This window comes from Nonomuraea sp. NPDC050790 (genome assembly GCF_044456745.1).
Taxonomy (GTDB): domain Bacteria; phylum Actinomycetota; class Actinomycetes; order Streptosporangiales; family Streptosporangiaceae; genus Nonomuraea.
Genome location: NZ_JBITGF010000012.1, coordinates 57,672 through 114,583 on the forward strand (window position 1 = coordinate 57,672; position 56,912 = coordinate 114,583).

The 56,912-nt window shown below is 71.3% G+C and carries 49 protein-coding genes (1 of these 49 only partly in view); 26 read left to right on the forward strand and 23 right to left on the reverse strand.

Translation table 11 applies throughout. From position 1 onward, the window contains the following. Together ACIBEJ_RS44170 and ACIBEJ_RS44175 are read left to right on the forward strand one after the other, a co-directional pair. On the forward strand, positions 1-155 hold the end of the coding sequence (locus tag ACIBEJ_RS44170; RefSeq protein ID WP_397188959.1) for a hypothetical protein. Its footprint begins 766 nt before the window's first position; only the last 155 of its 921 coding nucleotides appear in the window; the start codon falls outside the window, past its left edge; it ends in the stop codon at positions 153-155. Positions 156-242: 87 nt separating this feature from the next. Beyond that, a complete protein-coding gene (locus tag ACIBEJ_RS44175; protein ID WP_397188960.1) occupies positions 243-1,016 on the forward strand; it encodes an SAM-dependent methyltransferase in 774 nt (257 codons plus the stop codon). 613 nt (positions 1,017-1,629) lie between these two features. Here the strand turns inward: ACIBEJ_RS44175 and ACIBEJ_RS44180 are convergent. Next, positions 1,630-3,222: an FAD-dependent monooxygenase gene (locus ACIBEJ_RS44180; RefSeq protein WP_397188961.1), complete on the reverse strand. Its 1,593-nt coding sequence runs from the start codon at positions 3,220-3,222 to the stop codon at positions 1,630-1,632. Between the two features lie 524 nt (positions 3,223-3,746). On the opposite strand from ACIBEJ_RS44180, the gene ACIBEJ_RS44185 reads away from it, so the two are divergent. Next, a complete protein-coding gene (locus ACIBEJ_RS44185) occupies positions 3,747-3,950 on the forward strand; it encodes a hypothetical protein (RefSeq protein ID WP_397188962.1) in 204 nt (67 codons plus the stop codon). Positions 3,951-3,999: 49 nt separating this feature from the next. Here the strand turns inward: ACIBEJ_RS44185 and ACIBEJ_RS44190 are convergent, their stop codons facing one another. The 4 genes from ACIBEJ_RS44190 to ACIBEJ_RS44205 form a co-directional block, all read right to left on the reverse strand. Beyond that, positions 4,000-4,290: an MTH1187 family thiamine-binding protein gene (locus tag ACIBEJ_RS44190; RefSeq protein ID WP_397188963.1), complete on the reverse strand. Its 291-nt coding sequence runs from the start codon at positions 4,288-4,290 to the stop codon at positions 4,000-4,002. Between the two features lie 127 nt (positions 4,291-4,417). Beyond that, entirely contained in the window at positions 4,418-4,738 is a 321-nt protein-coding gene (locus ACIBEJ_RS44195) for a hypothetical protein (protein WP_397188964.1), read from the reverse strand. A 17-nt stretch (positions 4,739-4,755) separates the two neighbouring features. Further along, the gene (locus ACIBEJ_RS44200) at positions 4,756-5,376 is read right to left on the reverse strand and encodes a response regulator (protein ID WP_397188965.1); all 621 of its coding nucleotides are present in this window, start codon (positions 5,374-5,376) and stop codon (positions 4,756-4,758) included. After that, positions 5,373-6,524 (reverse strand): sensor histidine kinase, encoded by a 1,152-nt coding sequence (locus ACIBEJ_RS44205; protein WP_397188966.1) that lies wholly within the window; start codon positions 6,522-6,524, stop codon positions 5,373-5,375. The genes ACIBEJ_RS44200 and ACIBEJ_RS44205 overlap by 4 nt, the downstream gene beginning before the upstream one ends. A gap of 128 nt (positions 6,525-6,652) precedes the next feature. On the opposite strand from ACIBEJ_RS44205, the gene ACIBEJ_RS44210 reads away from it, so the two are divergent. Continuing rightward, a complete protein-coding gene (locus tag ACIBEJ_RS44210) occupies positions 6,653-7,078 on the forward strand; it encodes a DoxX family protein (protein ID WP_397188967.1) in 426 nt (141 codons plus the stop codon). Here ACIBEJ_RS44210 and ACIBEJ_RS44215 read toward each other — a convergent pair. From ACIBEJ_RS44215 to ACIBEJ_RS44235, 5 genes are all read right to left on the reverse strand, one after another. Continuing rightward, a complete protein-coding gene (locus ACIBEJ_RS44215; RefSeq protein WP_397188968.1) occupies positions 7,075-7,752 on the reverse strand; it encodes a uracil-DNA glycosylase in 678 nt (225 codons plus the stop codon). The two genes, ACIBEJ_RS44210 and ACIBEJ_RS44215, sit on opposite strands and share 4 nt — an antisense overlap. 111 nt (positions 7,753-7,863) lie before the next feature. Beyond that, a complete protein-coding gene (locus tag ACIBEJ_RS44220; RefSeq protein ID WP_397188969.1) occupies positions 7,864-8,763 on the reverse strand; it encodes a carbohydrate ABC transporter permease in 900 nt (299 codons plus the stop codon). Then, complete coding sequence (locus ACIBEJ_RS44225) at positions 8,763-10,127, reverse strand: ABC transporter permease subunit (protein ID WP_397188970.1); 1,365 nt, start codon at positions 10,125-10,127, stop codon at positions 8,763-8,765. Before ACIBEJ_RS44225 ends, ACIBEJ_RS44220 begins: the two co-directional genes overlap by 1 nt. A gap of 12 nt (positions 10,128-10,139) precedes the next feature. Further along, complete coding sequence (locus tag ACIBEJ_RS44230; RefSeq protein ID WP_397188971.1) at positions 10,140-11,459, reverse strand: ABC transporter substrate-binding protein; 1,320 nt, start codon at positions 11,457-11,459, stop codon at positions 10,140-10,142. An 8-nt stretch (positions 11,460-11,467) separates the two neighbouring features. Continuing rightward, a complete protein-coding gene (locus ACIBEJ_RS44235) occupies positions 11,468-12,694 on the reverse strand; it encodes an ABC transporter substrate-binding protein (RefSeq protein ID WP_397189194.1) in 1,227 nt (408 codons plus the stop codon). 138 nt (positions 12,695-12,832) lie between these two features. Between ACIBEJ_RS44235 and ACIBEJ_RS44240 the strand changes: the two genes are divergently transcribed. The 3 genes from ACIBEJ_RS44240 to ACIBEJ_RS44250 are packed head-to-tail and all read left to right on the forward strand — an operon-like array spanning position 12,833 to position 16,328. After that, on the forward strand, positions 12,833-13,339 hold the full coding sequence (locus tag ACIBEJ_RS44240) for a PadR family transcriptional regulator (protein ID WP_397188972.1): 507 nt from the start codon (positions 12,833-12,835) through the stop codon (positions 13,337-13,339). Then, positions 13,336-14,061 carry an ABC transporter ATP-binding protein gene (locus tag ACIBEJ_RS44245; protein ID WP_397188973.1) on the forward strand — a complete coding sequence of 242 codons (726 nt, stop codon included), beginning with the start codon at positions 13,336-13,338 and terminating at the stop codon, positions 14,059-14,061. The genes ACIBEJ_RS44240 and ACIBEJ_RS44245 overlap by 4 nt, the downstream gene beginning before the upstream one ends. Beyond that, positions 14,058-16,328, forward strand: coding sequence for an ABC transporter permease (locus ACIBEJ_RS44250; protein ID WP_397188974.1), 2,271 nt, complete (start codon positions 14,058-14,060; stop codon positions 16,326-16,328). The genes ACIBEJ_RS44245 and ACIBEJ_RS44250 overlap by 4 nt, the downstream gene beginning before the upstream one ends. Before the next feature lie 3 nt (positions 16,329-16,331). Here ACIBEJ_RS44250 and ACIBEJ_RS44255 read toward each other — a convergent pair whose 3' ends face one another. The 3 genes from ACIBEJ_RS44255 to ACIBEJ_RS44265 all read right to left on the reverse strand — a co-directional run bounded on the left by ACIBEJ_RS44255 (position 16,332) and on the right by ACIBEJ_RS44265 (position 20,143). Then, positions 16,332-16,517: a hypothetical protein gene (locus ACIBEJ_RS44255; RefSeq protein ID WP_397188975.1), complete on the reverse strand. Its 186-nt coding sequence runs from the start codon at positions 16,515-16,517 to the stop codon at positions 16,332-16,334. Positions 16,518-16,547: 30 nt separating this feature from the next. Then, entirely contained in the window at positions 16,548-18,239 is a 1,692-nt protein-coding gene (gene treS / locus ACIBEJ_RS44260; protein ID WP_397188976.1) for a maltose alpha-D-glucosyltransferase, read from the reverse strand. A 260-nt stretch (positions 18,240-18,499) separates the two neighbouring features. After that, positions 18,500-20,143: an asparagine synthetase B family protein gene (locus tag ACIBEJ_RS44265; RefSeq protein WP_397188977.1), complete on the reverse strand. Its 1,644-nt coding sequence runs from the start codon at positions 20,141-20,143 to the stop codon at positions 18,500-18,502. A gap of 110 nt (positions 20,144-20,253) precedes the next feature. Between ACIBEJ_RS44265 and ACIBEJ_RS44270 the strand changes: the two genes are divergently transcribed. From ACIBEJ_RS44270 to ACIBEJ_RS44285, 4 genes are all read left to right on the forward strand, one after another. Then, a complete protein-coding gene (locus tag ACIBEJ_RS44270) occupies positions 20,254-22,092 on the forward strand; it encodes a hypothetical protein (RefSeq protein WP_397188978.1) in 1,839 nt (612 codons plus the stop codon). Positions 22,093-22,129: 37 nt separating this feature from the next. Next, a complete protein-coding gene (locus ACIBEJ_RS44275) occupies positions 22,130-22,768 on the forward strand; it encodes an anticodon-binding protein (RefSeq protein ID WP_397189195.1) in 639 nt (212 codons plus the stop codon). Between the two features lie 116 nt (positions 22,769-22,884). Next, entirely contained in the window at positions 22,885-24,267 is a 1,383-nt protein-coding gene (lysA, locus tag ACIBEJ_RS44280; protein WP_397188979.1) for a diaminopimelate decarboxylase, read from the forward strand. Further along, a complete protein-coding gene (locus ACIBEJ_RS44285; protein WP_397188980.1) occupies positions 24,264-25,544 on the forward strand; it encodes a homoserine dehydrogenase in 1,281 nt (426 codons plus the stop codon). The genes lysA and ACIBEJ_RS44285 overlap by 4 nt, the downstream gene beginning before the upstream one ends. A gap of 18 nt (positions 25,545-25,562) precedes the next feature. Here the strand turns inward: ACIBEJ_RS44285 and ACIBEJ_RS44290 are convergent, their stop codons facing one another. From ACIBEJ_RS44290 to ACIBEJ_RS44305, 4 genes are all read right to left on the reverse strand, one after another. Then, the gene (locus ACIBEJ_RS44290; RefSeq protein WP_397188981.1) at positions 25,563-26,720 is read right to left on the reverse strand and encodes a cation:proton antiporter; all 1,158 of its coding nucleotides are present in this window, start codon (positions 26,718-26,720) and stop codon (positions 25,563-25,565) included. A gap of 8 nt (positions 26,721-26,728) precedes the next feature. After that, entirely contained in the window at positions 26,729-27,211 is a 483-nt protein-coding gene (locus tag ACIBEJ_RS44295) for a cation:proton antiporter regulatory subunit (protein ID WP_397188982.1), read from the reverse strand. Positions 27,212-27,272: 61 nt separating this feature from the next. After that, complete coding sequence (locus ACIBEJ_RS44300; protein ID WP_397188983.1) at positions 27,273-29,627, reverse strand: FHA domain-containing protein; 2,355 nt, start codon at positions 29,625-29,627, stop codon at positions 27,273-27,275. A gap of 36 nt (positions 29,628-29,663) precedes the next feature. Continuing rightward, a complete protein-coding gene (locus ACIBEJ_RS44305; protein ID WP_397188984.1) occupies positions 29,664-30,635 on the reverse strand; it encodes a hypothetical protein in 972 nt (323 codons plus the stop codon). 86 nt (positions 30,636-30,721) lie between these two features. Here ACIBEJ_RS44305 and ACIBEJ_RS44310 point away from each other — a divergent pair, with 86 nt between their 5' ends. Then, the gene (locus tag ACIBEJ_RS44310) at positions 30,722-31,876 is read left to right on the forward strand and encodes a sensor histidine kinase (RefSeq protein ID WP_397188985.1); all 1,155 of its coding nucleotides are present in this window, start codon (positions 30,722-30,724) and stop codon (positions 31,874-31,876) included. Beyond that, a complete protein-coding gene (locus tag ACIBEJ_RS44315; protein ID WP_397188986.1) occupies positions 31,873-32,502 on the forward strand; it encodes a response regulator in 630 nt (209 codons plus the stop codon). Before ACIBEJ_RS44310 ends, ACIBEJ_RS44315 begins: the two co-directional genes overlap by 4 nt. 4 nt (positions 32,503-32,506) lie before the next feature. On the opposite strand, the gene ACIBEJ_RS44320 is transcribed toward ACIBEJ_RS44315, so the two are convergent. Genes ACIBEJ_RS44320 through ACIBEJ_RS44335 form a run of 4 tightly spaced genes read right to left on the reverse strand, consistent with a single transcriptional unit; the run spans position 32,507 to position 38,145 of the window. After that, entirely contained in the window at positions 32,507-34,288 is a 1,782-nt protein-coding gene (locus ACIBEJ_RS44320; protein ID WP_397188987.1) for a glycosyltransferase, read from the reverse strand. Beyond that, entirely contained in the window at positions 34,285-36,195 is a 1,911-nt protein-coding gene (locus ACIBEJ_RS44325) for a glycosyltransferase (RefSeq protein ID WP_397188988.1), read from the reverse strand. Before ACIBEJ_RS44325 ends, ACIBEJ_RS44320 begins: the two co-directional genes overlap by 4 nt. Positions 36,196-36,214: 19 nt before the next feature. Then, positions 36,215-37,726 (reverse strand): glycosyltransferase, encoded by a 1,512-nt coding sequence (locus ACIBEJ_RS44330; RefSeq protein ID WP_397188989.1) that lies wholly within the window; start codon positions 37,724-37,726, stop codon positions 36,215-36,217. After that, positions 37,723-38,145 carry a hypothetical protein gene (locus ACIBEJ_RS44335; protein WP_397188990.1) on the reverse strand — a complete coding sequence of 141 codons (423 nt, stop codon included), beginning with the start codon at positions 38,143-38,145 and terminating at the stop codon, positions 37,723-37,725. Before ACIBEJ_RS44335 ends, ACIBEJ_RS44330 begins: the two co-directional genes overlap by 4 nt. A gap of 228 nt (positions 38,146-38,373) precedes the next feature. Between ACIBEJ_RS44335 and ACIBEJ_RS44340 the strand changes: the two genes are divergently transcribed. Together ACIBEJ_RS44340 and ACIBEJ_RS44345 are read left to right on the forward strand one after the other, a co-directional pair. After that, entirely contained in the window at positions 38,374-39,606 is a 1,233-nt protein-coding gene (locus ACIBEJ_RS44340) for a glycosyltransferase family 2 protein (protein ID WP_397188991.1), read from the forward strand. Continuing rightward, entirely contained in the window at positions 39,603-41,252 is a 1,650-nt protein-coding gene (locus ACIBEJ_RS44345) for a glycosyltransferase (protein ID WP_397188992.1), read from the forward strand. The genes ACIBEJ_RS44340 and ACIBEJ_RS44345 overlap by 4 nt, the downstream gene beginning before the upstream one ends. A gap of 398 nt (positions 41,253-41,650) precedes the next feature. Here ACIBEJ_RS44345 and ACIBEJ_RS44350 read toward each other — a convergent pair whose 3' ends face one another. Next, a complete protein-coding gene (locus ACIBEJ_RS44350; protein WP_397188993.1) occupies positions 41,651-43,126 on the reverse strand; it encodes a glycosyltransferase in 1,476 nt (491 codons plus the stop codon). Between the two features lie 239 nt (positions 43,127-43,365). On the opposite strand from ACIBEJ_RS44350, the gene thrC reads away from it, so the two are divergent. The 5 genes from thrC to ACIBEJ_RS44375 all read left to right on the forward strand — a co-directional run bounded on the left by thrC (position 43,366) and on the right by ACIBEJ_RS44375 (position 50,155). Continuing rightward, positions 43,366-44,424 (forward strand): threonine synthase, encoded by a 1,059-nt coding sequence (gene thrC, locus ACIBEJ_RS44355; protein ID WP_397188994.1) that lies wholly within the window; start codon positions 43,366-43,368, stop codon positions 44,422-44,424. A gap of 26 nt (positions 44,425-44,450) precedes the next feature. Next, the gene (thrB, locus tag ACIBEJ_RS44360; protein WP_397188995.1) at positions 44,451-45,371 is read left to right on the forward strand and encodes a homoserine kinase; all 921 of its coding nucleotides are present in this window, start codon (positions 44,451-44,453) and stop codon (positions 45,369-45,371) included. A gap of 457 nt (positions 45,372-45,828) precedes the next feature. Continuing rightward, positions 45,829-47,937 (forward strand): transcription termination factor Rho, encoded by a 2,109-nt coding sequence (gene rho, locus ACIBEJ_RS44365; RefSeq protein ID WP_397188996.1) that lies wholly within the window; start codon positions 45,829-45,831, stop codon positions 47,935-47,937. 267 nt (positions 47,938-48,204) lie between these two features. Continuing rightward, positions 48,205-49,509, forward strand: a complete 1,305-nt coding sequence (locus tag ACIBEJ_RS44370) for a sensor histidine kinase (RefSeq protein ID WP_397188997.1) — start codon at positions 48,205-48,207, stop codon at positions 49,507-49,509. Positions 49,510-49,519: 10 nt separating this feature from the next. Beyond that, the gene (locus ACIBEJ_RS44375) at positions 49,520-50,155 is read left to right on the forward strand and encodes a response regulator (protein WP_397188998.1); all 636 of its coding nucleotides are present in this window, start codon (positions 49,520-49,522) and stop codon (positions 50,153-50,155) included. Positions 50,156-50,190: 35 nt separating this feature from the next. On the opposite strand, the gene ACIBEJ_RS44380 is transcribed toward ACIBEJ_RS44375, so the two are convergent. Then, the gene (locus tag ACIBEJ_RS44380; RefSeq protein ID WP_397188999.1) at positions 50,191-51,273 is read right to left on the reverse strand and encodes a hypothetical protein; all 1,083 of its coding nucleotides are present in this window, start codon (positions 51,271-51,273) and stop codon (positions 50,191-50,193) included. Positions 51,274-51,514: 241 nt separating this feature from the next. On the opposite strand from ACIBEJ_RS44380, the gene rpmE reads away from it, so the two are divergent. From rpmE to ACIBEJ_RS44410, 6 genes are all read left to right on the forward strand, one after another. Continuing rightward, positions 51,515-51,727 carry a 50S ribosomal protein L31 gene (rpmE, locus tag ACIBEJ_RS44385; protein ID WP_157249899.1) on the forward strand — a complete coding sequence of 71 codons (213 nt, stop codon included), beginning with the start codon at positions 51,515-51,517 and terminating at the stop codon, positions 51,725-51,727. Positions 51,728-51,818: 91 nt separating this feature from the next. Then, positions 51,819-52,871, forward strand: a complete 1,053-nt coding sequence (prfA, locus tag ACIBEJ_RS44390) for a peptide chain release factor 1 (RefSeq protein ID WP_397189000.1) — start codon at positions 51,819-51,821, stop codon at positions 52,869-52,871. Then, the gene (gene prmC, locus ACIBEJ_RS44395) at positions 52,868-53,722 is read left to right on the forward strand and encodes a peptide chain release factor N(5)-glutamine methyltransferase (protein WP_397189001.1); all 855 of its coding nucleotides are present in this window, start codon (positions 52,868-52,870) and stop codon (positions 53,720-53,722) included. The genes prfA and prmC overlap by 4 nt, the downstream gene beginning before the upstream one ends. 48 nt (positions 53,723-53,770) lie before the next feature. Then, a complete protein-coding gene (locus tag ACIBEJ_RS44400) occupies positions 53,771-54,418 on the forward strand; it encodes an L-threonylcarbamoyladenylate synthase (RefSeq protein WP_397189002.1) in 648 nt (215 codons plus the stop codon). A gap of 80 nt (positions 54,419-54,498) precedes the next feature. Next, the gene (locus tag ACIBEJ_RS44405) at positions 54,499-56,472 is read left to right on the forward strand and encodes a hypothetical protein (RefSeq protein ID WP_397189003.1); all 1,974 of its coding nucleotides are present in this window, start codon (positions 54,499-54,501) and stop codon (positions 56,470-56,472) included. Beyond that, positions 56,472-56,846, forward strand: coding sequence for a hypothetical protein (locus tag ACIBEJ_RS44410; protein WP_397189004.1), 375 nt, complete (start codon positions 56,472-56,474; stop codon positions 56,844-56,846). Before ACIBEJ_RS44405 ends, ACIBEJ_RS44410 begins: the two co-directional genes overlap by 1 nt. Positions 56,847-56,912 lie beyond the last annotated feature (66 nt).

Here is a 56,912-nt window from a genome sequence, read left to right on the forward strand (position 1 = left end):
GCTCGATCCGCCGCCTGAAGGTCGGCCCCGCGCCCGGCTCGGGACCGATCACCTGCCTGAAGGTAGGCCCGCCCTCCGACTTCACCGGCACCGTGAACGACTGGCTCTGCTCCACCCAGGGCGCCACCCGCCTGAGGCCGGTCATGGCCGCATAAGGGCGGGGAGTACGGATCCGGCGGCGTGCGATAGTCTCTGCGCCAATGTGGGTTGCCGGTGCACTTGGCCGGTACGGGAGGAGAACGATGAGCGAGCGGGCTCCCGCGGGCATAGACGTCCACACGCCGAACGTCGCCCGGATCTATGACTACATGCTCGGTGGCAAGGACAACTTCGCCGCCGACCGTGAGGCCGCCGAGCAGATCCTCAAGTCGTTCCCCGAGTCCCGGGAAGGCGTGCAGTTCAACCGCCAGTTCCTGGGCAACGCCGTCCGCTACCTGGCCGACGAAGCAGGCATCCGCCAGTTCGTGGACATCGGCGCCGGCCTCCCCACCCAGAAGAACGTCCACGAGGTGGCCCACTCGGTGGACAAGACGGCCCGCACGGTCTACGTGGACAACGACCCGATCGTCTGCGTCCACGGCCGCGCCCTGCTCGCCAACACCCCCACCGTGGCCATGATCGAAGCCGACCTCCGCGAACCCGAGACCATCCGCGACAGGGTGGCCGCCACCAAGCTGATCGACTTCGACGAGCCGGTGGCACTCCTGATGGTCGCCGTCCTCCACTTCCTGGAAGACCCCTACGACGACGTAGCCCGCCTGCGCGCCATGCTCCCGCCGGGCAGCCACATGGTGATCTCCCACATGTCCATGCAGGAGGACCGCAGCACCGACACGGACTCCGTACGCGAGGTCTACTCCCGCGCCAGCTCAGGCGTGTACCCGCGCACGGTGGCGGACATCCGCCGCTTCTTCGGCGCCTACGAGATCATCACCCCCGACCACTTCATCGCCCCCCACCTCCTCCGCCGCTTCGCCCCCCTAGGCTGGGCCGCCGTAGCCAAACACCCCTCCTAACCACCCCCTGCCCACCCCTCTCCGGCCTGCCCTCCGGAATCCCACCCCGGCCTCTACCCCTCGGGTTAGGCCCGCCCCCGCTCCGGCCTAACCCCCCGCGGCGGCCCCACCCCTCGGCCGTCCCACGCCCGGCCCTCCGCCTTCGGGCTCGACCACCCACGCCCGGCCCTTGCTCCTCGGGTTAGGCCTGCCACCGCTTCGGCCCGGCCGTTCGCCCCTCGGGGGTGGGCCTGCCCCTGTACGGCCCTTCGCCCCCTCGGGGTGGCCTCACGCCTCCCGGCTCAGCCTCACGCGCCTCTTGTCCTGCCTCCGCGTGGGCAACCCCTCGCCGCGTGCCCGGCACCCGTTCGGCCGCCTATGCGGCTGCCACCTGCTGCCCCACTCGGCCTCGCTCGTATCGCCACAGCCCACGCGCCCGGCGCCCCTTCGCCCCCTCGGCGCGTCCCTCGCCCTCGCGCGTGTCGCCACAGCCCCGTGTCGTCCACAGCTCGCGTTGCACCGCAGCCCGTGTCGTCCACGGCTCATGTCGTCCATGGGCTCGTGTCGTCCGTGGGATGAGGCGCCCAAGGCCTGGGTGGGTGCTTGGTCTCGCCGCGGGTGGGGTGGCAGTCGGTTAGCGGCTGAGGATTTTGGTGAGGGCTTCGTGGAGGGTGGTTTGGGGGGAGGGGGGGAGGGATGGGGCGCGCCAGGCTACGTAGCCGTCGGGGCGGACCAGGACGGCGCCGGTGTCGGTGACGCCGTAGCGCTCCTGCCAGCGTCCCTCCATGTCCTTGAGTTCGCCGCCGATCATCAGCGGGGTCAGGTGCAGGGACAGGCGGTCGCTCAGCTTGCGGGCCGCCTCCTCCCAGGCGCGGCCGTCCGGCCCCACCAGCAGGACGAAGCCCGTGCCGAACAGGTCGACGGTGGAGATCGGGTGGCCGTCCCAGTCGAGCAGGATGTGGGGTGCGCGGCTGCCGGGTCGGGCGGTGGCGGTGCGGGGGTCTTCAAGGATGGCGCGGTCGTCGCCGGGTTCGGTCAGGATCGCGGTCGAGTGATAGCGGTAGCCGATCATGACGGCGAGGGGGTCCGCTGATGGCGGGGGCACGTCTTGTGTCCGTTCGGACGGCATGCGGATGGCCATGTTGGCCAACTGGCCGTCGGCCGTGAGGGCGCCGATGGGGCGGCGTTCGGCGTCGTAGGTGTCCAGGAAGTCCGGTCCGGCCTGGCCGGTGATGACGAGCCAGAGGCGCCAGGCCAGGTCGAGGCCGTCCTGGAGCGCGGTGCTGCCGCCCTGGCCGCCGGTGGGCGGCATGGTGTGGGCGGCGTCGCCGGCGAAGAAGACGCGGCCCGCCCGGTAGGTGTCGGCCAGGATGTGGGCGAAGGCGAAGCTGGTGGTGTCCTGGATGGTGACGTCGAGGTCGGGGACGCCGACGGCCTGCCGTACCAGATGCTTGCAGCGCTCTTCCGGGAAGCCGGGGTCGGTCGCCGGGTCGTAGTAGACGCCGAACACGTGGCTGCCGACGCCGGTGCCGGTGACGATCACGCCGGTGAAGCCGGCGGGCTGCAGGTACCAGAGGGTGACCTCGCGGTCGCGGACGATGCCGCTGAGGTCGGCGTCGAACATGATCGAGTAGAGCTCGTTGAGCTGGCCCTTGCCGCTGGTCGGCACGCCCAGGGCGGTGCGCAACGGGCTGCGGTAGCCGTCGGCGGCCACGACGTAGTCGGCGCGGATGGTGCTCACCTCGTCGCCGGAGGCGATCACTGCGGTGACGCCGTCGGCGTCCTGTTCGAGAGAGATGAGTTCGGTGGAGAAGCGCAGGTCGGCGCCGAACTCCTCCGCCTTGGCCCGCAGCACCCGCTCCACCTCGGACTGCGGCGCCCCCACCTCCGGCACCGGCGTGATGTCGAGCACGGAGTCGAGGTCGCCTTCCGAGGTGTCCACGATGATCTTCGGGTGGGGGTCGGTCAGGCTTCCGGCGATGGCGATGCGCATCTCGTCGCCGATACCCGCCCAAATGCTGGTGAGCTGCGACTCGATCCCCGGCACCGACCGCACCAGCTCCATGACCCTCGGCCCCACGCCGAACGCTTTGGGCTGGATCGACGTGCTCGCATGCCGTTCGACCAGAATGACCGGCACCTCGTGCCACGCCAGCATCATCGCGGCGCTGAGCCCCGCATACCCGGCACCCACCACCAGAACGGGCACCCGCTCTTCCGTCTCCACCCTTTTCCACCTCCGAGATGCCTGCAGTCGCGTAATATCGCGATAGCCGTCCGGAGGACACGATATGTCGCGTGTTTCGGTGGGTCAAGACATATCGCGTTTGTGGGTGGGATCATCTCTTACGGCAAAGCCGCCCCCACCACCACCCGCCGCACAGGGCTGGGGCCTGTCCAGGGAGACGCTGACGACTCGGGTGCGGGGCCGGCCGCCGTCACGAGATCCGCCTGACCGGCCAAGTGGTTCAGAACCCGGGCACCGACTCAGGCCCGCCCAACCCGGACTCCGGAAACCCGCCCTGCGGCACTCCGGATGGCGGCACCCCGTTCTGCGGAACCCCGTTCTGCGGAACCCCGTTCTGTGGGACGCCGTTCTGCGGCACCCCGTTCTGTGGGACACCCGGCTGGTTGAGGCCCGGTTGGGTCGTCCCGGTCTGGGGTGATCCCGGTGGGGTGGTGCCCTGCGGCAGCCCTGTGTCGTTCGGCACTGGCGCGCCCGTGAAGGTGTCGTTCGGTAGCGGCGCACCTGTGAAGGTGTCGCCTGGCGGCGCCGACGTGGGGGAGAGCTCCAGGGGCGTGGTGGGGAGCGTGTCCGCCGGAATGGTCGGGCTGATGCTGGTCGTGGCCGTGAACACCTGGACGAGCGCCAGTACCGCGCTCGCCGTGAACGCCAACGCCAAGGCTCCGATGACGATCGGAACCGCCAGGGGAGTCCGCATTCGCGATTTCTAGCACGCTCAGCGCAGGGAGAAAACCCCGGACACCCCGATTTGTGCGTGGTTCAGGTCAGGTGGCGTTCGAGGGAGTCCAGCTTGCTGGTCATCCCGTCGGTGACGCCCTCGCGGATGTCGGCCTTCAGCACCACGCTGACCCGGGGCGCGACTTCCTTCACCGCGTCGACGGCCTGCTTGACGACCGCCATCACCTCGTCCCACTCACCCTCGATCGTGGTGAACATGGCGTCGGTGCGGTTGGGGAGCCCGCTGTCCCGTACCACCTTGACCGCACGGGCCACCGGCTCCGCGACGCCCTCGCCCACTCCCAGCGGCGTGATGGAAAATGCCACGATCACCGACAGACCTCCCATGGACTCGGCCCTTCCCGATCCTACGAACGCCCCATCCGCCCGAAAGCACCGGGTCGACGTTCAGGGTGGAACGGCGGGGAGCCGCCGGTCTGGGGCGGCTCCCCGATGGTGCTCAGTGCTCGTGGTCGTGCTCTTCCTCGTCCTCACTGGGCCCGTCCGACGGCTCCACACCAAGAACGGCCTCCCGCGGCTCGACCTCGTCGATGTGGTTGACCAGCGACAGCACATGGTCAGGCTCGATCAGCCACTGCAGCGCGGTGGCCCCGGTCTCGTCGGCGTTGACCAGTTCGGCCTGCTCCTTGCGCTCCTCGTCCGTGAGGTCGGCGTCCTCATGGCGGATCTCGCTCAGCGCCGCGGCCTGCAGCGCGTCAACGTCGAGCACCTCCACGGTCAGCTCGACCGTGAGACGCAGGAACTTACCTTCATCACTCATGGAGCAGACTCTACGGGTTACAGCCGGATCAGGCGCCGCTCCACGGCGCAGCGCACGGCCGCGGTTCTGCTGTCGACCCCCAGCTTGTCGTAGACGTGGGCGAGATGGGTCTTCACGGTGGCCTCGCTGATGAACATGGCCTTGCTGATCTCCCGGTTGGACCGCCCGGCCGCGAGGAGTTCGAGGATCTCGATCTCCCGCTGGCTGAGCGCGAGCTGGGGGCTGCGGAAGCGCTGGGCCAGCCGGGAGGCCACGGGCGGCGACAGGGCGGTCTCGCCGCCGGCCGCGGTGCGCAGGGCGGCGAACAGTTCCTCCGGCGGCGACTCCTTCAGCAGGTAGCCGACGGCCCCGGCTTCGAGGGCGCGCAGGATGTCGGCGTCGGAGTCGTACGTGGTGAGCACCACGACCTTGGGCGCCCCGGACAGGGCGGCGATCTGCTTGGTCGCCTCCAGGCCGTCGATGCCCTCGCCCATCTGGAGGTCCATCAGGACGAGGTCGGGGGCGAGGTAAGCGCACTGCCGTACCGCCTCCTCTCCGTCGGCGGCCTCGCCGACGACGTTGAAATCCTCCTGTGCGGCGAGCATGGCGGCCAGGCCCGCCCGGACCACGGGGTGGTCGTCGACCAGCAGGATCCTCATGCGAACACCTTCACCGCGACGACGGTGCCCTCTCCCGGCACGCTGTCCACCGTGGCCGTGCCGCCCAGCGACTCGGCGCGCTGGCGGATGGTCTTGAGGCCGTAGCCGCGGCCGCGTCCGGCGTTGGGACGGGCGGGGTCGAAGCCGATGCCGTCGTCCATGACGTCGAGGGTGACGGTGTCGGGCAGGTAGGTGAGCGTGACCACGATGGTGCCGGCGCGGGCGTGCTGGGCGGCGTTGGCAAGGGCGCCCTGGGCGATGCGCAGGAGTTCGCCCTCCACTCCGGGGTCGAGCTTGCGCGGCGTGCCCTCCACGCGCACCTTGACGCCGTCGGCGATCTTGCGGATCGCCTCGGGCAGGGAGCGCTCGTCGAGGGCCGGCGGGGCGAGGTCGTGGACGAAGCGCCTGGCTTCGGCGAGGTTCTCGCGGGCGGCCACCGCGGCCTGGCGCACGTGGGCGCGGGCCTTGCCGTTGTCGGCGTCCCACTCCTGGTCGGCGGCGTTGAGCAGCATGTGCATGCTGGACAGGCCCTGGGCGAGCGTGTCGTGGATCTCGCGCGAGAGCCGTACCCGCTCCTGGAGGACGCCGGCGGCGCGCTCGGACTCCGCGAGCGCGTCCCTGGCCCGCATGAGGTCGTCGATGAGCTCCTGGCGGCGGACGTTCTCGTTGTGGAGGCGCCGGTAGTTGAACATGCTCATCATGGCGATCGCGATCGGCGCGATGAGCGGGGCGGGGTCCCAGTTGGTGCGCGCGTGGAACTCGCCGACGACCGCGGCGACCGCCGCGAGATACCCCACCACGGGTACGGCCAGCCGCATCGGCAACACGATCAGCACCAGGAAGAACAGCGGGATGGCCGACCAGCTGAAACACGGCGTGGTGAGCGTGAGTGGCGTCCAGGCGGCGATCATGGTGCCGAGCCAGGCGAACTGCTGGCGTCCCGGCTTGGCCCACGCCACGCCCCCGGCATAAAGGGAACAGAAAGCCGCCACCGCGACGAGCCGGATCACGTCGAGCTGCGACAGGCCGCCGCCGTAGGACAACATCCGGACGGTGCAGGCCGCCATCGTGAGGTAAAAGCCCAGGTGGACGACTCGGGGGAAGCCGTCCTCGAAGGTCATCGGCTGCCGCAGGGAAAGCACGCTCATCCCTTCTTGGTACCAGGATCGCGAGATGCCCGGACCATCCTTTCGGATGATCGGAGACCACCCATGCGCCCGACCCGCGCTCCCGCCTGGAACGGAAGGCTTGAGCCACACCGGAAAGGAGACTTCACATGATCGACCAGATTCGGCCGTTCTCCCTGCTGATCGGACGCGTGGTGCTCGGGGCCGTCTTCCTCGTGCACGGCCTGCAGAAGTTCACCGGCGAGGGGATCGCCGGCGTGACCGGGTTCTTCGCATCGCTGGGCGTCCCGCTGCCCGGTGTGGCCGCGCCCGTGGTCGCGGTACTGGAAGTGGGGGGCGGCATCGCGCTCATCCTGGGCGCGGCCCTGCCGATCGTCGGAACCCTGCTGGCCGTCGACATGCTCGGCGCCATCGTCCTGGTCCACTTCAAGAACGGCTTCTCCGTCGCCGAGGGCGGCTACGAGTTCGTGCTCGCGCTGGCCGCGTTCAGCCTCGTGATCGCCTTCAGCGAGGGCGGCGCGCTGGCCGTCGACAACATCTGGCGGCGCAGGCGCGCCCTCGCCGTGGTCCGCTAGGGCAGCTTCCACTCCACGGGCGCCGCGCCCTGCTGGACGAGCAGCTCGTTGGCGCGGCTGAACGGCCGCGAGCCGAAGAAGCCGCTGCGCGCCGAGAGCGGGGACGGGTGCGCGGACTCGATCCGCGGCACGTCGCCCAGCATCGGCGCCAGGTTTCGGGCGTCGCGGCCCCACAGAATGGCCACCATCGGCTTGCCGCGCGCGACCAGCGCGCGGATGGCCTGCTCGGTGACCTCCTCCCAGCCCTTGCCGCGGTGGGAGGCGGGCTTGCCCGGCATGACGGTCAGGACCCTGTTGAGCAGGAGCACACCCTGCTCGGCCCACGGCGTGAGGTCGCCGTTGGCGGGCCTGGGCAGGCCGAGGTCGCTCTCCATCTCCTTGTAGATGTTGAGGAGACTGCCCGGCAGCGGGCGTACGTCGGCCGCGACCGAGAAGGACAGCCCGATGGGGTGGCCCGGCGTGGGATAGGGGTCCTGCCCCACGATCAGCACCTTGACCTCGTCGAAGGGCTGATTGAAGGCGCGCAGCACGTGCGCGCCCGAGGGGAGGTACTGCCGGCCTTCCGCGATCTCCTTGCGGAGGAACTCACCCATGGTGGAGATGCGCTCGGAAACGGGCTCGAGCGCCGCGGCCCAACCGGCTTCGACGACTTCGTTCAGGGGACGACCTGCCATGGCCGTTGAGCCTATCCAGCTCTGGTACGGCTTGCGCCGCAAACGCGGGCACAAGCGGTACCAAAACGATCACACACCTGGGATCCGGGTGACCCGGATCCCAGGGGAGCCCTACTTGACCGAACCCGCCATCATGCCCTGCACGAAGTAGCGCTGGAAGGCGAAGAAGAGGATCAAGGGGATGATCAGCGACAGGAAGGCGCCGGACGACAGGATGTCGATGTTGTTCCCGAACTGCCGCATCTGCGACTGCAGCGCCTTGGTCATCGGCTGAGACTCGGGGTTGGCGAAGACCAGGGCGATGAGCATGTCGTTCCAGACCCAGAGGAACTGGAAGATGCCCAGCGAGGCGATCGCCGGCTTGCCGAGGGGGAAGACGATGCTGACGAAGATCTTCCACTCCGGCGCCCCGTCCATCCGCGCCGCCTCCAGCAACGACGCCGGGATGCCGACGAAGAAGTTGCGCAGCAGGAAGATCGCGAACGGCAGGCCGAAGGCCACGTGGAACAGCACCACGCTCGGGATCGAGCCGAACATCCCGGTGCTGCCGTAGAACGAGGCGATCGGGATGAGCGCGATCTGGATCGGCACGATGAGCAGGCCGACGACGATGAGGAACAGCAGGTCGCGCCCCGGGAACTCCATCCACGCGAAGGCGTAGGCGGCCATGGCCGCGATGCCGATGACCAGGATGGTGGTCGGCACCGTGATGGCGATGGTGTTCCAGAACGACGCGGTGAACCCGGTGGCCAGCAGGTTGGTGTAGTTGGCCAGCGTGAGCTCCGCGGGCTTGGTGAAGATCGTCCACCAGCCCTCCGCGTTGTTGACCGCGACGGAGCGCATCGACACGACCAGCAGGCCGAGCGTCGGGACCAGCCAGAACAGGCCGATCAGGATCATCACGACCTGGACGGCGCCGCCGCCCACCTTGTCCACGCCCCGGCTGAGCAGCCCGCGCTTGGGGGCGCCCGCTTCGACACGCCGCTCGGCGGTGGCGGTGGCCGTGGCCATCAGCGCTCCTCCCTTCTGAACCTGCGGACATTCATGATCATGAAGGGGAGGACCAGCACCAGCAGGAAGACCGCCAGCGCACTGCCCAGGCCCTGGTTGTTGCCGCCGCCGAACGACACGCGCCACATCTCCAGCGCGATCACGTTCGACTGTGGCTGCACCGAGGCCGGCGCGATGATGAAGACCAGGTCGAACACCTTCAAGGTATTGATGATCATCGTCACGAAGACGACCAGCAGCACCGGGGACAGGAGCGGGATGGTGATCCTGCGGAACACCTGCCACTCCGTGGCTCCGTCGATGCGTGCGGCCTCCAGGGCGTCGCGCGGGATGGCGGCGAGTCCGGCCGAGATGAGGACCATCGCGAACCCGGCCCAGACCCAGACGAACGCGCCGATGATCGCGGGGGTGATGAGCGCCTCGCCGAGCCAGTTCAGGCCGCGGTAGGGGGCGGTGAAGTTGGTCTGCGGGAGCCGTACCTCATAGGAGCCGGCGGCCAGCCCGTCGAAACGGAAGGTGCCGTTGTCGGCGGTGGTGGTCGTCGCGGCGACCTGGCCGTCCTTGACCGCCTCGACGGTCATGCCGGGCAGGCCCTTCTCCTGGGGGTCGACCGCGCCGCTCTTGCCCCCGCCGCCGGGGGTGAAGTCGAACCAGACGGTTCCCGACAGGCCGCCCGGTGGCGGCGTGGCCAGTGCGGGCGCCGCGTTGGAGGGCATCGTGTTGGCCTTGATGCCGACCAGCGGGATGAGCACCGGCTGGCCCGCCTGCGCGGGCTGCTTGGTGGCGACCCCGCCGTCCTTGGCCGCGACCGGGGAGACGTCGCCCTCGCGGGGACGCGCGTCCGGGTAGCCCTGGCTGGAGGAGAACGTGTCGTGCACGGTGGTGAGCACCGCGTTGGCCAGGCCCTTGTCGGGGTCCTGCTCGTAGACCAGGCGGAAGATGACGCCGGCGGCCATCAGCGAGACCGCCATCGGCATGAAGACGATCAGCTTGAACGCCGTGGACCACTTGATGCGCTCGGTCAGCACCGCGAAGAGCAGGCCGAGCACGGTGACCAGGATCGGCGCGACGATCACCCAGATCAGGTTGTTCCTGATGGTGACCAGCGTGCCGCGGTCGGTGAAGATCGTGGTGAAGTTCTCCAGGCCGACGAACACGCCGCCCGTGGCGTCGAAGAGACTGCGGAAGATCGAGTAGACGATCGGGTAGACCACCCAGATTCCCAGCAGGATCGCCGCCGGCAGCAAGAAGACGATGGCGATCGTGGGGGGAGGGCCGAGGCGGTATTTCTTGGGGGTGTCAGCCCGTGAGGAGGCGGCCCCGTCCTTCGACGGGGCCTTCGGGCCGTCCAACCGTTCGGTCACGGCCTAACCTCTCTACTTCCAGGCCTTCTTGGCTTCGTCTTCGAGCTTCGCCTGCGCGCCCTTGATGTCGGCGGGGTTGCGCAGGAAGTCCTGCAGGACCTTCCACTCGCCCTTGCCGTCGGTGGCGCCGAAGGCGCTGGGGGCCAGGTCGGACATGTCGTAGCGGACCGCGTCACCGGCGGAGACGATCGTCTGGCCGAGCTGCTTGGTCAGCTCGTCCGGGTAGTTGTCGGGGGAGACGTTCTTGTTGGGCGACAGGTAGCCGGGCAGCTTGGCCCAGATCTCGCCGCCTTCCTTGGAGGCCAGGAACTCCAGCAGCGCCATCGCGCCGGGGGCGTCCTTCAGCGCGACCGCGATGTCGCCGCCGAGCACGACCGGGCTGGTCTCGCCGACCTTGGGGAAGGGGAAGGTCTTGGCGCCCTCGCCGACCTTCTCGCCGGACTGGGCGACCGGGGTGGCCACGAAGTCCGCCTCGATGATCATGGCGGCCTTCTTCTGGTCGTAGACCTTGGTGACGCAGTCGGGGAACTGCGTCTGCAGCGCGCCGGAGTTGCCGTCGAGGACGAACTCCTTCTTGCTCATGATCTGCGCCATCTTCTCCAGCGCGGTGCCGACGGAGGCGTCGGTCCACGGGATCTCGTGCTTGGAGAGCTTGTCGTAGTTCTCCGGGCCGGCGCTGCTGAGGTAGACATTCTCGAACAGGTCGGTCAGGGTCCAGCCGGAGGCGCCGCAGAAGGAGAAGGGCGCGGTGCCGGAGTCGGCGATGGTCTGCGCGGCCTTGACCAGCTCGTCCCAGTTGGTGGGCGGCTGCACGCCGGCCTCCTCGAAGGTGGCCGTTCGGTACCAGACCAGCGACTTGTGCGCGGCCTTCACCATCACGCCGTACACCTGGCCGTCCGCGGAGCCGAGCTCCTTCCAGTACGGGGTGTAGTTCGTGTCGATCTGGCTGATGACCTCGGGCGTGAGGGGCTTGAGCGACTTGTCGTCGGCGTACTGCTGGACCAGGCCGGGCTGGGGCAGGATCGCGATGTCGGGCGGGCTGCCGCCCTTGATGCGCGGGCCGAGGTACGCGCCGGTGTCCTCACCGGTGGAGGCGTAGGTCACCTCGGCGCCGGTCTTGTCGGAGAACGCCTTCAGCACCTGGCGGAACGACTTCTCCTCGTCGCCGGTCCACTTGGCGGCGACCTCGATCTTCTGGCCCTGGAGGGTCTTGGCGCCGCCGGAGGTCGCGGCGCCCGTCGTGGCGGGCTGCGTGGGGGTGGTCGTCGGCGCGTTGCCGCAGGCTGCGGCCGCGACCGCGAGCCCGGCCAGAACGATGGCTGTCTTTCGCATGTCTTGCCTCACTGAGTCGACAATGACTCCGTCAGATCCGCCTTCAACGAGTCCACGACCGCGTCGCTCGGCTCGGGGAACGGCGGGCTGAGCGCCTTGGCGACCGTACTGGCGATCACCAGGCTCAGCTGGTTGTAGTTGGCGCTGACCGGCCGCGGCTTGGCGGCCATGATGCTCTCTTTGAGCACCGGGAGATAAGGGAACTGCTTGATCAGCTCGGGGTCGTCGTAGAGCTCGGTCCACACCGGCGGGAACGAGCCTTCCGACAGGACCCGGCGCTGGGTCTCCATGCTGGTGAAGTAGTGGATGAAGTCGCGTGCGGTCTTCGGATGCCTGGAGTATGCGCTCACGGCCAGGTTCTGGCCGCCGAGTGCGCTGGTGCCCGGTCCGTTCTGGCCGGGCAGCCTGGTGACCGCGAACCGGTCGCCGAGCTTGGCCTTGGCCGAGCCGTAGGCGTGCGGCCAGTTGCGGGAGAAGGCCAGGTCGCCGTTCTCGAAGGCGAGCCGGGACTCCTCTTCCTTGTACGACAGCGCGTCGTCCGGGATCCAGCCCTCGCGCAGTCCTTGGGCGAGGAAGCCGAGAGCGGCCTTGGCCTTGGCGCTGTCGAGCGTCACCTCCTGGCCGTCGGTGCTGAGGATCTGCCCACCCACGGCTTCGGAGAAGTTCACGGTCAGCCCCTCGTACGCGAGGAACTGCCCGGCATAGCCACCAATATTGTGTTTTTTCGTAACATCAATCGCTCGCCGCCGGAGGTCCGCCCAGGTCTTGGGCGGCTTTTTCACCAGGTCAGAGCGGTAAAACAACAAGCCCGCATTGCTCGTGTACGGCACTGCCCAGAGCTTGCCGTTGTACACCGCTGTGTCCACGACCGGCGGCAGGAACTTGTCGAGCGGGAAGGCCCCGCGCTCCAAGGGGATGATCCAGCCGTTGTCCGCGAACTCCGCGGTCCACACGACGTCCAGCACGAGCACGTCATACCTGTCGCTGCGCGCCTGAAGGTTGGAGACCATCTGGGCACGCTGTTCGTCCGCCGCTTCTGGCAGCTCGATCAGCGTCACCTTCTCGGCCGGGTGGGCCTGGTTCCAGCGATCCAGCAGTGGCTGCAAGTAGGTCGTGCCCTCGCGCCCGACGGCGAAGGTGATCGGGCCGATCCCGCCCGTCTCCGGCTCGCCGCCGCCGTCGTCGCCGGACGCGGCGCATCCTGCCGTCAGCAGAGCGGCAAGCAGCACCGGCATCAAACGACGCACGTTGTTACCTCCACGTTTCTAGGATTACATACGTGTTAGGTAGATGCATTCATGTTATGCACACCTGTAATCTGATGGTCAACGGTTATCTCCGTAACGCATGCGTAACGTACGGGAGGTGGGGCGGTGCGGCTGCACCTGCTGGCGCTCCTGGCCAAGGAGCCTGCCCATGGGTATGAGCTCAAACAGGCCCTGGAGCTGACCTTCGGCAGCGCTTACCCCTCTCCCAACATCGGCCAGATCTACGTGACACTCGGCCGGCTGGAGAAGGACGGGCTGGTCAGGGCCGTCGACGTCGAGCAGTCCAACCGGCCCAACAAAAAGGTCTACTACCTGACCGCCGAGGGCCGCGAGGCCCTCACCCAGTGGGTGGACGAGCCCACCGAGGGCCCGCGGGTGCGCGACGAGTTCTTCATGAAGCTCGTGCTCGCGCCGCTCACCGGGGTCTCCGACCAGATGGCGCTGATCAGCCGCCAGCGCCGGCACTACCTCGCGCTCATGCGCGACCTCAACGACCTCCTGGAGCGTACGGACCCGGCCAACCGGGTCGCTACGCTGCTGATCGAGGGAGCCATGCTGCACCTGCAGGCCGACCTCGACTGGCTGCAGCGCTGCCAGGAGGACCTGATATGACCCTTTTGAAGACCGTCAACCTCGTCAAGATCTACTCCGACGGCGGCGTGCCCGTGCCCGCCGTACGCGGCGTCGACCTGCAGGTGGACGAGGGCGAGTTCGTCGTCATCATGGGCCCGTCCGGGTCGGGGAAGTCGACGCTCGTGCACATGCTGGGCGGGCTCGACACCCGTACCAGCGGCGAGGTCTGGCTCGGCGGCAAGCGCGTGGACACGCTGTCGGAGTCGGCGTGGGCGGTGCTGCGGCGGCGCCAGATCGGCTTCGTCTTCCAGTTCTTCAACCTGGTCGCCAGCATGACCGTCGCCGACAACGTCGAACTGCCCGCCCTGCTGGCCGGAGCCACGCCCGGCGAGGCCCGCGAGCGCAGGGAGGTGCTGCTCGGCGCCCTCAACCTCACCGAACGCGCCGACGCCGCCCCCGCCCAGCTCTCCGGCGGCGAGCAGCAGCGGGTCGCGCTGGCCAGAGCACTGGCCAACCAGCCCACGGTCCTGCTGGCCGACGAGCCCACGGGCAACCTCGACAGCCGCAACACCCGCGACGTGCTGCGCCTGCTCGGACAGGTGCACAAGGACGGCCAGACCATCGTCATGGTCACCCACGACGCCCGCGTCGCCAGCCTCGCCGACCGCGTGGTGTCCCTGCTCGACGGCGAGATCGTCGACGACGGCCGCATCGCCCGGCGCCGCAAGGGCAACGCCGGGGAGGTCATCGAGCTCAGGTGAGCATTTACCGAGCGGGCAGCCGGTGGGTCAGGGCGGACCTGCGGGCCAGGCGCGGGCAGGCCGTGCTGACCGTCCTGGCCGTCGCCGGGATCGTCGCCGCGCTGATCACCGCCGCGACCCTGCTGGAAGAGGGCACCAACCCCTGGCGCAGCCTGTTCTCCCAGACCGACGGCGCCCATGTGTGGATCCACACGCAGCAGGTGCCCCAGGCGGTCAAGCTGCGCGAGATCGACGGGGTCACGCAGGTGGCCGGGCCGTACCGCTCGGCGGCCGTGAGCGTCGTGCAGGACGGCAAGAAGGAGCCCGCGGCGCTGCGCGCGCTGCCCGCCACCGCGCCCGAGGTGGCGCACCCCGTCGTGGCCGAGGGCCGCTGGCTCGACCAGGGCCAGCTCGACGGCGTGGTGGTCGAGCGCTCGTTCGCGCGCGAGCTGGGGCTGCGGCTCGGCGCGCCGGTCACCGTGACCGCGCTCAGCGGCGCCCGCCACACCCTGTACGTGCGCGGCATCGCCGACACCGCCGAGCAGGGCTTCTACCCCGAGTGGACACCCGGCCTGGCCTGGGTGCTGCCCGACCTGCTCGACCGCATCGAGCCCGCCCTGGGGCGCAGCGAGTACGTCACCGGCCTGCGCCTGGCCGACCCCGAGGCCACCCAGGTCGTCTCCCAGCGGGTCGTGGTCATGCTGGAGGACAAACTCCAGCGCGTCTACACCTGGCGGCAGGTCAGGGCCGCCATGGAGCTCGACAACCGGCTCCTGGGCACGCTGCTGGCGCTGTTCGGCGTGGTCGGGCTGGTCGCCGCCGCGCTGGCCCTCGCCAACGCCGCCGGCGGCAGGGTGCTCGGCCAGTTGCGCGACCTGGCCACGCTGAAGTCGATGGGGTTTACCCGGGCGCAGGTCGCCGGCGTGCTCGTCGTCGAGCACGGGGCGCTCGGCCTGGTCGGCATCGCCCTCGGCACCGTGGTGGGCATGGCGGTGATCGCCGTCCTGCTCGGCCCCTCGGCGATCGCCCCGGTGCCGGTGCTGCTCATCGTCGCCGGCGCCGCCCTGCTCGTGCTGGCCGCCGTCGGCCTGCCCGCCTGGCGGGGCGGGCGCACCCCGCCGATCCCCGCCGCCCCCTCCGCGCCGCCGCGTGGCCGCCTTTCGCGCCTGGCCCGCCTCGCCCTCCTGGTACGGCTGCCGCCCGCCCTCGTCCTCGGCGCCCGCGACGCGTTCAGCCGCCGCGTGCCGGCGTTCATGACGGTGTTCGGCCTGGCCGTTCCCATGATGATGATCACCATCGGCCTGGGCGTGTGGTCCACCCTCGACAACTTCCAGCGCAACCCGGCCCAGGTGGGCCAGCACGCCGCCCTCCACGTCCGCCCCGGCAAGCTGGAGTCGGCCTCGGCCGAGCGCCTGGCCAAGGCCGACCGCGGCGTGGCCACCGTCTACCAGGGCGCCGACGTCAACGCGCTGGCGCCCGGCCAGGCCAGGTCCGTGCGGGTGCGGGCGATCGGCAACTCGGCGGAGCCGTACCCCTTCCCGGTGGTGGAGGGGCGCATGTACGCCCAGCCGGGCGAGGCCGTCGCCGGGCAGGGGCTGCTCGACCTGCTGCGGGCCAAGATCGGCGACCGGGTGCGGCTGACCGTCGGCGACTCGCCGCTGATCGTCCGCATCGTCGGCAGGACCGTGGAACCCGACCTGGACGGCGAGGTGCTCTCGGTCGGCCTGGACAGCCTCGAAGCCAAGGACACGGTGCCGCCGGAGTTCTACGCGCTGGTGCTGAAGGACGGCGCCGACCCGGGCGAGGTGCGCACGCGGCTGCTGGCCGCCTCCAGCGAGGGGCTCGACGTGCAGCGCGTGGTGAACCCGGCCGAGCGGCTGACCGTCATCCGGGTGCTGATCGTGGCGCTCATCCTGGTGCTGTCGCTGATCGGGCTGGCCAACCTGCTGACCGCCAGCGCACTCGGGCTGCGCGACCACGCGCTCGACCTGGCGGTGCTGAAGGCGATGGGGCTGACGCCGCGCCAGCTCATGGCCACGCTGGTGACCGGGACCGGGCTGCTGGTGATCCTGGGGGTGCTGGCGGGGACCGCCGTGGGCGCCTCGGTGGTGACCGGCCTGATCGACCTTCAGGGTCACACCAGCGGGGTGGGCGCCGGGATCGGCCACCCGCCCTCGGTCACGACGATGGTGGTGGCGGTGCTGGTGGCGGTGGGGGCGGCGCTGGCGGTGGCGCTGATCCCCGCCAGACGGGCGGCACGGGCCCAGGTACCCGTAACCGCCCGCTAGGCGTCACCTTCCGCCAAGTTCCTCATCCACCTCGGCCTGAGTCACCTGCTCAAGCCCGAGATGGTCGAGGATGCGATCAACGCCGAGCTCCGTCTTGACCGAGGAACGCCGTAGGTCGTACTGCGTTTCCTCAAGCGAGCTCACTCGTATCTCGGGAGCATCGACACGCGATGCCGTGTCCGTTGTCATGTCACAGAGGGTATCCGAACGGCGACGGGCTCACAGGTGTTTCAGCGCGAACCAGTAGAAGCCGTGGCCCGGCAGCGTGAGCAGGTAGGGCAGCTCGCCGATCTGCGGGAACGGGACCCCGCCCCGCGCCTCCACCGGCGTCATCCCCTTGAAGCGCCGCAGGTCCAGCTCGACCGGCTGCGGGAACCTCGACAGGTTGTTGACGCACAGCATGAGGTCGTCGCCCTCCTCGCGCACGAACGTCAGCACGCTGGAGTTGGACGACCACATCTCCGTGTACGCGCCGGTGCCGAAGACCGGATGGTTGCGCCGGATCTGCAGCATGCGGCGGGTGAAGTGCAGCAGCGAGCCCTCGTGCTTCTGCTGTGCCTCGACGTTGACCGCCTGGAAGCCGTAGATCGGGTCCATGACCGCGGGCAGGTAGAGCCGCCCGGGGTCGGCGGTGGAGAAGCCGGCGTTGCGGTCCGGGCTCCACTGCATCGGGGTGCGGACCGAGTCGCGGTCCTCCAGCCAGATGTTGTCGCCCATGCCGATCTCGTCGCCGTAGTACATGACGGGCGAGCCGGGCAGCGACAGCAGCAGGGCGTGGAAGAGCTCGATCATGTCGCGGTTGTTGTCGAGCAGGGGCGCCAGGCGCCGCCGGATGCCGAGGTAGGCGCGCATGCGCGGGTCCTTGGCGTACTCGGAGTGCATGTAGTCGCGCTCTTCCTCGGTCACCGTCTCAAGCGTGAGCTCGTCGTGGTTGCGCAGGAAGATGCCCCACTGGGCGTGGTCGGGCAGCTTGGGGGTCCGCGACATGATCTCGGAGATCGGCTCGCGGGCCTCCTTCTTGACCGCCATGTAGATGCGCGGCATCAGCGGGAAGTGGAAGGCCATGTGGCATTCGTCACCGCCGGTGGTGGGGTCGCCGAAGTACTCCACGACGTCCTCGGGCCAGCCGTTGGCCTCGGCCAGCAGGACGCGGTCGGGGTAGAGGCGGTCCACCTCGGCGCGCACCTTCTTCAGGTACGCGTGCGTCTCCGGCAGGCCGGAGCACCCGGTGCCCTCCCTCTCGAACAGGTACGGCACCGCGTCCAGCCGGAAGCCGTCGATGCCGAGGTCCAGCCAGAAGCGCAGGACCTCCAGCATCGCCTCCTGCACCGCCGGGTTGTCGTAGTTGAGGTCCGGCTGGTGGTGGAAGAAGCGGTGCCAGTAGTACTGCTTGCGCACCGGGTCGTAGGTCCAGTTGGACTCCTCGGCGCCGATGAAGATGATCGGCGCGTCGGGGTAGCCGCTGGGCTCGTCCGACCAGACGTAGAAGTCGCCGAAAGGGCCCTCGGGATCGTGCCGGGAGGCCTGGAACCACGGGTGGCGGTCACTGGTGTGGTTCATCACCAGGTCGGTGATGATGCGGAGCCCACGGGCGTGCGCCGACTCGATGAGCTGGACGAAGTCCCCGAGGTCCCCGAAGTCCGGAAGGATCTTCATGTAGTCGGAGATGTCGTAGCCGCCGTCGCGCAGCGGCGACTCGTACAACGGCAGCAGCCAGAGACAGTCGACGCCGAGCCACTGCACGTAGTCGAGCTTCTCGACCAGGCCGCGCAGATCGCCGGTGCCGTCGCCGTTGGAGTCCTTGAAACCCCGGACGAGGACCTCATAGAAAACAGCCCGCTTGTACCAGTGCGGGTCCTCCGAGACGAACGTCTCGGACACCTGCTCAGGTGTTGGGGATGCGTTGATCATGTGTCGCTCACAGAAGGAGATGTGGGCAGGACGAAGTCACCGGTTACCCCGGCGTTTTGTGGTGACCGCGCCGCCTGGAGTCGTCATCCCTGCGAACCCCATGCCCTGAGCGAGCCCGGATTTGTGACCCGGTGCCCGCTTGTTCGCGGCGCTTACGGGCCGAACACTACCAGCCCGTCGGCCTTCCGGAACCCGCTTGTGCTGTGCCGCATGTAATACCCACGAGATCGCGGTGTAATCGCCTCGTTACTTAGCGTTCTCTAGAACGGGGCTTCCAGTTCACCCGCGTCGTGCCCGAAATCGCGCAGCCACGCGCCGAACAGCACCAGGCCACGCACCCAGAACCGGTCGTTCCAGCCGTTGAACCGCGTCAGCGCGTCGGGCCCGCCGCCGATCACCTCGTGCAGTTCCTCCGAGAGCAGAGCGGGCACCCGCTCGGCCACCGTGGCCAGCATCCGGTGCGAGTACTCGCGCGCCGGCGCCGCCGTCGAGCGCAGCGGCACCCGCCGCAGCGGCTGCTTGACCACGTTCGTGGACGGCAGCGCCGCCACGCGCGGGCTCGCCGCGTGCAGCAGCTCGCGGTAGAAGCGCCCCTTGTCCTTGCGGGCCACGCCCACCGACAGCGCCGCGTCGAAGAAGTCCGGGTGGATGAACGGCGCCGCGAACGAGGCCTCCGGCCCCACCAGGTTCACCGCCGAACGGGCGATGCCTCGCACCGTCCTGGTGTGCAGCACCGACAGCGGCAGCTCCGCCCGGTGCCCGTGGAGCATCGAGGTCGACTCGGCGAACTGCTCGCCCACGGTCTGCGCCATCCAGGCCGCCGCCGCCTCCGACAGGAACGGCCGCGAGGGCGCGCCCAGGGACAGCGAGCTGAGCACCGCCGCCGAGCGCTCCGCCTGCGAGGTGGCCTCCAGCGCCGCCCCGCTGACCATGAAGTTCTTCAGCAGCGGCCCGCCGGCCAGGCCGTCCACCAGGATGCGGCCCGCGCCGTGCACCTCCTTGGCGAACGGCGCGTACCAGGCGTGGTGCGGCGTCAGGAACTCCAGCCTGCGCGCCACGTCCAGGGCGTCGGCCGGATAGGCGGCGGGGTCCTGCGTGACCACGCGGTGCGGGATGCCGAGCTCGCGGGTGATCGCCTTGGCGAAGGCGATGTCGGTGTCGGTGCCGTCGTCGGGGCTGGTCGTCCAGGACTCCACGTCGAACCCGCGCGCCACGGCGACGCTTGCCAGCAGCCGCGAGTCGTAGCCGCCGCTGACCGGGACCAGCAGCCGCCGGCCCTCGTAGTCCTTGTAGACCTCGTGCAGGATCTCCAGGATCTCGTCCGCGCTGGTCCACGCCTCGTACGGCTCGCGCCGCAGCCAGCGCGGCAGCCGCCGCTCGGTGGCCAGCCGCTCGCCCGTGAACACCAGCGCGCTGGAGCCCGGCAGCCGCTTGATCCGCCGGTACGGCGTGGCCTCCCCGAGCGGGAAGGTCACCTGGAGGATCGAGGCCCACGCGTCCCAGTCGAGCTCGACCGGGACCAGCGAGAGCAGGGGGGCGATCAGGGAGGAGAAGTAGACGGCGTCGCCGAGCCGTACGTAATAGAGGTCGACCAGCCCGAGCGCGCCGGCGTGCAGCGTGACCCGCTCGCCCGCACCGACGAGACCCGGCGTCTCGTAGGTCTCGGCGACCGACATCCACGTGTCCTTGCCGGGCGGCTTGCGCTCGCCCCAGGAGAAGGCGAACTCGCCCTCGGCGCGGTGGTAGGGCGGCAGCGGCGCGGTGCTGAACAGCGCCGCGTGGGCGGTCTGGAGCGCGGGGCGGCAGCGCGGGCCGGCGGCGGCCAGCTTCGCCGCGACGGCGGGATCGATCCGGCCGAGGGCTCCGCAGACGTAGGGCCGCACATTGAACTGCACCGGATCCATCCCTTCCTGCCGCTTACCGGTTGAAGGGTATCCTTTGGCCTCGTGAGCGAGCGCAGCGAGCGAGCCAATCGATCCGGCCACATTGTCGTTGGCCTGCTGGAGGACGGCCGATGACGGAGCTGGAAAGCACGCGCAAGGCGCTGCGGGACGCGGTCGCCCAGGCCGAGCACGCGGCCGAGCTCGCGCGGCTGCTGGACACGGCCCAGGCCAAGCTCGCCGCCGCCGAGGAGAGCGCCCAGGAGGCCAGGACCCTGGCCGCGCGGGTGGCCGAGCTGGAGGACCGGCTCGACGACGAGCGCGCCGACGGGGAGAAGCTGCGCAAGGAACTGGCCGAGCAGCGCTACCAGGCCGAGGTGGCGCAGTGGAAGCTGTCCTCGATCAAGGTCGCCCGCTGGAACCGGCTCGGTGACGCGCTGAAGTCCGGCAAGTCCAACCCGGTGCGCCTGGCCAAGGGCATCAAGGGCGCCGCCAAGCCCGCTCCCCGCCCGGTCGCGCCCAAGCGCAAGCCGGTCGCCGCCGAGCAGAAGGCCGACCGTCCCGGCGCCGCCTTCCAGGCCACGGCCGCGACCAGGACGATAGAGGGCGCCTCGTTCCGGCTGAAGCCGTTCAGGATCCCGACCGGCCCCAACACGCGCCCCCACCTGACCGCCGCCGTCATCGCCGACCCGCACGCCGAGGCCCTGCTGCGCTACGAGTGGCGGCAGACGACCGGATTCACCCCGCGCGACTTCGCCAGGGTGCTGCCGCTCGAGGTGCCCCACCTGCTCGTGTTCGAGTCGGTCACCGAGGGCCCGTGGGCCGAGGAGATCGCCGGCGAGCCCGGCGAGGGCCTGCGCGCGCTGCTCGACTGGTGCGCGGAGCGCGGCATCCGCACGGTCTTCTGGCACACCCAGGGCGACCCGTCCGGCTACGCCGCCGCCGCGGCGCTGTTCGAGCACCGCTTCAGCGTCGATTCGGCCAGCGGCTGGCCCAGGCTGGCGTTCGGCGTGCAGCCGAGGGTGCACAACCCGCTGCCGCTGTCGGGCGGCCGGGTCGACCGGGTGCTCACGCTGGAGCAGTTGCTGCCGCCGCACCTGTCGTACCCAGACGTGCTGACCTCCTACCGCTGGCCGGCCGCGGTGGACGTGCCGCCGGGCACGCCGCCGTGGCGGCTGTCGGAGATCGCCGCCTGCGGCACCTCGATCGGCCCCGAGCCCGACTCCCGCCGCGCGCACGCCGCGCTGCGCCGCGCCTACGCGGGCGGCACGATGACCGAGCGGGTCGACGAGCTGCTGGAGCGCGTCGGCCTGCCCAGCGCCCGCGCGACGCTGAACGTCTCGGTGATCCTGCCGGTCACCGACTCCTCGCTGCTGGAGCACGCGCTCGCCCAGGTCGCCAGGCAGAGCGGGGTCACGCAGCTCATCCTGTTCGGGCCGCCGGGAGCGGGGGAGCGCGCCCGCGACGTGATCAAGGACGCCGAGGTGGTCTTCCGCGACCTCGACCCGGCCCTGTCCACGGGCGGCATGCTCAACCACGGGCTCGACCTGTGCGAGTCCGACCTGGTCGCGGTCATGGACCCGCGCGACGTCTACGGCACGCACTACCTGTCCGACCTCAGCCGCGCCTTCCTGTTCTGCACCGCGGACATCGTGGGTAAGGCCGCCTTCTACGCCCACCTGCGCAACGCGCAGGCGACGCTGCTGAAGCAGCCCGACGCCGAGTACACCTACACGCCCGAGATCGCCGGAGCCACCCTGCTCGCCCGCCGCAACGCGCTGCGCGAACTCGGCTTCCCCGACCTGACCGAGGGCTGGGACGAGGTGCTCATGCGCCAGTGCCGCACGGACGGGGTGAAGGTCTTCTCCGCCGACCGCTTCGGCTACGTGCGGGTGCGCGAGGAGGACCGCTGGCTCCTGGGCGCCGCCCAGCTCATCGAGTACGGCTCCGCCGAACCCCACGCCCTCATCTGATGACCCCCGGGCAGCTCATCTCCGGGCAGCTCGCGTGATGATCTCCGGGGAACGCGGCGTGATGACCCCCGGGCGGCTGGCGGAGCTTCTGGGTGAGCCGCCCGCGCCCGAGGGCGACTGGGCGGCGGAGGCCGTCTACCTGTCGGCCGCCGCGCTGCGCCGCCGGATCGACCCGGTGGAGCTGGCCGCGACCGTGCCCGGGGCGACGGCGCTGCCGAACGGGCTGCTGCGGATCGTGCTGCCCGAGCCCGCCGGCGTGCTGGCCGAGGTGTTCCCCGTGCCCGACCAGGGGTGGCCACAGACGCCGCTGACCTGGGACAACCCCGGCTTCGTGGTGCGCTACGCACGCGCCAGGGCGGTGGCGGTCGTCCGTGCGGCCCCCGCCCTGGAAGTGCGCCACGAGCCCGTGGGGTCCGACGGTTTTGATCCTGCCGGGCTGTCAGGGGCGCGCGACCGTGCGGTGTTGCGCGTGCTGGCCGAGCTGCCGGGTCGCCGGGTCAGCGCGGAGCCGGGATGGGCGGCCTTTCTGGTACGGCTCGCGCTGGCCTACCACGACGCCTATGAACAGGCGGCCCCGCTCCCCAAGGGGGATGAACCGGCCTCCCCGGTGCACGCGGCCCGGGTAAGGCTGGCGCTGGCTGTACAGGAAGTCCTTCCTGGGCCCGACAGAATCTGAAATTTCGCGCCATAGGGCGCGAAAACGTGTAAAAACTCTACAATTTCCTGCTCAGCGCGTCTCGACAGGTGGGCACGGTGTCCAGCGCGATCCCGCGTTCCGATAGCCTCCTTTGGGTGAGTCGATTCGCCCATCCCGCAGGGGACCGGCACGCCGAGATGCTGCCCCACGAGCGCCCGCCGCTGGCGCCCGCCGACCTCAACCGGATCAATCCCGCGATCTGGCCGCGAACGTCGAGCAGGACCGAGGGCGCGCTCACGGTCGGCGGCATCGACGTGCGGGATCTCGCCGCCGAGCACGGCACGCCGCTCTACGTCCTGGACGAGGCCGACGTGCGCTCGCGCATGCGCGACTACGCCACCGCCTTCGCCGGCTCCGAGGTGCACTACGCCGGGAAGGCGTTCCTGTGCAAGGAGATCGTCCGGTGGCTGCGCGATGAAGGGCTCGGCCTCGACGTGGCCAGCGGCGGCGAGCTGGCCGTCGCGCTGAGCGTCGGATTCCCGCCCGAGCGCATCACGCTCCACGGCAACAACAAGTCCGTCGCCGAGCTGACCAGGGCCCTGGAGGTCGGCGTCGGCCACATCGTGGTCGACTCCTACGAGGAGATCGCCCGGGTCGGCTACCTCGCCGCCGAGCTGGGCAAGCGCCCCAAGGTCATGATCAGGGTGACGACCGGCGTCGAGGCGCACACCCACGAGTTCATCGCGACCGCGCACGACGACCAGAAGTTCGGCCTGTCGCTCAACACCGGCGCCGCCGCCGAGGCGGTCCGCCGCATCCTCGCGCTGCCCCAGCTCGAACTCGTCGGCCTGCACTCCCACATCGGCTCGCAGATCGTCGACACCGCCGGCTTCGAGGTGGCCGCCCGCCGCCTGGCCGACCTGCTCGTGCGGATCAAGGACGAGCACGGCGTCGTGCTGCCCGAGCTCGACCTCGGCGGCGGCTACGGCATCGCCTACGTCGAGGGCGACGAGGCCCCCGACATCAAGGAACTGGCCGACGGCCTGCGCGAGATCGTCGCCAAGGTCTGCACCGCCGCCGGGTTGCCGGTGCCCACGCTCACGGTCGAGCCCGGCCGCACGATCGTCGGACCCGGCGGCATCACCCTCTACGAGGTCGGCACCGTCAAGGACGTCGAGGGCATCCGCACCTACGTCAGCATCGACGGCGGCATGAGCGACAACGTGCGCACCGCGCTCTACGGCGCCGAGTACACCGCGGTGCTGGCCAACCGCGAGAGCGGCGCCGCGCCCATGCTCAGCCGCCTGGTCGGCAAGCACTGCGAGAGCGGCGACATCGTGATCAGGGACTTCTACCTCCCGGCCGACCTCGCGCCGGGCGACCTCATCGCGGTGGCCGCCACCGGCGCCTACTGCCGCTCGCTGGCCAGCAACTACAACTATCTGCCCAGGCCCGCCGTGGTCGCCGTCGCCGACGGGGCCTCCCGGGTGATCGTGCGGGGCGAGACCGAGGACGATCTGCTGAGGGGGCAACTGTGAAGGTCGCGCTGCTGGGTTGCGGCGTCGTCGGCTCGCAGGTCATCAGGCTCATGCGCGAGCAGGCCGACGACCTGGCCGCCCGGATCGGGGCGCCGCTGGAGCTGGCGGGCGTCGCCGTACGCAGGCTGGGGCGTAAACGGGAGGTCGACGTCGACCCCGCGCTGCTCACCACCGACGCCGAGGCCCTCGTCACCCGCGACGACGTGGACGTCGTCGTCGAGGTCATCGGCGGCATCGAGCCCGCGCGCTCGCTGATCGTGGCGGCCCTGTCCAAGGGCAAGTCGGTCGTGACCGCGAACAAGGCGCTGCTGGCCGAGGACGGCGCCACCCTCCACGAGGCGGCCCGCGCCGGCGGCGGCGACCTCTACTTCGAGGCCAGCGTGGCGGGCGCGATCCCGCTGCTGCGGCCGCTGCGCGAGTCGCTGGCCGGCGACCACGTCAACCGGGTGCTCGGCATCGTCAACGGCACCACCAACTACATCCTCGACAAGATGGACTCCACGGGCGCCTCGTTCAACGACGCGCTGGAGGAGGCGCAGGCGCTCGGCTACGCGGAGGCCGACCCGACCGCCGACGTCGAGGGCTTCGACGCCGCCGCCAAGGCGGCCATCCTCGCCGGGCTGGCCTTCCACAGCAGGGTGACCGCCGAGCAGGTGCACCGCGAGGGCATCACGGAGATCACCGCCACCGACGTCGCCTCCGCCAAGGCCATGGGGTACGTCATCAAGCTCCTGGCCATCTGCGCCCGTTCCGACGACGGCCAGAGCGTCGGCGTGCGCGTCCACCCGGCGATGATCCCGCGCACCCACCCGCTGGCCGGCGTGCGCGAGGCGTACAACGCGGTGTTCGTCGAGGCGGAGTCGGCCGGGCAGCTCATGTTCTACGGCGCCGGCGCCGGCGGGGCGCCCACGGCCTCCGCGGTCCTGGGCGACCTGGTGGCCGTGGCCAGAAACCGGCTGGCGGGGGCGCGCGGGCCGGAGGAGTCCACGTACGCCTCGCTGAGCGTGCACCCCATGGGCGAGACCGTGACCCGCTGCCACGTGGCGCTCGACGTGGCCGACAAGCCCGGCGTGCTGGCCAGGGTGGCGGAGGAGTTCGCCCGCCACGACGTCTCGATCCAGACGGTCCGCCAGGAGGGGCACGGCGACGACGCCCAGCTCGTGATCGTCAGCCACCGCGCCACCGACGCCGCGCTCACCGCCACGATGGAGGGGCTGCGCAAGCTCGACATCGTCCGCGCGGTGGCCAGCGTGATGCGCGTGGAGGGCGACGAGTAGCCGCCCTTCCCCGCGCTCTCACGTACGGCGGGCGATCGCGGTGATCAGCGGCTGGACCATCTTGGCGGCCAGCGGCCCGAAGGCCGCCAGGATGAGCACGTAGGCGGCGGCCAGCGGCCCGAGGTCCGGATGGACCCCCGCGGCCACCGCGAGCCCGGCGATGACGATGTTGAACTCGCCCCTCGGGATCAGCGCGATGCCCGCCCGCGCCCGGCCGGCCTTGGCGATGCCCGCGCGGCGGGCGGCGTAGGCGCCGGTCAGGAGCTTGGTGATCATGCTGATCACGGCGAGGCCGGCGGCCAGCCCCGCCACGGGGAGGATCGCGGCCGGGTCGGTCTGCAGGCCGAAGAAGACGAAGAACACCGCGGCGAACAGGTCGCGCAGCGGCTCCAGCAGCGTCCTGGCCTCGTGGGCGAGCTCTCCCGACAAGGCGATGCCGACCAGGAACGCGCCGACCGCCGCCGACACCTGGAGCTGCTGGGCGATCCCGGCCACCAGGAGCGCCAGTCCGACCACCTTCAGGAGCAGGACCTCGGAGTTGGGGCTGGCCACGAAGCGTTCGATGAGCCGGCCGTACCGGAGGGCGAAGACGAGCACGACGCTCACGGTCGCCAGCGCGATCGCCACCGTCACCGCGCCGCTGACGAGGCTCACGCCGGCCAGCATCGCGGTGAGGATCGGCAGGTAGAGGGCCATCGTCAGGTCCTCGAAGACCAGCAGCGACAACACCACGGGTGTTTCCCTGTTGCCGATCCAGCCCAGGTCGGACAGGACCTTGGCGGTGATGCCGGAGGAGGTGGCGTAGGTGACGCCCGCCATGGCGAGGGCGGCGACCGGGCCCCAGCCGAGCAACAGGGCGGCGATCGCGCCCGGCGCGGCGTTGAGCACCAGGTCCACGAGCCCGCCGCGCAGGTTGCCGCGCAGGCTGGTGACCAGCTCGTCGGCGTTGTACTCCAGGCCCAGCGTGAGCAGCAGCATGATGACGCCGAGTTCGGCGCCGACCTCGATGAACTCCTCGCTGGTGGCCAGCGGCAGGATGCCGCCGGTGCCGAAGGCCAGGCCCGCGATCAGGTAGAGGGGGATGGGGGAGATGCCGCCGCGCAGGGCCAGCGCGCCGAGCACGCCGAGACCGAGGATGACGGCACCGAGTTCGAGAAGAAGGATCCCTGCGTGCACCCGCGGGCCTACCCCGCGGCCAGGAGGTCGCCGGCGGCGGAGGTGCCCTCGGGCGTGCCGACGACCACGACCACGTCGCCGGCGGCGAACACGAAGTCGGGTCCGGGGCTGGCCACCACCCGGCCGTCGCGGGCGACCGCGACGATGGAGGAGCCCGTGCGGCTGCGCATCTGGGTGTCACCCATGGGACGGCCGGCGTACGGCCCGCCCTGGATGATCGGCAACTGGACGCTGACCAGGCCCTCGACCTGCCGGTGCAGCTCGTTGAGCCGCTGCACGATACGCGGCGCGCCGAGCAGCTCGCACAGGGCGTCGGCCTCCTCGTCGTTGAGCTTGACCGCCTCGCACGCCTGGTCGGGATCGTGCTTGTCGTAGATCACCAGGTCCCGCCGGCCGGTGCGGTGCGAGACGACGCCGATCCGCCTTCCGGACTGGGTGGTGAACTCGTGCCGCAGTCCGATCCCCGGCAGGGCCGTCTGCTCGACGTCCATTACGCGCCCTTTCATTGCTTTTGTTGAACTTCATACTATTGGCCGGGGATGACCTTGTGGTTCAGCGGGATCCCGCTTCGTAGCGGCGCAGGGCGAGGCGCGTGGCCAGGGCCAGGACGAGGGCCATGAGCAGCAGGACGGCCATCGAGCGGAGCCAGCCCACCGGATCGTGGTCCCAGAGGGCGTCCACGGGCTTGGCGATGTCGATCTTCTGCAGGTCGACGGTGGCCGCGGCGGCGGCGTAGCCCCAGCGGGTGGGGACGAGCCAGGTGAGCTGTTCCAGGCCGGTCCTGCCGACGACCTCGATGAGCTTGCCAATGAAGACGAACTGGGCCATCACCAGCACCACCATGATCAACATGGCCTGCTCGTTGGTGCTGACCAGGGCGCTGACCAGCAGCGCCAGCAGGCTGCAGGTGAACGCCACCGCCGAGACCACGACGACGATCTCCACGCTGCCCGAGCCGAAGATGAGCGGATCGCCGGGCGGCTCGCGCCCGATCATGGCCAGCGTGACGAACAACGTCGCCTGCACCACGTTGATCGCGCCCAGCACCGCGGCCTTCGACAGCAGGTACGCCACCGGCGACAGGCCCACCGAGCGTTCCCGGCGGTAGATGGGACCTTCCTTGACGATCTCCCTGATCGCCCCGATGAGGCCCATCAGCGCGGCCCCGAACACCAGGATGATCAGCAGCGTGCCCGCCTCCTCGCTGCGCCCGATCTTCCCGCCGGGCGGCGCGAGGCCGGCGGAGCCCTCCACGACGCGGGTCATCAGCGCCAGCACGATCGGCAGCCCGATCATCGACAGCGCCGCCAGCTTGTCGGAGCGGATCACCGAGAACATGCGCCGGGCGAGGATCGCGAACTGCCGCCCCATGCTCTGCTTGGGCGGCGCGGGCGGAGGCGTCACGGTGTGGCCGTCGAGCCCCTGGCCGGAGGCGGCCCCGCAGTAGCGCGAGTAGTAGGCGGAGCGGCGGAAGCGGTCGGCCCACAGGTCGGGCTCGTCGCTGACCTTCTTGAAGACCTCCGAGTACTCCGTCGCCCCGAAAAATCCCAATAGTTCGCCCGGCGGCCCGAAATATCCGACCTTGCCGCCCCGGCACAGCACCAGCACCCGGTCGCACACGTTCAGGTGCAGCACGCTGTGCGTGACCACCACCACGGTCCTGCCGTCGTCGGCCAGCGACCGCAACGTGTTCATGACCTCCTTGTCCAGGCTCGGATCCAGCCCGGAGGTCGGCTCGTCCAGGAACAGCAGCGACGGCTTCGTCAGCAGCTCCAGCGCCACGCTCGTGCGCTTGCGCTGGCCGCCGGACAGCCGGTCGATCCGCAGCCCTCGGCGTTCGGCCAGGTCGAGCTGGTCGATCACCTCGTCGATGCGGGCCCGGCGCTCGGCCCGCGTCACGTCCTGGGGGAAGCGCAGCGCCGCCGCGTAGCCCAGGGCCCGCTCGACCGTGAGCTCCTTGTGCAGGATGTCGTCCTGCGGGACCAGGCCGATGCGGTGGCGCAGGTCGTCGTAGTGGGCGTACAGGTCGCGGCCCTCGTACAGCATGCGGCCGTGCGTCGCGGGCCTGGCGCCGGTGAGCGCGCCGAGCAGGGTCGACTTGCCCGCGCCCGACGGGCCCACCACCGCGAGCAGGCTGCGGGCGTCGAGCCGCAGGCTCACCCGGTCCAGCAGTACGGCCGAGCCCGCCTTGACCGTCAGCTCCTCCGCCCGCAGGGACACCGAGCCGGTGTCGGCGTGGACCGCCACGTGGTCGCGGTGCACGACCAGTTGGTAGTGGCCCACCGAGACCAGGTCGCCCGGCTGGACGTAGGCGTCGGTGACGCGGTGGCCGTTTACGTGGGTGCCGTTGCGGCTGCGCAGGTCCCTGACGTACGGGCCGTTGGGGGAGGGGTGGATCTCGGCGTGGTGGCGCGAGACCAGGAGGTCGTCGGGTAAGGCCAGGTCGTTGTCGGCGGCCCTGCCGATGCGGATCACGCCGGTCAGCGGGAGGATCCGTTCCGGGCTCCGGCTCGGGCGCGGCTGCGCGGCGGGCCGTCCCAGTTGTGTGGCGCCGTCCACCGGCGGGCCGCCCCAGGTGGGGCGGGTGCCCTGGGGAGCCGGGCCGGTCGGCTGGTGGACGGGCTCGGGTTCGAGGTCCAGCCGGGGGCCGTGGTCGGCGCCGCCGAGCCGTACCGTGCAGGGGACGGCCACGTGGACGGTGGTGATGCGGTGCCGGCCGATGAAGGTGCCGTTGCGGCTGCCGAGGTCGCGCAGGATCCAGCGGCCCGACTCGTGGACGACCTCGGCGTGGTGGCGGGAGACACGGGCGTCGGCGATGGCGATGTCACCTTCGCGGCCGACGAGCAGCCGCTGCCCCGGTTCGAGCCGGATGAAGCCCGCCGGGCCGCGCACGAGTAACGCCGTCATCTCTCCGCACCCCGCAAACCCCCGGCCGTCCCGCCATTATGGCCGCAGATCGGGCTGCGGGCGGATCAGGGCGGACGGCGTTGCCGTGACGTGACCTCGCGTGTAGTGGTAGGCCACGGTGGCCACGCCCAGCGAGAGCCCCCAGGGCAGGAAGAACAGGCCCACGCCGCCGACCGACCAGTCCATGCCCTCCGACAGCAGGCCGCGCCACGAGGTCAGCCCGGTCACGGTGACGGCCACGGTCACCAGCGACGCGGGCACGACCGCCGTCGCCTCGGGCACCGCCCGCCCGCCGAGCACCGGCACCCAGCGCGGGAAGACGCGTCCCCACCGCTGCGCCAGCCCGAGCGTGAGCAGCGCGCCGCCCAGGCAGAGCAGGGGGAGCAGGTAGCTCTGGAGCACGCTCAGGCCCTTGGCCGCGTAGTCGGCCAGCAGGGTGTCCACGAACGCCTGGTCGACGCCCAGCGGGATGCCCGCCGACCAGGCCGCGCGCTGCAGGCCGTACGGCAGCGGCGCCAGCACCGCCACGGCCGTCGCCCAGCGCCCGATCCGCCGCCACGGCCAGGCGGCCGCGCCCCCGCGCACCGAGCCCAGCGCGACCCCTACCCACAGGGCCCCGCCCACGACGCACACGAGCTGGTTGAGCACCGGCCAGTCGACCAGCCCGACGTACCCGCCCAGGGCGTAGGCCATGTTCTGCAGCAGCCGGACGTCGGGCAGCACGAACAGCAGGGCCGCTCCAGCCACCCACCCGTACGCCGCGACCGCCGGGGAGGGGAATCGCGGCCACCACAGGGCCGCCGCCGCGACCAGGACGCCGGCCGTACAGGCGAAGGCGATGACCGGCGCCATGGCGCCCGCCGTCGCCCCCTGGAAGAGGCTCATCCCGACGGAGGCGCCAGGGTCGCCGAAGGGGAAGCCGGCGCCGCCCGACCACCAGAAGAAGCCGAGCGCGCCGTAGACCGCGCTCCAGATCAGCGCGCCGTAGAGGATCAGTCGTCGTTTCATGCTTGCCAGCCTGGAGCGGGACGGCCGCGCGGACATCTGCCGATCGGCAGATTCGCCCGCACCAAGCCGTGGCTAGAGTGGCGGACATGAAACGGGTGCTGGCCTGCGCATTGGTGCTCCTGTGCGCCATTTGGCCGGTCGCGCTCAGGTCGCCGTTCCCCGAGCCGTTGATCGCGCTGCCCGCGCTCGCGGCGGTGGTCGCGGCGAGCGCGGCCGTCGCATGGGCGCCCGCGACGCGGCCGTGGCTGGCGCCGCTCACCGCGCTCGTCGGCGTCGCCGGCGCGGCGTGCACGCTGGTGTGGCTGCGCGAGCCGGTCGGGCAGGCCGGACCCGCCACCTACTTCCACACGCTGGCGGTGCTCACGCTCATCACGATGACGGTCCGCTGGGCGCCTCTGCCGCGCGGCGTGCCCGCGGTGGCGGTGGCCGCCGTCGCCGAGGCGCTGCTGGCGCTGCAGGTCGTGCCCACGCGGTCGGTGACGGAGTCGGTCGCGTTCGGGCTGTTCTGGTCCTTCGGTACGGCCGGCGCCGTCGGCCTGGGCGCGTACCTGCGGGTGCTGGACGGCCGCCGCGAGCGGGCCGTGCGCGAGGCCAGGCGCTCCCAGCGGGTGCAGCTCGCCCGCGACCTGCACGACTTCGTGGCCCACGACGTCAGCGCCATGGTCCTGCAGGCGCAGGCGGCGCAGATCCTGCTGGACAGCGCACCGCGCGAGGCGGCGGCGACGCTGCGGGCCATCGAGGAGGACGGCACGCGCGCGCTGGCCTCCATGGACCGCACCGTACGGATGCTGCGCGAGCTGGAGGGCGAACCGGCCTCCGCCGAGCCGCTGCCCGGCCTTGACGACCTGCCCGGCCTCGTACGCCGCTTCGCCGAGGCCGGATACCCGCGGACGGAGCTGGAACTGGCGCCGCCGCGGACGCTCTCGCGCGAGGTGGCCACCACGGTCTACCGCATCGTCGCCGAGGCGCTGACGAACGTCCGCAAGCACGCGCCCGCGGGGTCGAGCGTGGCGATCCGGGTGGTGGACGAGGCGGGCGCCACCGTGCTCACGGTCGCCGACAGCGCCCTCGACAGCGCGGGCGCGCCCGCACCGCCGCGCCTGCCCGCGGGCGCGCGCCCCGGCGTGGGCCTCGCCGGGCTGGCCGAGCGGGTCGAGGCGCTGGGCGGCACGTTCGGCGCCGGCCGGTCGGGAGACGGCGGATGGCTGGTGAAGGTGGCCTTCCCCGGAGGACGGACGTGACGATCAGGGTCCTGGTGGCCGACGACCAGCCCGCCGTACGGCGGAGCTTCCGCACCATCATCGACGCCCAGCCCGACCTGGAGGTCGTCGGCGAGGCGCCGGACGGCGTCGCCGCGCTGGAGCTGGCCGGGAGGCTCGCCCCCGACGTGGTCGTGGCCGACATCCGCATGCCGCGCATGGACGGACTCGAACTGACCAGGCGGCTGTCCGACACCGTCCGGGTGATCGTCGTGACCACCTACGACCTCGACGAGTACGTGCACACCGCGCTGCGCTCGGGCGCCTGCGGCTTCCTGCTCAAGCACGCGGGAGCCGGGCTGCTGGCCGAGGGCATCAGGGCGGCCGCGGCGGGCGACGCGCTGATCAGCCCGTCGGTGACCGTACGGCTGCTGCGCCACCTGACGCCCGAGCGGGGCCGTACCGGGGTGGCGGGGGAGACGCTGAGCGACCGCGAGCTGGAGATCGTCCGGCTGGTGGCGCAGGGCCGGTCGAACCCGGAGATCGGGGCCGAGCTGTTCATCTCGGCGGGCACGGCCAAGACGCACGTGGCCAACGTCCAGCGCAAGCTCGGCGTGCGCAACCGGGTCGGGATCGCCGCGTGGGCCTGGGAGAACGGCCACACCTGAGCCGCTACTGGTCGGGAAAGGTCAGGTCGCGGACCCTGCGCACCGCGCGTTTCAGCACGGTGCGCTCCTTCTCCCTGGTCAGGCGGACGGCCTCCTGACGCCACGCCTCCGCCTTCTCCCGCCACCGCGTGGCGTCGCGTTCGGCCTTGCCCGCCTCCCTGCGCAGTTGCGACATCTCCGCCTGCAGCGCGGCGGCCCTGCGGCGCAGCCGGGTGAGCTCCTTCTCGTGCTGGAGCGCCTGCTGCTCCACCTCGGTCAGAGGCGGGCGGCGCGGCGGGTAGACCTTGGGACGGCGGGCGAACCCCCACGACTCGCCGTCCACCCACTCCACGCCGAACACCTCGTGGAGCACGTCGTCCAGGTGCTCGTCCGGGCCGGCGACCAGGGCGGCCCTGGACAGGGCGGCGGTGCGTTCGAGGCGGGCCACGACCACGCCGTCGCTCTCCTCGGCCAGCGCGACGCAGAGCGCGCCCAGGTCGTGCTCGTCGAGGTACTCGGTCAGGCGGCGCAGGGTCTCCTGGCCGGGCATCCAGCCGGGCGGGACCGTCAGCCGGTAGGGGGCGGGCACGCCGGGCGGCGCCTCGCCGGGGGGCGCCTTGCCGGGGGGCGCCTCACTGGGCGGCGTCTCGCCGGGCGGCGCCTCACTGGGTGGCGCCTCGCCGGGCGGCGTCTCGCTGGGCGGCGCGAGCCGTACGCGAGGGTCGTGTTCGAAGGTGGCGTGGATCAGGCGCAGGTCCAGGTCGGGGTCGCGCAGCGGGCTGCGACGGCCGGCGCCCAGCTCCCGCCACGGCCCGGTGACGGTGACGCGCACGTCGGGCAGGGAGGCGGCGAGCAGGGCGTCCACGCTCGCGCGGACGTCCTCGTAAGCGTGCTCGCCGTCCACCACGCACTCGACGTAGGGGACGAGCCACTGGCGGCCCTGGTTGACGCGCAGGTAGCGCCGGTGCGGCACGCGGTCGGCCACGAACGGGTCGTTGTAGCGCTTGAGCGCAGCCCAGTCCCGCATCGCGGTGGGCAGGCCGAGATGCCAGGCCCGCGCCTCCTGGTCGGGCACGAACACCGCGCCCGCCTGGGACAGGCGGTAGCCCAGCTCGGTGTCCTCGGCGAGCACCAGCGAGGTGTCGAGCCCGCCGACCGCGCGCAGCAGCGCGGCGGGGTAGGAGGCGGTGGCGCCGACGTGGACGCGGGCGGCGAGCGCGTTCGGCGCGGTGCGCAGGCCGTCGTGCTCCTCGATGATCTTCTCGGCCCAGTCGTGGCGGAGCGCCGACAGCTCGAACAGCTTGTGCTCGTTACCCGCGTCGAGCGCCTCGCGCACCTCGGCCGGTTCGGGCAGGTCGGCGCCCAAGGTGAAGTCGATCCAGCCGAGCACGACCAGGTAGGGCGCGAGGTGGTGCCAGCGCGCCTGCGCCTCGACGTGGGCGCGGTGCGGCACCATGTCGGCGTCCAGGACGAGGATCACCTCGCCGGTGGCGGCGTCGATGCCGGTCTGCAGGGCCCAGGCGCGGCCCCAACCGCCCGGAGCGCTGGGCAGGAGCCGGGTGGCGGCGGGGCGCAGGTCCGGCAGGCGCAGCGGCGGCGTGCTGCCGTCGTCCACGACGATCACGTCGAGCAGGCCGGCGGGGTAGCTCTGGGCGGCCAGCGCGGCGAGCGTGAGGTCGAGCGTCTCCTGCCGGTCGTGGGCGGGGATGACGACGGTGACGGTCAGCTCGGGCGTCCAGGCGCCCAGCGCGGGCGGTGTCAGGACCCCGTAGTCGTTGCGCCGGACACGCGCGACGTCCCTGCTCATACCCGGGCGCTCCCTTCCAGTTCCATCAGCGCGCACGGGCGGAAGCCGCGCCACTGGTGGCGATTGCGTTGCAGGAAGGTGCCGATCGGCTCCTGCCAGGTGTGGTTGGCGGCCAGGCCGCGGTGGAGGATGTAGCCGAGCCCGTGGGTGCGGTAGATCTGCCCGCCCGCCGCCTGCAGCGCCTCCTGGAACTGCGTGTCCACCGAACGGCGCAGCGGACGGAACCCGCCGACGGCCTGGAACGCCGAGCGCTCGACGAGGATCGTGCCGCCGGCCACGAAGCTGGAGATCTGCTCGGTGATCTGCCTGCGGTGCACGGTGACGTCGATCGAGGACAGGTAGACGAACTCGGGCACGGTGCCGACCACCTGCGCCCCCGAGTAGGAGTGGGCCAGCAGCAGGTCCGACAGGAAGTCCGGGCCGTACCAGTCGTCGTCGTCCATCTTCAGCAGGAACGAGCCCGAGGCCCTGGCCGCCGCCTCGTTCAGCACCTCGCCGAAGATCTGGTCGGCGGGAGCCTCGTACACGGTGACGGAGCCGTCGAAGGCGGCGATCGCCTCGGCCACGTCGGGGTGGCCCGCGGGCACGCCGTGCAGGGCCAGGATCACCTCGAACTGGGCGTCGCGCTGCCTGGCGATCTGGGCGAGCGCGAAGCCGACCATGTCCGCGCGCCGCGTGGCCAGCAGCACCGAGGTCAGCGGCGGCACCGGCGCGGGCGCGCCGAGCTGCTCCCAGCGGGCGGCCACGCCCTGGGTGCGCAGTGCCGTACGGCGCAGCCTGATGCTGTGCTCCTCGCGCGTGAGCTGGTCGGCGAGGTCGGGACCAGCCTCGATCAGGCGCACCAGCGGCTCGCCGAGCGCGCCCGCCCAGCGCGGCACCGACGGCGACACCACCGGCACCCCCGCCGCGGCCAGCCCGGCCAGCACCCGGACCGCGGCCAGCGGCCCGCTGTGGGCGTGCTGCCAGTCGACCTCGACGCCCCTGATCTGCCGCAGCCGCGCCACGTCGGAGTCGGTGACGCCGCCAGACTCGGCGAACGCCGTGACGACCCGGCCTTCGAGCACGACCGACCAGCGGCCGTCGCGCTCGGTCAGCGCGGCCATGCCACGCGAGGGCGTGGTGACGAAGCCCTGCGGGTTGACCAGCCGCTCGTCCACGGGCGGGATCATGGACGGCTCCGCCAGCACCTCGGGATCGGCCAGCGGCAGCTCGGCGCCGCCGGGCCGGCCGAGGTGCTCCCAGCTCGCCGCGCGCAGCGTGGGCCGCTCGACCGGCGTCTCGTCGCCCTCCCACGGGGACTCGCCCTCCCAGGGCGAGTCGGCGTTCACGTCGGGGTCGTCGAGTGTGCGCAGCACCAGGTCGCTGCCGGGCGCGCCGACGCGTCCCGGCACCGGGCCGCCGACCTCGGTGGGGGTGGCGTTCGGGTCGCCGGGCCGCCACGCCGCCGCGCCGACCCCGGCGATCGCCGCCGCGGGGGCCGCGATCACGTCCAGGCGGTGCCCGGCGAAGGCCCGCGCGGTCGCGGTCACGGTACGGCCGGCCGGCGTGGGCGCCGAGAACCTCGCGTCCACCACCCAGACCCGGTCCTTGGGCTGATACACCCGCAGGTCGCTGAGCGAGCGCCACCGGTTGGCCGGGGTGGGCGTGGGCACCGGCGCCGGATGCGACGGCGGCGCGTCCAGCACGGCGACGACCACGCGGCGCGTGTCGGGCAGAAGCTTGTGCAGGGTGGCGACCCGGCGCAGGTCGGCGGGGGTGCGGGCGAGCACCAGCACCTCGGGCGCGCGTTCCTTGCCGGTGGGCGGCTCCACCAGGTCGCGGTCGAGGTCGACGCCCTTGACATCCTCGTCGATGCCGACGGCGAAGACCCACGCCTGCGGCATGTCCGCGATGAGGGAAGCGATCATGGCGACCTCCTGGGCCCGGTCATCCGGTCTTCCTCAGGTGCTTGAACAGGGCGGCCAGCGGGCCCGCCGCGGGTTCCGGCTGCTCGGCGGGCTGCTCGGACAGGCGCTTCACCTCGGCCTTCAGCCGGGCCACCTCCGCCTCCAGCTCCTTCGCCTCGGCGGCGCGCCTGGTCGCCAGCGCCCGCCACTTGGCCGGGTCGCCCGCGGGCGGCTCGATGTCGTCGCCGGTGGCGAAGCCGAACTCGGCACCGCTCACCCACAGCGCGCCGAACATCTCGTCGACGAGGTCGTCGGCCAGGTCGCCGGCCTGGCCCGCGTGGCGGGCGGCGCGGGCGAAGGCGGCGGTGCGCTCCAGGCGGGCGGCGACCACGCCGGCCGCGGTCTCCTCCAGGGCGGCGCAGACCAGGCCCAGGGTGTCCTTTTCCGCCTGCCGTACGAGCTGGGCGATCGTGTCGGCGCCCGGGGCCCATCCGGCGGGGACGCGCAGCAGGAACGGCGCGGGCGCCACGGAGGCGGGCGCGTCGAGCGCGAAGGCGACCCGGGGCTCGGCGGCGTAGAGGTTGCGCAGCAGGCGCAGGTCGAGGTGCGGGTCGTCGAGGGCGGCGTGCCGGCCGGGGGTCAGCAGGTCCCAGGGGCCGGTGACGGTGACCGCGGTGTCGGCGAGCGTGCCGGCCAGCGCCGCGTCCACGGTGGCGCGGGTGCGCTCGTAGCCGTCGGCCTCGGTGACCACGTGCACGTACGGCACCCGCCACCGCCGGCGAGGATGGCCGCGCAGCCAGCGCAGGTCGGGGATGAGGTCACCCAGGAACGACCAGTTGTGCCGGTGAACCTCCTTGGCCCGCAGCATCACGGTGGACGGCCCGACGTGCCAGCCCTTCGCCTCCGGATCGGGGATGAAGACCGCCCCGGCCTGGGCCAGCCGGTAGCCGAGCTCGGTGTCCTCGGCCATGTTGAGCGTCACGTCCACGCCGCCGGCGGCACGCAACATCGCGGCGGGGACGGAGCTGGAGGCGCCGGTGTGCAGCAGGTAAGCGCTGGCGCCCGCGTCACGGAGCATGCGCGTGGACTCGAGCGTCCTGGTCGTGTACTCGGTGCGGGTGCCCTCCTCGCCGAGCTCGTTCACGAACCTGGTGTCGCCGATCACCACCGCGTGGTCGAGCAGGTGGTGCCAGCGCATGTGCGCTTCCAGGTGCCGCTCGTCCAGGATCATGTCGGCGTCGAGCCAGTGGACGACGTCGCCGCTCGCCGCCGCCGCGCCCGCCTGCCGGGCCGCGCCGCGGCCCCAGCCCCCGTCCACCCGCACCACCCGCGCGCCCGCCGCCACCAGGGGCGGCGTGCTGCCGTCGTCGGCGACGACCACCTCGGTCAGCTCGGCCGGGTAGCTCTGCTTGGCCAGCGCGGTCAGCGTGCGGTCGAGCCCTTCCTGGTGGTTGTAGGCGGGGATGACGACGGAGACGCGCTTGTCCGGCCGCCAGTTCCCCAGGGCCGCGGGCTCCAGGGGCCCGTAGTCGTTGTGCCTGATGCGCCTCATGCCGAGCCCAGCGCCCGCACCTCTTCGCGTAGCCGCTCGACCTCGCGGGCGTGGGTCATGGCGTTGACGCGGTCCTCGCCGAGGGATACGAGGATGGCGCTGAGATCCTCGGTACGGCGGGCCGCGCCGTCCTCCATGGCCGCCGACAGCTCCTCCAGCCGCTTCTCGATGCGCTTGAGCGCGGCGGCGTTGGCGGCGTGCGAGCTCTCGTTCTTCTTCACGCGAAGATCGATGCGCTGGGCCTTGCCGTCGAGGCGGCGCACGGTCAGCACCAGGAAGGCGAGGGCGGCCAGCGAGACCAGCAGCGCCGCGGCGACGGCCGCCGCGGCGAGCGTGAAGACGCCGGTGACCAGGAGCGCGGCAAGGGCGATAACTCCTAGAATCGCGGCCGTCGCCGCTGTCCGGCGAGTCGAGAGCATCCGCATATCTATCCTTGTCACGACTTGAGAGGCACCAGGGGTTATTGACACCCTAATAAACAGGTACGAGTTAACGTGCCATAAGTTCCTGAACGGATTCTGGGAGCCGCTGTGGCGTGACCTGCGGCAGGTGCCGTAACGAATGGGGGGTCGCCCTCCTGTCGCACGGTAAAAGCGGCGTAAGGTAGGCGCCGTCTTCGAACCCCGCCGGCGAGGAGCGCCACGTTCATGACCGTCACCCCCTGCGGCTTCCGGCGCACGCCGGAGAAGGGAATGGCCCGCCTGCGCTGGGCCGGCCGCGGCTGGACGGCCGAGGGAGAGGGGCTGCCCGCGGCCCCTCCCGGCCGCCTCGACCTGCCCGCGCTGCGCCCGCTACGCGGCCTGGAGGTCGAGTGGCCCGACGGGCCCGTGCCGCTGGGGGAGATCGTCCGACTGGCCGCCGCCGGCGTGCCCCTGACCGCCGCCCGCGCCTCCTGCGAGCCGTCCGCCGCGCGGGGCCGGGCTTCGGGGCCGGCCTCCGTGCGCGCGCCCGCCTGGGTGCCCGCTTCCGTGCGCGCGCCCGCCTGGGTGCCCGCGGGGCTGGCGGAGCTGCTCACCGACCGTGAGTGGCTGGCCTGCGCGCCGGGCTGCGGCCTGCGCTGCGTGGCCGACCTGCGCCGCGAGGAGCACAGCGTACGGCTGCGCCGCCTGGCGGCCCGGCTGGCGGGGACGCCGGGGGAGTTCCCCGCGAGCTTCGCCGGAGAGGTCGCCTGCGCCTCTCGGCCCAAGGTCAGCGTGGTCATGTCCACCAAGCGGCCCCATCTGGTGTCCGAGGCGCTGGCGCAGATGGCGCGGCAGCGCAACGTCGAGGTCGAGGCGGTGATCGGGCTGCACGGCGTGCCGTACGAGGCGGTGCGCGCGGCCGTGGAGTCGGCGCCGCTGCCGGTGTCGTGCGTGGAGTCGCAGGCGGCGTTCGGCGAGGTGCTGAACCAGGCGGCGGGCCGCGCCGGAGGCGACTACCTGGTCAAGTGGGACGACGACGACTTCTACGGCCCCGAGCATCTGTCGGACCTGCTGCTGGCCATGCGGGCCACCGGGGCCGACATCGTGGGCGCCACCGGCGAGTTCTTCTACCTCGAACCGCTCAACACCACCATCCGCCGCACCACCTTCGCCAGCGGGGCGGCGTACCCGAGCGAGGTGTGGGCGGATCACGTCGCGGGGGGCACGATTCTCCTCGACGCGGCGAAATTTCGGTCTTTAGGGGGATTTCCGGCCTTGCCTCGGGCGGTCGACAAGGCGTTCCTCAAGGCCGCCCAGGCTCAGGGGGCGCGGATCTACCGCACCCACGGGCTCGGGTACGTGCTGCGCCGTACGCTCAGCGACGAGCACACCTGGCAACTGCCCCTGTCGCACTTCCTGAAGGTGGCCGCCAACCAGTGGCGCGGCTTCCGCCCGAGCAGGCTCATGGAAGCCGCATGAGAGTACGGGGCAACGACTACCGCGTGCTCGAACCGCCCGCGCGATGGGAGCCTTCGCTCAAGGTCAGCGTCATCGTCCCCGCGTACGGCGGGCAGCACGAACTCGACCTCGTCCTCCAGGCGCTGGCCAGGCAGACCTACCCGGCGCGGCTGACCGAGGTCATCGTCGTCGACAACGGCAGCGACCCGCCGCTGCGCCTGCCCGCGGAGCGCCCGGAGAACACCACGCTCGCGCCCTGCCCGCGGCCCGGCCGCGCCGCCGCCCGCAACACCGGGCTGGCGCTGGCCACCGGCGACGTCGTCCACTGGCTCGACTCCGACGTGCTGCTCACGCCCGGCGCGATCGAGGCGCACATGCGCTGGCACCACCGCGCCCCCTACCTCGCCGTCACCGGGTACATCAGGTTCACCGAGGCGCAGGTCCCCGCCGAACTGCCCGACGACCTGGAGAAGGCCTTCGAGCCCGCGCGCCCGCACGCGTGGATCGTCGACCTCGTCGAGCGCACCCGAGGGCTCACCGACAACCCGCAGCGCCCCTTCAGCCTGCACGTCGGCGGCGCCACCTCGGTCAACGCCCGCCTCATCGCCGCCGCCGGGCCCATGGACGAGGACCTCGTGCTCGGCCAGGACACCGAGATGGGCTACCGGCTGGCGCAGGCCGGCGCGGTCTTCGTCCCCGAACCCCTGGCCCGCGCGTACCACCTCGGCCTCACCATGCGCATGCGCGACAAGGCGCCCATCGACCGGGTCAGCCACGCCTTCGTCGCCGACCGCATCCCCGCCTACCGCTGGCTGCGCGCTCACCCCGGCCGCGCGTGGAAGGTCCCCTTTGTCGCTGTCGTCGTGGACGGCACCGCCGGTTACGAGACCGTCCGCACGACCGTGGACGCGATCCTCGCCGGAACCGTCCCCGACGTCCAGGTGCTGCTCACCGGCCCCTGGGACACCCTCGGCCGCGACCGCCGCGCGCCGCTGCGCGACCCCGCCCTCGACCTGGTGCTGGTCCACGGCCACTACCAGCACGAGCCGAGGGTACGGCTGGCCGTCACCGACGCCGTCGACCCCGCGGTGCCCTGGATCCTGCGCCTGCCCGCCGGATGGGCGCCCGCCGAGGACGGCCTGTCACGCATGCTGGACCTGGCCGCCGGAGAGGGCCTGGGACTGGTCAACGTGCTGCTCAGCGAGTCACCCGCCGGGCTGGTCGGCGCCCGGCTGGAGCGCTCCGCCGCCTTCGCCAGGGCCGCCATCGTGGCCGAGCCCGGGGAGGACCTCGACGACGCCGTGGACGACGTGTCCGGGGTGACCTGGGTGGAGGGCGAGAGCTACGGCTTCACCCAGACCCCCGCCGCACCCCTGGGCCGCCGCGGCGCGCTGCGCGCCCGGGTGGAGGCACAGGCGGAGGCGGCCCGGCTGGCCAAGGAGACCGAACGACTGCGCGCCCAGGCGGCGAAATGGCGGGAGGAGGCGGGCAAGTGGCGCGACGAGGCGGGCAAGTGGCGCAAGAGCGCGGTGGACCTGCGGCGTGAGGTGGGAACGTTGCGCCGCCAGCTCATGGCGGCCAACCGCAGCCAGCGCAGCCTCCGCGCCCTGCTCGCCGCCGCCCTGAAACGCGCCTGGACCAGAAAACCCGGCAACCCCCACCCCTGACCCCACCCCCTCCGGGGAACACCCTCCACAACCCCGAACACAACACTTGGTCACCCGGAACCCCAGACCCCGGACACCCGTAACCTTCGGGCACCCGCAACCCCCAGACACCGGGAACCCCCAGACACCGGGAACCCCCAGACACCGGGAACCCCCAGACACCGGGAACCCCCAGACACCGGGAACCCCCAGACCTCGGAACCCCGGACTCCGGAACCCCGGACTCCGGAACACCCGGACACGCTCGGAAGTCCCAGACGCCCGAAGCACCCGGACAGCCCGACACCCGTGAGTGGCCGGGAAGGCCGCCCTGAGCGGGCACTCCGAGAGCTGCCCTCAGGGCGTCCGGGGCCTGACGGAGGGCGGCCAGGGCGGTGGCGTGCGTGGAGGGCGGCTGGTCAGTTGGGGCGGAGGGCGGACTTGAGGCGGTTCAGGAGGGTCTTCTCCTCCGGAGCATGGGCCGGATCCGGCGTGGCTGGACCGGCGGGCTTGGCCGCCCGCACCGGCGGCTCGGCGGCGGCCGGCGGTTCGGCGGCGGCCGGGGTCTCGGGCGTGACCCTGGGGGTGGAGGCAGGGGCCTTGGGGGTGGGGTCGGGAGTGGGGGGTGGGGGCCAGTAGCGGGAGGGGTCGGCCTGCCGTACACCGTGGGTGTGCTCGATCACGGCGTCCGGGTCGTCCGAGCGGCCCGCCAGCAGCACGGCCCGCGCCAACGCCGACGTGCGCTCCAGGCGGGCGGTGCGCCCGGCGCCCACGTCCACCACGAGCACCCCGTCGAGGTCCTTCTGGGCCGTCTCCACCATCCGCTCCAACGTCGCCCGGTGCAGCGGCACCTCCACCGGCCCCCGGTAGCGGAACGGGATGGGCGCGGGCGTCGGCGCGGCCTCGTCGATGAGGCGGACGCGGTCGTCGTAGGCGAACAGGTCACGCATCATGCGCAGCTCGAAGCTCGGGTCGCCCAGCACGGACCGGCGCTCGTCGCGCAGCGTGGACCACGGGGCCACCAGCGTGACGACGACGTCCTGCAGATTGCCGTCGAGGGCTGAGGCCACGGCCTGCCGTACCACGTCGGCGGGGGCGTCGCCGATCTCGAACACGATCTCCACGTACGGCACCAGCCACCGCCGCCCCCGATCCTTGCGCAGGTCGCGGCGGAGCGGGATCCGGTGCGCGAAGGCGGGTTCGACGGCCCGCACGACCCGGTCCTTGTCCACCCGCTGCGCGGGCAGCCCGAGATGGACGGCCTTGGCCGCCAGGTCGGGGATGAACACGACGCCGTGCATCGCCAGCCGGTAGGCGAACTCGGTGTCGCCGCCGCGGTGCACGTGCGGGTCGAGGCCGCCGACGGCGTGGAAGATCTCCCTGGGAAGGGCGAGCGTCGGCCCCGTGCACACGTGGTAGGGGTTGCGACTCTTGCGCAGCCCATCGGTCTTGGCGATCGTGGCCTCGGTCGAACTGGCCACGGCGGCGTCCAGGTCGAACAGTTCCTCCAGGTGTCCCGCCCGGTAGATCTGCTCGGCCTTCAGCGGCGGCGGCTCGACGAAGCGCTTCATCCCGATCGTGACCAGGTAGTCGGTCACGTGGTGCCAGCGGGCCAACGCCTCGATGTGCTCGCGGCAGGGCACCATGTCGGCGTCGAGCCGCTGGATGATCTCGCCGTCGGCGGCCAGCGCGCCGGTGTTGACGGCGTTGGAGATGCCCCACCCGTCGGTGACCCGGACCACGCGGGTGTTGAACGGCCGGATCTCCGGCAGCTCGATCGGCGGGCTGCTGCCGTCGTCGACGACCAGGACCTCCATGAGGTGGTCCGGATAGGTCTGCGCGGCCAGCGCCGCCAGCGCGAACTCCAGGTACGGCCCGCCATGGGCCGGAATCACGACGCTCACCGACAGCGACGGCGACCAGGCGCCCAGCTCAGGCGGTGTGAGCGGTGAAAAGTCGTTCTGCCGCACAGCAGGACGCGCGTTCATAGTCGATGACCCCCTGGCCGGAAACCTTAGCCGGGGTTGCTGAATATTTCATGAAAAGGAGTGGTGTCCACGCTGTGGACTCGGCTCCTCGTCCCGAGCCGGGAGCCCGTACACTCGGTGCCCAACACCGCAGGTAGGGAGTCATCATGGCTAGGTCGTGGCGTGGCCTCATCGAGGAGTACCGAGAGCGTCTTCCGGTCACCACGACGACGCCGGTCGTCACGCTGCTGGAGGGCGGCACGCCGCTGGTGCCCGCGCACCGGGTCTCCGCGCTGACCGGCTGCGACGTCTTCCTCAAGGTCGAGGGCGCCAACCCGACGGGTAGCTTCAAGGACCGCGGCATGACGATGGCCATCAGCAAGGCCGTCGAGGAGGGCGCCAAGGCGGTCATCTGCGCCTCCACCGGCAACACCTCCGCCTCGGCCGCCGCCTACGCGGTGCGCGCCGGGCTGACCTGTGCGGTGCTCGTGCCGCGCGGCAAGATCGCGATGGGCAAGCTGGCCCAGGCGCTCGTCCACGGGGCGACGCTGCTGCAGGTCGAGGGCTCCTTCGACGACTGCCTGGAGATGACCCGCAAGCTGTCGTCGGAGTACCCGATCGCGCTGGTCAACTCCGTCAACCCCTTCCGGCTCCAGGGCCAGAAGACCGCCGCCTTCGAGATCGTCGACACGCTCGGGGACGCCCCCGACATCCACTGCATCCCGGTGGGCAACGCGGGCAACATCTCCGCGTACTGGATGGGTTACCAGGAGTACGCGCAGGACGGCGTCTCCACGCGGCGTCCGCGCATGTTCGGCTTCCAGGCCAGCGGCGCGGCCCCGATCGTCAACGGCGCGCCCGTGACCAGGCCGCACACGATCGCCACGGCCATCCGCATCGGCAACCCCGCCTCCTGGCAGCTCGCCGAGGCGGCCAGGGACGACTCCGGCGGCGTCATCCAGTCGGTGACCGACCGGCAGATCGCGGCGGCGTACAAGCTGCTGGCCCAGGAGGAGGGCGTCTTCGTCGAGCTGGCCTCGGCGGCGAGCGTGGCGGGCCTGCTGCAGGCCCACGCCAACGGCCTGGTGGACCCGGGCCGGCGCATCGTCTGCACGGTCACCGGCAACGGGCTCAAGGACCCCGACTGGGCCATCTCCGGCGCTCCCGCCCCGGTGACGATCCCGATCGACGTCCACGCCGCGGCGGGCGCGCTCAACCTCGCCTGACCACGCGACCTGAGGGAAACAACACATTGATCACTGTTCGCGTGCCCGCGACCTCCGCGAACCTCGGTCCCGGCTTCGACACGCTGGGCCTCGCGCTCGGCCTGTACGACGAGGTCGAGGCCGAGCTCGCGGGAGACGGCGTCGAGGTCGTCGTGGAAGGCCAGGGCGAGGGGGAACTCGACCTCGGCGAGGGCCATCTGGTCGTCAAGGCGATGCGCAAGACGTTCGACCGGATGGGCATGGAGCAGCCCGCCGGGATCCGGCTGCGCTGCCGTAACCGGATCCCGCACGCGCGCGGGCTGGGATCGTCGTCGGCGGCCATCTGCGCGGGCATCCTCGCCGCGCGCGCTCTCGGCTCTCAGCGAACATCACCGGACGGCGCGCGGACGCTGTCGGACGACGAGGTGTTCGCCCTGGCCACGGAGATGGAGGGCCACCCCGACAACGTCGCCCCGTGTTTGACCGGAAATCTCACGATTTCATGGACCGACCATGGGGGATCACCGCATATGGTGAAAGTCACCCCCGATGCGAGAATCCGTCCGGTCGTGCTCGTCCCATCGGCACGGGTGTCCACGGAGACCGCTCGAGGGTTGCTCCCGAAGGACGTGCCCCACAAGGACGCATCCTTCAACGCCGGCCGGGCCGCGCTGCTGATCGCCGCGCTCACCCTGCGTCCGGAGAGCGACCTGCTGCTGGCCGCAACGGAAGATCGTCTCCACCAGAACTACCGCGCGCCTGCGATGCGCGAGAGCGCGGATCTGGTAGAACGTCTGCGTGCGGTGGGCGTGCCCGCGGTCGTTTCGGGAGCGGGGCCCACGGTTCTTGTGTTTTCCACATCGGATACACAGGATTTGATCGCGCCAGAAGTGGGTAATGACTGGCACATCCAGCTAATGGACGTCGACCCGGATGGTGCGAACGTTCAGTTCCCCGAGACACGCTGATACCTCTTTAGACCTTCAGGGAATAGCCGTGTGCGCTGGTGATGTTAGGCTGATAGCCGCACCAGATGCCCCCTTGGTGGGTGCGTGCTTGTCAGCCACACATCGCTGCTTCATGCTGCACGTCGCGAGGCGTGGGCAGCGCGGCTGTCTCCCCGGAACCCGGCGTCTCCCTTGGACCTACACCCGGTTGGTTCAGCACGAGACGACGACCATGGGGATCTGCGCGTTCGAATCACCTCGACATCTGGCTGGCGACAGCAATCTGGGGGGTGTCCTCCATGCGCCACCGTCCTGTGGCGGCCTGGACGAACCCCTCCCCAATAGTGGCGGCCGACCTGCGCGGCGGCCGAAGATCGCAGCGTGCATCCCGACCCGGTCTGTCCCGCCGGATCGACAGCACCTCCGGGACGCCCGGTACAGCAAAGCCGGCGCCCGACCCCTGGGAAGGACCTTTTAGTTGAGCGACACCACCGAACTCCTCTCCGACGCATCGGGCGCGTCTGCGCAGCCCGCGTCCGGCGACACCCCCACTCGTGCCGCGGCCAAGCCGCGTGCGCGTCGCTCCGGCACCGGCCTGTCCGCCAAGGTGCTGCCCGAGCTGCAGAAGATCGCTGCCGAGCTCGGCATCAGCGGGACCGGACGCATGCGGAAGAGCCAGCTCATCGCGGCCATCCAGGAGAAGCAGGGTGGCGGTTCCGGTGACAGCGTCCCGGCGGCTCCGCCCGTCGCGGAGGCTCCGGCGGCCGTGGCCGAGGCGCCCGCCGCCGAGCGGCCCACCCGCGCGAGGAGGGAACGCTCCCGGGCCAAGAGCACCGAGGAGACCAGCGCGCCGGCGGCAGAGCCGGTGGTCACGGCCCCTGAGCCGGTGGCCGCCGCCCCCGTGGAGCCGGTCGTCGCGGCCGCTCCCGCCGTAGTGGAGCAGCAGCCGGTCGGCGAGGCCGTACAGCGCGACATCCAGAGCGACCCGCAGGGCGACCCGCGCGGCGACCGCGGTGAGCGCGGCGGCGAGCGGGAAAGCCGCAGGGAGCGCCGCAGCCGTGGCGAGCGTCGTGAGCGCGGCGAGCGTGGCGACCGCGCCGACCGTGGCGGCGAGCGCGGCGAGCGTGCGGGGAACGACCGTGGCGAGGGCGGCCGTGCCGACCAGCGCACGGTGGACGCGGGCAGCCGCGGCGACCAGCGTGGCGACAGCCGCGGCGACTCTCGCGGTGACACCCGTAGCGACTCCCGCGGCGACCAGCGCGGCGACTCCCGCGGTGACAGCCGCGGCGACTCCCGTGGTGACTCCCGCGGCGACCAGCGTGGGGGCGACCCCCGCGGCGGTGCGGACGACGACGAGCGCGGGCGTGGCCGGCGCGGTCGCTTCCGCGAGCGCAACCGCGGCCGCGGCCGTGACCGCTTCGACAGCAACGAGCCGGTCATCGGCGACGACGACGTGCTCATCCCGATCGCCGGCATCCTCGACATCCTCGACAACTACGCCTTCGTGCGCACCAGCGGCTACCTGCCGGGCTCCAACGACGTGTACGTGTCGCTGGCCCAGATCCGCCGCAACGGCCTGCGCAAGGGCGACGTCGTCACCGGCGCCGTCCGGCAGCCGCGCGAGGGCGAGCGCCGCGAGAAGTTCAACGCCCTGGTCCGCCTCGACACCGTCAACGGCATGGACCCGGAGCAGGCGCGCAGCCGTCCGGACTTCAACAAGCTCACGCCGCTCTACCCGCAGGAGCGCCTGCGCCTGGAGACCGAGCCGAACATCCTGACCACCAGGATCATCGACCTCGTCTCCCCGATCGGCAAGGGCCAGCGTGGCCTCATCGTCTCCCCGCCCAAGGCCGGTAAGACGATGGTGCTGCAGACGATCGCCAACGCGATCACCCGCAACAGCCCCGAGTGCCACCTCATGGTCGTGCTCGTGGACGAGCGGCCTGAAGAGGTCACCGACATGCAGCGCTCGGTCAAGGGTGAAGTGATCCACTCCACCTTCGACCGTCCCGCCGAGGACCACACCACCGTCGCCGAACTCGCCATCGAGCGGGCCAAGCGCCTGGTGGAGCTGGGCCACGACGTGGTCGTCCTGCTGGACTCGATCACCCGCCTGGGCCGCGCCTACAACCTGGCCGCTCCCGCGTCGGGCCGCATCCTGTCCGGTGGTGTCGACTCCACCGCTCTCTACCCGCCCAAGCGCTTCTTCGGCGCCGCGCGGAACATCGAGAACGGCGGCTCGCTGACCATCCTCGCCACCGCGCTGGTGGAGACCGGGTCCAAGATGGACGAGGTCATCTTCGAGGAGTTCAAGGGCACCGGCAACATGGAGCTCAAGCTCAACCGCTCCCTGGCCGACAAGCGCATCTTCCCCGCGGTGGACGTGGACGCGTCCAGCACGCGTAAGGAAGAGATCCTCATGGCCAAGGAGGAGCTGCAGATCGTCTGGAAGCTGCGCCGGGTGCTCCACGCGCTCGACATGCAGCAGGCGCTGGAGCTGCTGCTGGAGAAGATGAAGGAGACGAAGTCCAACGCGGAGTTCCTCCTCCAGGTCCAGAAGACCACGGTGAGCAACGACCGCGACTGAACGTCGCACTCTTAGCGCGGCATTTTTGCGGGCGGCGGGGTTCTCCCCGCCGCCCGCGGCGTTTTCGCGCGTCGTGTGTGGTCTTGAAGTTACGGCGTAGCCCACGAGAGCACCGCCCGCCGTCGCCCGCGCGCCGCCGCGCCCGTGCGCCCGGCGCCGCACTTCCTTCCCGCCGCGACAAGGCGCCTTGCCCAGCCACCGTGACCCAGCCTGTCCGGGTCCGGGGGTGTTCTTGGTTGCCGGGTTCTTAGGGGGGTTAACCCCACCATGAAGCGGGCGTCAGCGGCATTCCCGAGCGTCGCCGGGCCGGGCAGGCTGGAGACCGTGGATGTGCCGTTGCGTGAGCGCGTGCCTTTGGGGCCCTTGGGGCCGATCGGGGTTCTGGTCGATCCGCGTACCTGGCGGGCGGTGCCGTACCTGCTGGTGAGTCTGGTCTTCGGGTTGACCTGGTTTCTGGTCGTGGCGCTCGGGAGCACGATCTCCGTGGTCATGATGGCGGTCTGGATCGGGTTCCCGCTGCTGCTGGTGACCGTGCTGGTCTGGCGTGGGGCGGCGATGCTGGAACGGCGGCTGCTGCGGCTGGCGTTCGGGGTGCGGATCCGGGATCCCTACCGCAGGCGGCCCGAGCGGGGCGTCATGAACCATCTCAAATGGCTGTTCCGCGACCCTGCCACCTGGCGGGATCTCGGGTATCTCATGCTGCTCGGGCCGCTCAGCCTGCTGGAGTTCGTGGTCGTGGTGGTGCTGGGGAGCGTGTCCCTCGGGCTGATCGTCGGGCCGTTCCGGGGCGTGATGAGATTCGGCGAGGTGCTGGTCGACACGATGGCGTTGCGGGCGCTGTCGGTGGTTTCCGGGTTCGTGCTGGTCGTCGTGCTGGCGTACGCGGTGCGGGGGCTGAGCCATCTGCACGGGATGCTCGCCGCCACGCTGCTGGGCGGCGGCGAGGAGGAGCGGCTGCGGGCCAGCAGGGCCAGGGGGATCGACGCGGCCGAGGCCGAGCGGCGCAGGATCGAGCGGGACCTGCACGACGGGGCGCAACTGATGCTGCTCTCGGTCGCCATGGACCTGGGGCGGGCGCGCACGAAGCTGGACGACGACCCCGAGCAGGCCAGGGAGCTGATCGCGCAGGCCCACACCGGCACCAGGGCCGCGATCGCCGAGCTGCGCGACCTGGCGCGCGGCATCCATCCGGCGATCCTCACCGACCGGGGCCTGGACGCCGCCCTGTCGGCCCTGGCCGCGCGGGCGCCCATATCGGTCGACGCGGCCGTGGACGTCGGCGAGCGGCCCCCTGCGGCCGTGGAGAGCATCGCCTACTACATCGTGGCCGAGTCGCTGGCCAACATGGCCAAGCACGCGGCGGCCACGGAGGCGTCGGTGCGGGTGGTGCGCGCCGGTCAGATGGTCACGGTCGAGATTTGGGACAACGGCATCGGCGGCGCCGTCCTGCGCCACGGCGGCGGCCTGGCGGGGCTGGCGGACCGGGCGGCGACCATCGACGGCATGCTCGTGGTGAACAGTCCGGTGGGCGGTCCGACGCTGGTGCGCGCGGAGCTGCCGTGCGAGTGGTAGGCATGGGCCCATGCGGGTGGTGATCGCCGAGGACTCGGTGCTGCTGCGGGAGGGGCTGGCCAGGCTGCTGGCCGACGGCGGGATCGAGACGGCGGAGTCCGTCGGCGACGGTCCCTCGCTGGTCGGCGCGGTCGAACGGCACGAACCCGACCTGGCGATCGTGGACGTGCGGATGCCGCCCAGCAACACCGACGAGGGGCTGCGCGCCGCCCTTGAGGTGCGGGCGCGGCGGCCGGACTTCCCGATCCTGGTGCTGTCGCAGTACGTGGAGGAGCGTTACGCGGCCGAGCTCATCGGTCCCGGCGTGGGCTACCTGCTGAAGGAGCGGATCTCCGACGTGGCCGAGTTCCTGGCGGCGGTGCGGCAGGTGGCGGCGGGCGGCACGGTCATCGACCCCGAGGTGGTGCTGCAACTGCTGGGCAGGCAGCGCAGGGGCACGCCGCTGGAGACGCTGTCGCCGCGCGAGCGGGAGGTGCTCGCCCTCATGGCGGAGGGGCGGTCCAACACCGCCATCGCCGCCCGGCTGTCGGTCAAGGAAGGCGCCGTGGAGAAACACATCTCCGGCATCTTCGCCAAGCTCTCGTTAGGCCAGGCGACCGACGACCATCGCCGGGTGCTGGCGGTGCTGGCCTATCTCGGACGCTGAGACGGCCCGCGCCGGGGCGCGGGCCGTGGGTCACGCTACTTGACGTTCACGAACTTCTGCGGGGACCAGGCGCTCCTGGTCTTGCTGGTGCCCGAGACCTTCACCTTGACGTAGCCGTCCTTCTTGATGGTGACCTTGGCGCCGTACTTGCCGGCCTTGTCCGTCTTCACGAACGTGATCCGCTTGTACGACTTGGCGCCCTTGGCCTTGTAGTAGACGGCCAGGATCTTGCCCTTGTACGCCTTGCCGGCTCGGGTGGCCTTGCCGTACAGCTTGACCTTCGTGCCCTTCTTCTGCACGGAGAGGGTGACCTTGGACTTGGCCTTCTTGGAGACGCCGCCCGCGGGCTCGTCGACGGTGAAGGCCACCTCGCCCTTGAACGTCTCGCCGCCGCGGGTCGCGCTGACCTCCAGGGTCCACGCGCCGGGCTCGGTGTCGTCGCTGAAGAACGTGCTGCCGGTGTAGACGCCGTAGCTGTCCTGGCTGAGCGTGCCGAGGTCGTAGTACTCGCTGGTGTCGTCGCTGACGAGGCGGGCGCTGACCGAGGAAGCGTCCTTGACCCGCGCGCGGACGTCGACCTGGACCTCGCGGCCCTTCTTGAGCTTGACCGGGTCGGGCGTCACGGAGGCGCTGATGCTCGGCTTCTTGCCCGTCACGTTGACGGTGAAGGAGTCGGTGCTGACCGATCCGCCCCGGCTGACCCTGAACGTCAGCGACCAGTCGCCGGCCGGGTCGTCGCTGGAGATGCTGAACGATCCCGTGCCCGCCGCCGAGGTGGGCAGCTTGCCGTCGCTCCCCTTGGACGGCTGGCTGTAGGAGACGCTCACCGAGCGGGCGCCCTTGCCGGGCGGTGAGATCTCGGCGGTCACGCTCGCAGGGACCGTCGTGTTCGGGTCGGTGCCCAGCGGGTCCCTGACCGTGAAGTTGATGCCGGCCTGGACGCTGCCCTCGCCGGGCACGTAGGTGTTGCCGGCGGAGACGCCGGTGATGTCCCCGGCCGCGGTGCGGGCGGTCAGGGAGGTGGCGGCGGTGGCAGCCGTGGCTGTGAATCCCGCGCCTGCGAGGAGAACGGCGGCCCCCGTGGCGGTCGCGAGCAGCGACCGCACCTTTCTCATCATCTCGGTTGATGTCCTTTATGGGATGAAAACGAATGATTGATGCGCGGGAGCCTAGTGTGACGGGAGTGAGTTCGGCATCAAGATCGGGGGAATGCCTGGTGGCCCGGGTTGGTTGCAACGTCTGGCACACTGGTAGCTGAACCGAAGCGGTACCGGTTCCCGCCGCGCGCACCACATCCAGTGTGCGACCGCGCGCAGAGCACCTATGGCGACCCGGCGACCGCACCCCGAAAGGACTCACATGAAGAGCGACATCCACCCGGAGTACCACGTCACGCAGGTGACCTGCACGTGTGGCAACTCCTTCACGACCCGCAGCACCGCGAAGAACGGCGTCATCCACGCCGACGTGTGCTCGGCCTGCCACCCGTTCTACACGGGCAAGCAGAAGATCCTCGACACCGGTGGCCGGGTGGCGCGCTTCGAGCAGCGCTTCGGCAAGAAGGCCAAGTAGCTTCACCGACGCCGGCCCGACGCACCCCGACGTGCGGCGGGTCGGCGTTCTTGGTGATGGGGCCGGCACGGACACAGACGAAGGACGCACGGTGAATCTCGACGAGTTGCTCAAGGAGTATGCCGAGCTGGAGACGCAGCTCGCCGATCCCGCCGTGCACGCCGACCAGGCCAAGGCCCGCACGCTCGGCAAGCGTTACCGCCACCTGACCCCGATCGTGGGCACCTACCGCGAGCTGGAGGGCGTGCGCGAGGACCTCGTCGCCGCCAAGGAGCTGGCCGGCGAGGACGAGGCGTTCGCCGAGGAGGCGGCCGAGCTCGAGGCCCGCGTCCCGCAGCTTGAGGAGAAGCTCCGCCACCTGCTCATCCCGCGCGATCCCAATGATGACAAGGACATCATCATGGAGATCAAGGCCGGCGAGGGCGGGGAGGAGTCGGCGCTGTTCGCCGGCGACCTGCTGCGGATGTACCTGCGCTACGCCGAGCGCCTGGGCTGGAAGACCGAGGTCATCGAGGCCCAGCACTCCGACCTCGGCGGCTACAAGGACGTCACGGTCGGCATCAGGGCCAAGGGCGACGAGGGCGTGTGGTCCAGACTCAAGTACGAGGGCGGCGTCCACCGCGTCCAGCGGGTGCCCGCCACCGAGTCCCAGGGCCGCATCCACACCAGCGCCGCGGGCGTGCTCGTCTACCCCGAGGCCGAGGAGGTCGACGTCCAGATCGACCCCAACGACCTGCGCATCGACGTCTACCGCTCCAGCGGCCCCGGCGGCCAGAGCGTCAACACCACCGACTCCGCGGTGCGCATCACCCACGTGCCCACGGGCGTGGTCGTCTCCTGCCAGAACGAGAAGAGCCAGCTCCAGAACAAGGAGTCGGCGCTGCGCATCCTGCGCGCCCGCCTGCTGGCCATCGCCCAGGAGGAGGCCGACGCCGCCGCGCAGGCCGAGCGCAAGTCGCAGGTACGCACCGTCGACCGCTCCGAGCGCATCCGCACCTACAACTACCCGGAGAACCGCATCTCCGACCACCGCGTCGGCTTCAAGGCGTATAACCTCGACCAGGTCCTCGACGGCGAGCTCAACGCCGTCACCCAGGCCCTGATCGACGCCGAAACGGCGGAGAAGCTCGCACAACACTCATGACATTCCTGCTGGACGAGATCGCACACGCTACGGCCCGGCTGGCCGAGGCCGGTGTGCCGTCGCCGCGCACCGACGCGGAGGAGATCGCGGCGTTCGTCCACGGCGTGCGCAGAAGTGAGCTGCACACGGTCAAGGACGCCGACTTCGACGCCCTGTTCTGGGAGGGCATCGCCAGGCGCGAGGCGCGCGAGCCCCTGCAGCACATCACCGGCCACGCCTACTTCCGCTACCTGGAGCTGGAGGTCGGCCCAGGCGTCTTCGTCCCGCGGCCGGAGACCGAGGTCATGGCCGGATGGGCGATCGAGACCCTGCGGGCCATGGACGTGGCTCAGCCGCTGGTCGTCGACCTCGGCACGGGATCGGGCGCGATCGCCCTGTCCATCGCCCAGGAGGTCTCGCTGGCCGAGGTCCACGCGGTCGAGGTCGACCCCGGCGCGTACACCTGGGCCAAGCGCAACATCGCCGAGCACGGACAGGGCCGCGTCCACCTGCAGCCCGATGACCTCGCGGGGGCGCTGCCCGAGCTCAACGGCACCGTCGACATGGTGATCTCCAACCCGCCCTACATCCCGCCCGGCGCGATCCCGCGCGACCCCGAGGTGCGCGACTACGACCCCGCGCGGGCGCTCTACGGCACCGGCGACGACGGGCTCGACGAGGTGCGGGCGGTCGAGCGTACGGCCCGCCGCCTGCTCAGGCCGGGCGGCTGGGTCGCCGTCGAGCACGCCGACCAGCAGGGCAGGGCGGTCTACCTGACCTTCCCCGAGGACAACGGCTGGCGGGACGTGCGCCTGCGCCAGGATCTCACCCGGCGGGACAGGTTCGTCACCGCGAGGCTCGCCCAGGACTAGGATGCGGGCGAGCATCGCCCATCGGGAACGCAGAGAGGCCGACAGAGCGTGGGACGACGATTTGACTGCTCGGACGCCGAGCAGAAGGCCGAGGGCCTGAACGAGGCGACCGCCGCGGTACGCAGGGGCGAGCTCGTGGTGCTGCCCACCGACACCGTCTACGGCATCGGTGCCGACGCCTTCACCCAGAGCGCCGTGACCGCGCTGCTGGAGGCCAAGGGCCGTGGCCGCGAGATGCCGCCGCCCGTGCTGGTCGGCACGGTACGCGCGGCCAACGCCCTGGTCGAGGACCTCGGCCCCTACGGCCAGGACCTCATCGACGCCTTCTGGCCGGGTCCGCTGACGATCGTGTGCAAGGCCAACCGGGCGCTGTCGTGGGACCTCGGCGACACCAAGGGCACGGTGGCGCTGCGCATGCCGCTGCACCCGATCGCCCTCGACCTGCTGAAGGAGACCGGCCCGATGGCGGTCTCCAGCGCCAACCGGTCCGGCTCGCCCGCCGCCACGACCGCGCAGGAGGCGGAGGACCAGCTCGGCGAGTCCGTGGCCGTCTACCTCGACGCGGGGCCGACCAACGACAACACGCCCTCCACCATCCTCGACCTGACCACCGCGGTGCCGCGGTTGCTGAGGGCCGGAGCGATCCCCGTGGAGAAGTTGCGGGGAATTGTCGGGTACGTCGCCACCGACGGCTGATCCCAGCGATACCCGCTGTTTATCACGCGGGTCACAGGGGCCACGGCGGGCCTACCGTGGTGGCCGGAGGTGGCTCGCCCATGGGCAAATTCGATGGCATGGACCCGAAGCTGGTGCGTGACCTGCTGGCCGAGGTGAAGCAGGCGGCGGGGGAACTGCGCACGATCGAGGGCCGGGTCACCCAGGTGATGAGCGGGGCGGGGCTGGCCACCCGGGCCATGCACCGCCCGGGTCAGGTCGCCGACGCCATCGACACGATGTCCAAGGACGTCAACGCCCGGCTGACGGTGCTGGAGAAGCGTGAGGACGCGCCTCGGGGGGCGGACGCGGGCAAGGACCCGGTGCGGGTGCTGGGCGGGAACGACGAGGGCAAGACCGAGCCCAAGGACGGCGCCAAGACGCCCACCGGTTCCGCGGACGACCCCAAGGAGGAGCGCGGGCAGGACCGCTCGCGCTACGACAACCCCAGGGCGGACGATCCCAAGACCGACGATCGCAAGACCGACGATCCCAAACCGGACGATCGCAAGACGGACGAGAAGCCGGACGGCAAGCCGGAGTCCAAGCCCGAGGACAAGCCCGGTGACAAGCCGGACGCCAAGACGGATGAGAAGCCGGACGCCAAGACTGACGACAAACCGGATGCGAAGACCGACGACAAACCGGATGACAAGCCCGATGTGAAGACGGACGACAAGCCCGACGTCAAGACGGAGGACAAGCCGGATCGCAAGGGCGACGACGTCAGCGCCACCGACGAGAACAAGAACGACAAGAAGGACGACCCGGTCAAGGGCGACGAGCCCAAGGGCGACGAGCCCAAGGACGAGCGCGACAGCAGGCGCGACCGGGGCGCCGAGCCTCCCCTCGACCCGACCAAGCCGCAGGTGGTCGAGGTGGACGGGGTGAAGGTCCTGCAGGTTCCCCTCGATCCGCCCACGGCGGAGGAGTTGGAGGAGCTGATCAGGAACATCGACGACATCCAGCCCCAGGACACCCCCTCGCTGTCCGGCGACACCACCCCCGGCCAGATCCAGCCCGGCGGCAAGACGGTCGACGCCGGTGGCCTCAGCACCTGGGCGAACGACGGCAGCGACGTGGTCTCCGCGGACGCCAGGCCGATCGACCCCGCCGCGCTGAAGGCGCTGATCGAGAACATCAGGGACGTCCAGCCCATGGACCTGCCCGGTGTGGAGATACCGCCCACGCCGCCGCCGGACACCCCCGCCGGGCCGGCCGGAGACGCGCCCGTGAGCGGCGACGCCTCGGGGAACCCGGCCACGCCCTCTCCGCCGGTGGGCTATTCGCCGGGGACCGCCGACGCCTCCGGTACCCCGGCCGCACCGTCCCTGCCGGTCGGTGACGCGCCCTCCGGCGGACAGGGCGACTGCCCGAGGACCGACGGCAACGGCACCACCCCGGCCGACCGGGCAGAGGGAAACCCGGCCACCCCGGAGACCTCCGGTGACCGCGGCCAGAACGGGACGGGCGACCGCAACGGAACCGGTTACGGCACTCCGGCGGGCGACCGTACGGGAACCGAGAACAACACCGTGGCGGGGGACCGTACCGGCACCGACCACAGCACCCCGGCAAGCGACCGGACCCCTGCGGGTGATCGGACCGGGACAGAGAACGGCACCCCGACGGGGGACCGTACCGGGACAGAGAACAACACCCCGGCGAGCGATCGGTCGCCTGCGGGCGACCGTGCCGGGACCGGGAACAACACCCCGACGGGTGATCGGACCGGGGCCGAGTACAGCGCTCCGGCGGGTGATCGTGGCGGAGGGAACGGCAGCGCTCCGGCGGCCGGTGGGGCTGGGGTGCAGCAGTGGGCCGAGGACGGCAGTGACGTGGTGTCCGTGGACGCCGAGCCGATCGACCCGGCCGCGCTCAAGACGCTCATGGACAACGTGCGCGACGTCCAGCCCATGGAGATGCCGGGCGTGGAGGTGCCCGAGGGGGAGTGGGGCAAGGGGGAGTGGGTGCCTGAGGACATTCGGCCTGACGGCCCGCCGGGTGCGGTGGAGCCGGGCGAGAGGAGTCGCTGATGTACGTGGACCCGCCCGCCCCCAAGCCACGCCAGCCCGGCGAGACCCCGCCCGCCGCCGCCTCCGGGGCCCTGGACGGTCAGCCGAGGGCCTGGGAGTTCAATCCCGAGTACCAGCGCCTGGTGACGGCCTGGCAGTCCGTCATGCCGCTGCTGGAGTCGCTGACGACCGCGCTGGACAAGGCATACCAGCTCGCCAGGAGCCCGCAGACGTGGGACGCCCCCGTCGGCTCCCGCTACGTCGAGGACCTCGCGGAATGGCGCTCCAGGCTGGCCCTCTACCGGCAGGCGGTGCTCACCTCGATCAGCGACGAGGCCGCCGACACCCCGCGCTGGGTGCCGAGCTCGGCGGGGGCGCCGCACGCCTTCTCCTGACGGCGATCCGGCGCGTGGTGCCAGGGGGCCCCGCGTCAGGTGAGGGAAACGGGCGTACATTGAGAA

Coding starts and splice junctions, on each gene's coding strand:
- ACIBEJ_RS44175 (WP_397188960.1), top strand. CDS start 243: ATGAGCGAGCGGGCTCCCGCGGGCATAGACGTCCACACGCCGAACGTC.
- ACIBEJ_RS44195 (WP_397188964.1), bottom strand. CDS start 4,738: ATGAGTGATGAAGGTAAGTTCCTGCGTCTCACGGTCGAGCTGACCGTG.
- ACIBEJ_RS44200 (WP_397188965.1), bottom strand. CDS start 5,376: ATGAGGATCCTGCTGGTCGACGACCACCCCGTGGTCCGGGCGGGCCTG.
- ACIBEJ_RS44205 (WP_397188966.1), bottom strand. CDS start 6,524: ATGAGCGTGCTTTCCCTGCGGCAGCCGATGACCTTCGAGGACGGCTTC.
- ACIBEJ_RS44210 (WP_397188967.1), top strand. CDS start 6,653: ATGATCGACCAGATTCGGCCGTTCTCCCTGCTGATCGGACGCGTGGTG.
- ACIBEJ_RS44215 (WP_397188968.1), bottom strand. CDS start 7,752: ATGGCAGGTCGTCCCCTGAACGAAGTCGTCGAAGCCGGTTGGGCCGCG.
- ACIBEJ_RS44220 (WP_397188969.1), bottom strand. CDS start 8,763: ATGGCCACGGCCACCGCCACCGCCGAGCGGCGTGTCGAAGCGGGCGCC.
- ACIBEJ_RS44230 (WP_397188971.1), bottom strand. CDS start 11,459: ATGCGAAAGACAGCCATCGTTCTGGCCGGGCTCGCGGTCGCGGCCGCA.
- ACIBEJ_RS44235 (WP_397189194.1), bottom strand. CDS start 12,694: ATGCCGGTGCTGCTTGCCGCTCTGCTGACGGCAGGATGCGCCGCGTCC.
- ACIBEJ_RS44245 (WP_397188973.1), top strand. CDS start 13,336: ATGACCCTTTTGAAGACCGTCAACCTCGTCAAGATCTACTCCGACGGC.
- ACIBEJ_RS44255 (WP_397188975.1), bottom strand. CDS start 16,517: ATGACAACGGACACGGCATCGCGTGTCGATGCTCCCGAGATACGAGTG.
- treS (WP_397188976.1), bottom strand. CDS start 18,239: ATGATCAACGCATCCCCAACACCTGAGCAGGTGTCCGAGACGTTCGTC.
- ACIBEJ_RS44265 (WP_397188977.1), bottom strand. CDS start 20,143: ATGGATCCGGTGCAGTTCAATGTGCGGCCCTACGTCTGCGGAGCCCTC.
- ACIBEJ_RS44270 (WP_397188978.1), top strand. CDS start 20,254: ATGACGGAGCTGGAAAGCACGCGCAAGGCGCTGCGGGACGCGGTCGCC.
- ACIBEJ_RS44275 (WP_397189195.1), top strand. CDS start 22,130: ATGATCTCCGGGGAACGCGGCGTGATGACCCCCGGGCGGCTGGCGGAG.
- ACIBEJ_RS44295 (WP_397188982.1), bottom strand. CDS start 27,211: ATGGACGTCGAGCAGACGGCCCTGCCGGGGATCGGACTGCGGCACGAG.
- ACIBEJ_RS44300 (WP_397188983.1), bottom strand. CDS start 29,627: ATGACGGCGTTACTCGTGCGCGGCCCGGCGGGCTTCATCCGGCTCGAA.
- ACIBEJ_RS44305 (WP_397188984.1), bottom strand. CDS start 30,635: ATGAAACGACGACTGATCCTCTACGGCGCGCTGATCTGGAGCGCGGTC.
- ACIBEJ_RS44310 (WP_397188985.1), top strand. CDS start 30,722: ATGAAACGGGTGCTGGCCTGCGCATTGGTGCTCCTGTGCGCCATTTGG.
- ACIBEJ_RS44320 (WP_397188987.1), bottom strand. CDS start 34,288: ATGAGCAGGGACGTCGCGCGTGTCCGGCGCAACGACTACGGGGTCCTG.
- ACIBEJ_RS44325 (WP_397188988.1), bottom strand. CDS start 36,195: ATGATCGCTTCCCTCATCGCGGACATGCCGCAGGCGTGGGTCTTCGCC.
- ACIBEJ_RS44330 (WP_397188989.1), bottom strand. CDS start 37,726: ATGAGGCGCATCAGGCACAACGACTACGGGCCCCTGGAGCCCGCGGCC.
- ACIBEJ_RS44335 (WP_397188990.1), bottom strand. CDS start 38,145: ATGCTCTCGACTCGCCGGACAGCGGCGACGGCCGCGATTCTAGGAGTT.
- ACIBEJ_RS44340 (WP_397188991.1), top strand. CDS start 38,374: ATGACCGTCACCCCCTGCGGCTTCCGGCGCACGCCGGAGAAGGGAATG.
- ACIBEJ_RS44345 (WP_397188992.1), top strand. CDS start 39,603: ATGAGAGTACGGGGCAACGACTACCGCGTGCTCGAACCGCCCGCGCGA.
- thrC (WP_397188994.1), top strand. CDS start 43,366: ATGGCTAGGTCGTGGCGTGGCCTCATCGAGGAGTACCGAGAGCGTCTT.
- ACIBEJ_RS44370 (WP_397188997.1), top strand. CDS start 48,205: ATGAAGCGGGCGTCAGCGGCATTCCCGAGCGTCGCCGGGCCGGGCAGG.
- ACIBEJ_RS44375 (WP_397188998.1), top strand. CDS start 49,520: ATGCGGGTGGTGATCGCCGAGGACTCGGTGCTGCTGCGGGAGGGGCTG.
- ACIBEJ_RS44380 (WP_397188999.1), bottom strand. CDS start 51,273: ATGATGAGAAAGGTGCGGTCGCTGCTCGCGACCGCCACGGGGGCCGCC.
- rpmE (WP_157249899.1), top strand. CDS start 51,515: ATGAAGAGCGACATCCACCCGGAGTACCACGTCACGCAGGTGACCTGC.
- prmC (WP_397189001.1), top strand. CDS start 52,868: ATGACATTCCTGCTGGACGAGATCGCACACGCTACGGCCCGGCTGGCC.
- ACIBEJ_RS44405 (WP_397189003.1), top strand. CDS start 54,499: ATGGGCAAATTCGATGGCATGGACCCGAAGCTGGTGCGTGACCTGCTG.
- ACIBEJ_RS44410 (WP_397189004.1), top strand. CDS start 56,472: ATGTACGTGGACCCGCCCGCCCCCAAGCCACGCCAGCCCGGCGAGACC.